The sequence below is a fragment of the Sphingobacterium sp. Ag1 genome, assembly GCF_000988325.1.
GTDB lineage: Bacteria > Bacteroidota > Bacteroidia > Sphingobacteriales > Sphingobacteriaceae > Sphingobacterium.
Map to the genome: position 1 here is coordinate 1 of NZ_LBGU01000015.1, position 57,671 is coordinate 57,671.

Consider the following 57,671-nt stretch of genomic DNA (forward strand, 5'->3'; position numbering starts at 1 on the left):
GGCATTGCGCCCCTCTTTATCTTTTTCGTTTTTCCCTTCGTTTCCGTTGGGACTGCAAAGGTAGAAATCTTTTCTGAACTTCCAAAAACTTTCTGAAGTTTTTTTTCTTTTCTCTTTTCCGATTTCCGCGTTTAAAATAAACCCAGCGGGATTTTAAATCCTGCCAAACTACCTTAAACCCTTCTTTTTTCATGGTTCCCTGCTTTCGCGGTAACCGTCCCTCCCTTGCGGAGTGGTGCAAAGATAGGGAGTTTACAGACAAACTTCCAAGCCTTTTGTTCTTATTTATTTCATTTTCCCCTTAACTGCCTGTAAGGGTGCGAGATTCTTTTTGTAAAACAGGTGGTCGGAAGGCTGGGATGGCTGATCCTAGTCCGGAATGGGCCTTCTGAGAACCCACGTTAATCATAAATATTATGCAGGCAGGCTTCGCACCGGATCTATTATCAATTCCGTTCAACTTTTGTTAGTAATTGATAGGGGTATTACAGGGGGATAACAGGGGGTTAACAGGGGTTTAGCAGGGGTTGTACCCCTATTAACCCCCTGTTAAAACGGTGCTATAATGGTGTTAATTATAAATCAGTATACAATTTGAACCTAAGCGACGTAACAACAGACTTCCGCTTTTGTCAAAACTGCCGCTGAAACAAGCAAAATATCAATATGAAAAGCCAAATAGTCTTTGACAAACAATATGTAATTGAAACCGTATATTCGTAAATAGCAAATTAAAATCTTCCTTATTTTGAACGGACTTTTCAAAATTTATAAAGTTGATGCCGACGAGGCATTGCGCATACAGCAATCCAAAAACGAAATACATCAACATGATTTCGAGGAATTGATTATTGGTGTGACAGGAAAGCTCGAGCATTTTATCGATTTTAAAACAACAACCTACACCGCTCCTTTTATAAGTTTTGTCACTCAGGGCAAAACCCACCGCGTTAAACCTCTTTTGCATAACGGTAGTATTGAATTTTGGGTCATTCGATTTAAAAGTGAATTTATCCCCGAAACGACATTCCAGCTCTACGCCCACTTTCATGAAAATGCAACCTTAACCTTTGCCAGCCCCAATTGCTTCGGCAGATTGACGATCTTATGTGAACTAATGCAGCAGGAATGCTTACAAACGAGCGTAGATTATGCCGTCATCAAACAGCTATTGAGCACTATCTTTACCATGATTGAATCTGAACGGAAAAGGCAATTTCCAGACAGCCAACAGCAATTAAAAAATCAGAGTACAACGTTCACAAGCTTTCTATCTATACTGGAAGAGAACTACCGTCGTCCCGAAGGCGTTAATTTTTACGCAGAGAAGCTTTTTATGTCCGCAAGAAACCTAAATTTAATTTGTCAGAGCATATTACAACAAAGCGTTTCTGAGATCATCGAAACACGGAAACTTATTGAAGCAAAAAACCTCTTGTTGACAACGACTAAAACGATCTCGGAAATCGGCTTTGAACTCGGCTACCAAGACAAAGCTTACTTTACCAATGTCTTCAAAAAGAAAGCCGGCATGACGCCTTCGGAATTTAGAAATGAAATTCAAAAACTTATTTCCGAATAGCGTACGACAGATTTCCGAATAGTACAACAGATTGACAAGATAGTTATACCGCCTAGCCAGCCCCATCCCCTACCTTTGTAGTAAAAATTGACGCAGTCACATCATATCAAATGCGTAGAAAGGATTTTATTAAAATTATGGCAACATTACCATTAGCTGGAGTAGCACATAAAGCAAACTCGCTCTATAAATTTTCCGAGGAACTAGAGGCAACGGATAAATTTCCGGTCTTATTTTTAGGACATGGAAGTCCCATGAACGCCATAGAGGACAACGAATTTGTGCAGGGCTTCAAAAAAATAGGTCAAACTTTCGAGAAACCGAAGGCGATTCTTGTTGTTTCCGCACACTGGGAAACACGTGGAACATTTGTCACAGCGATGGAGCACCCCGCCACAATTCATGATTTTGGCGGCTTTCCTCAGGCACTCTTTGATGTCCAATATCCAGCTCCAGGAAGCCCAGCACTCGCTTTGGAAACGCAACGTGTCGTCAGCAAAGCGGATGTTCACCTCGACGACAAATGGGGATTGGACCATGGTTCCTGGTCAGTCGTCAAACATCTATATCCTGATGCAGACGTTCCAATTATTCAAATGAGCATCGATTACACACAGCCTGCAGCATACCATTACGAGATTGCACAGCAATTAAACGCGCTAAGAAAAAAAGGGGTGCTCATTATAGGGAGTGGCAATATGGTACACAACTTACGGATGGTCGCCTGGGACAAACTCGATACGGCAGGCTATGCGTATGAGTGGGCCACGATAGCCAACGAAAAAATGAAGCAATTCATCCAGAACGGCAATCATCAGGCGCTCATCGATTTCAGAAAACAGGGCAAAGAGTTTGACTTGGCAATTCCGACGCCTGAACATTACCTCCCTTTAATCTATACCTTGGGTTTACAGGAGAAAAATGACGAGCTGTTTCTCTTCAACGACAATTCAGTGGCTGGATCGCTGACCATGACTTCTTTGAAAATCGGGTAAGCCTCCAGCACACCGATCGGGTATATCCAAAACGAGCCGCCCATTCCATTGACCGAGTAAAAGACCATTGGAATAGGCGGCCTTTATATGAAATGGACGGGTTTTACACTATACGCCAACGAGTTGGAAATGATCTCGAAATTTCCATGACAAAAAGCGCTTTGATTGCAGCGCTAGGATCGATAAATTTGTTTAAAACAAAACAACGCACTTTAACTTAACTCATGGCAACAAAACCTGTTATTGAAATTGAATATTGTCCAAAATGCAATTGGATGCTGCGTGCCGCCTATATGGCGCAGGAGGTGCTGAGTTCGTTCACGGATGAAATCCATGGCGTTATGCTGGTCCCCAGCGAAATTGCAGGCCGTTATACCGTACGGGTAGCGGATCAGGAGATTTTCGATCGAAAAAGAGCGGGTCGATTCCCCGAAATAAAAGAACTCAAACAACTGATCCGCGATCTAGTTGCACCAGATAAATCCTTGGGTCATTCGGACAAATATCCTTCATCCAACATTTAATTTAGCATAAATCGGATTTTAAAGACTTCTTCTTATTAGCAACTTTGTATAAATTAAATGAACAATCATGACTATTCAACAAGAAGTAGATTTTCAACGTATCGCCAAGGCCATACATTTCTTACAGGAAAACTTTAAGACACAGCCTACATTGGGTCAGATCGCTTCTCATGTTTACATGAGTGAAGCTCATTTTCAACGCATGTTTACCGCATGGGCAGGTACAAGTCCCAAGAAATTCTTACAGTATGTGAGTATAAATCATGCAAAATCATTGCTCAAGGAAAATAACATTGCTGAAACAACATTTCAGCTTGGCCTTTCCAGCAGCAGTAGACTTCATGAGCTATTCATCAATATTGAGGGGATGACTCCCGCTGAATATAAAAATGAAGGCTCCAATCTATTGATTTCCTACGCCTATTATCAGAGCTTATTCGGCACAATGCTCATTGCATCCACTTCTAAAGGTATTTGTCATATCGCCTACGCGGATGACAACTTAACAGCTTTTGACTCTCTTCAGCAACGGTTTCCGAACGCAACATACCTACAACAGGGAAATAGCATGCACGAGAATGCACTCAAAGCATTAAATCCACAAGACAAAGACATCCGTCAGGTAAAATTGCATTTAAAAGGCAGTGATTTTCAATTGAAGGTCTGGGAAGCTTTATTAAAAATCCCTATGGGTAACTTAAGTACTTACGGTGCCATCGCTTCTCAAATCGGAAACCCCAAGGCCTCCCGTGCTGTCGGTACAGCTATCGGAAGCAATCCGATCGCTTACCTTATCCCTTGTCATCGGGTGATACAAAACAGCGGAATATTTGGCGGCTACCGATGGGATCCGATGCGGAAAACAGCGATGATCGGATGGGAGACTTTACATACCGCTATTTAGTAAACACACACAATACGATAACATGGAACTTTTCGACAATCTCTTCGATGGCAATAGAAATCTACTCCCTTACGATGGGACTGTCAATTATTATGGCAAAATACTGTCTCCGCAGGAAGCAAACCACTATTTTGATAAACTCATGGACTCGATCGAATGGGTAAATGATCGCGCCATTATTTTTGGAAATGAAATCGTCACCAAGCGAAAGGTGGCTTGGTATGGCGATCAGGCTTTCGAATATAGTTATTCCAACACCACTAAAAGGGCGCTTCCCTGGACACAGGAACTTCTTGAACTGAAAAAAATTGCCGAAGAGCAAACACAGGAAACCTATAATTCCTGCCTGTTGAATCTGTATCACAATGGCGACGAGGGAATGGCCTGGCACAGTGACGGTGAAAAAGATCTCAAAAAAAATGGAGCAATTGCTTCTTTAAGCTTTGGTGCTGAACGGAAATTCGCTTTTAAACACAAAACGAGCAAAGAAAAAATAGACATCATCTTGGGGCATGGAAGCTTATTGGTGATGAAAGGTGTTACACAAACCTATTGGCTGCATCGGCTTCCACCGACAAAGAAGGCATTCAGCGCACGAATTAATCTGACATTTCGAAGCATCGATCAGCTGTAGCCGTTCGTAGCGGGGCAAGGCTGACACCAACGAACAGCTATTTTTCCGCAGACTACAACAGGATTCAGTAAACAATCGTGTCAACCTTTTCAGAACATAAAGGCTGACACGATCAATCGGGTTACTTTATAACGTTCCAGCTGTTGTCTTTAGCTGTGTAATCCATAAAAATACCACCGTCCAAGGTAATATTTTTCACCTTTTTGGTCGAACTCCAAGTCATGCTTGTCTGTTTTTCATTGTGTTGCCAAATTGCTGGAGTTTGATGTTTTGTCTCCACCGATCCATCCGCATAGGTAATCAACACATCAAACGGAATTGCAAATCCTCCTACATTGGTGATTGTAAGTGTATTTTTACCGCCGAGTTGCTTAAAGCTATCCACTTTAAGGTCGATGTAATTATTGGTAAAATACCAATTTTTCCAATACCAATTTAAATTTTGCCCAGCTCCGGCGTTGATACTGTAAAAGAAGTCCCAAGGCGTAGGATGCTTTCCATGCCATAACTCCATATAATGATGTAATGCTTTTTTAAACAGTTCATCGCCCAGATAATCCCGTAATGCAATATAAGACAACGCGGCCTTGATGTAAGCATTATTACCATACCCTAAACCACTTAACTGAGAGGTCATCGTAATCAGGGGTTGATCTTCTTCTGTAGAAGGGTCAAAAATATAGCGCTTTACGCGAGCATCCTTAAAAAGCTCTTTGTTTTTTTCGGCACCGATCTCTGCATTTCCGATCCAGAATTCCAATGCAGTAGCCCAGCCTTCATCCATATAACCGTATCGTGTCTCATTGATACCCATGTAAAAAGGAAAATAAGTATGTGCAATTTCATGGTCTGCTGTTTGCCGTGCATCCACAAGATTATCAGGAACACTCGAATCGTTGATCATCATCGGATATTCCATATCTGCAAATCCCTGAACGGCCGTCATTGTTGGGTATGGATAGGTGACACCAGGCCAATTTTTAGAAAACCAGTTAATACAGTATTGTTGCCAGCCAATATATTGTTCAAAATCTGGCGTTCCGGCGACATAGCTGGATTGCACACTCACGCGCTTGCTTCCCAAATCTACACTCCCGCCATCCCAGATATAATTGTCACTCACACTGAAACAAAAATCAGGTACATAGCTTGCTTTGAATTTCCACTTATTCCAGGCTTCTTGCGCTGTCACCTTCCCCGATTTCATTTCAGCATCAGTCGCGATATGTATTGGGGTATCGCTAACTTTTGATTTTTCGAAACGGTCCAGAATAGGTTTCTGCAGTACATCAGCGGCATTGGTCAATTCACCTGTCGCCCACACAACAAAGTTCTTCGGAACGGATATCTCAAATTGATAATCGTTGAAACCATTGTAGAATTCTTGTCGGCCATTATGTTCCAGCAGATCCCAGCCATTGTAATCGTCGTATACAGACACACGCGGATACGCGTAAGCACAATAAAAGGTAGACGCATTCAGCAGTCCTTCACGGTCGCTTTCGGCAGATAAAGGGTATTCCCAGCTAATGTCCAACGTTGCAGTACTTCCCGGAAGGATTTTCTGCCCAAAATCGCCTAACTTCACCGTTCCCCAGTCCTTGCTGTTTACGTCGTAAACTTGACCATTTAGTTTAAACGACTTTATCTTTAGACCCGAAGTTAGGTAATCGTCCGAAGCGTATGCCGCACGTACCGCATTGGGTTTGTGCACATTGTTGACAAATCGGATAGCCAAGCGATTCAATGTATCGGGACTATGGTTTGTGTACAGAATAGTCTCTGTTCCACTCACCGTCTTTGTAGCCGGATCCAATTGCACCCGCACATCATACTTCCCAAAATTCTGCCAATAGTTTTTTCCCGGTGTGCCCGTTGTGGTACGGGTCCCCTTTGCGATCGCTTGCTGAATATTCCTTGGGGTATACAGTTCTTGTGCATGAGCAGCCCCCGTCAATAAAAGCAACGTCAATCCGTAATTCAATATAGTGCGTCCTATCATATCCTAGTTTAAATAATCAAACTAAGATAAATTTGCTGTGATTTGCAAGTTTAATTCTACAGCTTCGCCAGAAAAATAAACTTCTCCAACACAATACCCTATTCGCATTTGTTCAACCATCAAAAAGACAGGCTCCAAGTGCCGGAGAAAACATTTTATTTTTTTTTACGTTTAGTTTTAAGATAAGCCCGAATGTATGCATCAACTTTTACGTTATAACGATTTCTTCCGATACGCTTTTTTAGGAATACTTTTAATTTCAATCCCTACACTCCTTGCAGCCCAAACTGATGTGAAAGCAGACTCTGTTGCACAGTACAAACAGCAGCGTGACTCGGCCTTGGCCAGTCAATACGATATATCGGATCTCATCGGAAGAATAATACATCCCAAACGAAAAAAGGAACATGCAAGTAAACGTTCTCCCATCACCTTAATGCCCAACATTGCTTACAACCCAACCATTGGTGGCCAGATTGGAATCAAGGCTGTCGCCGGGAAAGTACTGGGTGATCCCAAAACAACGACCATGTCGATCGCAGCGACATCCGCCTCGATCACCACGAAAAATATTATGGTCTTCTATATCAGCCACAATGTATTTACTCCGAACAACAAACTAAATTTTCAGGGTGCTTTTGCACTTGTCAAAATGGTGGCTTTAGACGCAGGGCTGGGCATGACTCCCCATGGGAAATGGAATAATGCCGATGAAGAGATTCTTGCCAACCCCGACCATAAGAAATACGGCGCAAAATATAATGCATTTACATTTAATGAAAAAGTCTATAAACGCATCGCCGACGGGCTATTTGTTGGAGCCGGACTGGCGTTTGACTTACGACGGAAAATAACCAGCAGCGGCCCCAATGGCAACGTTACGCCCAATACCATCTACACCGAAAAACATGGCTTCGAGCCCGACAGTTACAATTCCAACGGCCTACTGCTCAATATGCAATATATGACCAGAGACAATCCCAACAGGCCTTATAAGGGCATCTATTCGGATATCGGTGTGCGATGGAACACCACATTGCTGGGCAGCAGTAAGAGTGCGGTACAGCTTACCACCGACTTTCGCAAATACTTTAGTCTATCCCAGTCCGATCCGGCTCATGTACTCGCCTTCTGGTATTGGGGTTCCTATAAACTTGGTGGTACACTTCCCTATTTTGATCTTCCAGGAACAGGAAGGGACGTAGCCGTCAGAAGCGGCCGCGGTTATACCATCGGTTATTTTAAAGGAATTTCTTTCGGTTATGCTGAAACAGAATACCGCTTCCCAATTTTAAAGAATCGCTTTTTGAGCGGAGCTGCTTTTTTTAACCTACAGACTGCCAGCGACGAACTGGGCACCAAACTTTTTGAAAGGTGGCAACCTGGGGGTGGTGCCGGATTACGGGTTCTCTTTAACAAAGCAACACGCACAAATCTATGTTTGGACTATGCCTTTGGAAAATATGGTTCCCGTGGTTTCTTTTTGGGGCTGAATGAAGCGTTCTAATTCCAGGCTACGGCAGCTTTCTTTGCCATAAAATAACTAAATTAGCCGATGTTGTTGCTCTTTCTCTGCATGAAGAGTGACTGCATAGGCATTGACGATACTTCATCATGAATTTAAAAACCTTTTTTCTATACATTCCATTATGTTTAGGTCTTGTTTCCTGTCATCAAGCAAAGACGCCAACACCAACATCAACGAAAAGTGAAGACCAAAAGAAAGAACAAGTAGCCCTTCCTGCCTCCGCGTCGCTCCCATCGGATACGTCGAGCTACGATAGTCCACGTTTTGAAGGCAGGGTAAAAGAACAAGCGCAGCAGTTAATGAAAATGAATGATGCAAGTCTCTTCGATAAACTTCATCAGAAGTTAACGACGACACTACCTGCGGACCAGAAGGATTATTTTCTTGGGCATCCCAACTTAGCTGTTTTAGCGATAACTAAAGGGAATATCTTTGAAAATGGTGCCGATGACCTTGGGTATATTGTGTACAATAAAGATAATCATCGCATCGAAATCATCCTATCGGATCGTAAAAACAATACATTCAACACATTGTATAAAGAATTAAAAGTTGTCAATACCCTTCAGAATCTGGATTGTTCATCCGGCTTTGGAACCCTCGATTATCTCGTGGCTTCCGAACTGATTTATCAAGAGGATTATATTCGTTTAAACAATTCAAATTACCTGATTGACGACAATTCCTTTAATGTGACCGATATTTCTACGAACAGAAACTTTGATTTGCAGCAGGGATGTTTGAACAAAAACATCTCAAAAGATGCCATGGCCAACAGTCTTTGTGTACCGACGAGCTCCGTATATGCGAATTTTCAATGCTTAAAATACAATAAGAAAAAGCAGGTTTTTGAAATTTATTTCAGTCAAGAATTTGCAGACTAAGCCGAACTAACCCGAACGATGAAAAGATATTACCTACTTGCTACCCTTGGTTTATGTAGCAAATTATATGCGCAAGAAGTGGATACTACGACTAATCGGCTAGAACAAGTCGAAGTGAAGGCCTACTTCAATAAACAACCGCTCCTGCGATTGACATCTTCTGCGGCTGTGTTAAGCAGCCAAGCGATCCAATCCCAGCAGTCGCCCTCTCTGGTTTCGGCAATGAACAGGGTACCGGGTTTACGGATGGAAGAACGTTCTCCTGGAAGTTACCGGCTTGCACTCCGTGGGAGTATGATCCGCTCGCCTTTTGGTGTTCGCAATGTCAAAATCTATCTGGATGACTTTCCGCTTACTGACGCCGGCGGGAACACCTATCTTAACGTGCTCGATCCCTATGCAATCGAGCAAATCAATATATTGAAAGGTCCGGACGGATCGATCTACGGGGCCAATTCAGGCGGTGTACTCTCCTTATATAGTAAAGGATTTGATCGATCTACACAACCTCAAGTCAATCTCCAATTAACGGGAGGCTCCTACGGTCTTTTCCAGGAACAGCTGAATGCAATATTACCCGTCAGCAAGACGCAACAACTTGCCATCAATCAGAGTTGGACGAGAAGTGACGGTTATCGCCAAAATTCAGCCTTAAACAAAAAGAATATCCAGCTCAATTACAATTGGCAATACGCAAAGACATCCGAATTAAAATTCACGGGCCTCTATTCGGATCTCGGTTACCAAACTCCGGGAGGGCTCACCGCAGCGCAAATGGAAAGCGACCGCAGGCAAGCCCGGCCAAAGGGCGGACCAAACCCTGGTGCTGCTGAACAAAAAGCAGCAATCTACGATAAAACATTCTTTGGTGGACTGAGCAACCAGACGCATCTCAGTTCTAAGATGACCTTATTCGCGAGTGTATTTGGTTCATCCAATCAGATCAAAAATCCCTTCATCACCAATTACGAGAAAAGAGATGAAAAGAACTTAGGAACGCGCCTGTATTTATCTTATGCAGATCTGTTGAGCAGAGATTTAAAATATGAAGTCCAACTGGGATTGGAAGCGCAAAAGGGTTGGTATGCTATCGACAATTATGACAACGCCCAAGGTGTCGCTACCGATCCTCAGGCCAAGGACAAATTGGAAAACAGTCAGCAATCATTTTTTGCACGCACCCAGCTGGAGTGGCTGGAGCGTCTTCAGGTAGAGCTGTCACTCGGATTAAATGAGAATAAAATTAGCTACCAGCAACGTTACCCTGTTCCACAGGAGAACAAAGAAAACATTGACTTCGGAAGTACATGGATGCCACGAGCTGCTCTATCGTATTTGATCACACCAATGTTCGCACTAAGAGCCTCGATTTCTAAAGGTTTCTCTGCACCAACTGTTGCTGAGGTACGCTCGTCAGACAATACAATTAATACGATGCTGAAGCCAGAAACAGGTACAAACCACGAACTGGGACTGCGTTGGCATTTGTGGAATCGGCGGATTATTTTAGATGCAGCGGCCTACACCTATCAAATGAATAATGCCATTATCCGGCAGGTACGGGACAATGGTGCAGAATATTTTCAAAATGCGGGTAAAATAAACCAAAAGGGACTGGAAGCATCGCTATTCGTCTATTTGATCAGGCCTCAAGCGACCGGTATGGTCCGTAGCCTACAACTGACCAGTAATTTTTCCCTCAACGACTACAGTTTCAAAACCTATCAGATAGGCGACAAAAACTATAAGGACAATAAACTCCCTGCGGTCCCTAAAACGGTATGGGTAAATTCGTTGAATATACTCTTCCCGAATGAATTCCAATTGGATCTTCTTTCCAATTTAACAGCCGCAATACCACTGGACGATGCAAACACTGTTTATGCAAAACGGTATCATCTTTTGCAAGGCAAATTATCCTGGAGCAAAGCTGTCTGTTCACAGTATAAAATCAGATTTTTTGTAGGGGCCGACAATCTACTCAATCAAAAATATAGTCTTGGAAACGATATCAATGCTTTTGGAGGACGGTATTTTAATCCTGCCCCATTACGTAATTATTATGGCGGAATGAGTTTTAATTTTTAATCAAGGATCATGGAATTCCATCAGTACATATTGACCGATATCGATTTCACCAAGGTGAGCCGCTATTCTTATTTTCCTTGGATGGACCTGACACTGGCCCATTTCCAGGTCAATGCGATGGAGATGGAGGTCAATCAGGCAACTTTTCAGGTACTGGAGAATTACACCGATTTTGAAGTGATGATCATTTATACGGCACCCACAACAGCCGTCTTTTGCAATTGTCCACAAAGTGGATTCTGTCGTCATCAAAAGGCGGCTTTAAGTAAATTATTTACACAGGAGAATTGGCTGGCATTTTTTGACCACAACCGCTATCAGCATCTTCTCAAGAAAGTTGCGACACAGTATGGGCTGGAGAAGGAATCATCCCTAGAAAACTACTTTTCCGCACAGATCAAAGCGGGGAAGCTGGAATTTCTGTTAAAAGACAAACAGTTAACCTCTATCGATGACTTTGATCTCGTGGAGGAATCTCTTGCCCCAAAAGCCAAGACGACAGTCGAACAGCGACATCATTTTGTGGTGTTAACGCGCAACCGGTATTACAAAAATCTACAAATACTCCTGTGTCAATCCCCCATGACGAAATCCGGCGTACCAAAAAAACCGGTTTCTTCCAGTGAGAGCCAGTCTCATATCTGGCAAAGCAGCTCGATTGAGGAAATGCAATTTTACACAGCTGTTTATCAATTTTCTCAAGCTGTGCAACAGGATATTGATATTAGCTCCAGCCTGAAGGCGATTGCAAAAAACCCCTTACATCTCGATTTTTACCTGCATGACTATGAGAAATCCGAAAATATTACAGCCTCCACATTATCGCGGGTACAATTAAGCCTAAACAAAGGTGATATTAAGCTCTTTATTACAAAAAAAGGTGCATTTTATGCCATTCAGGGAGAAATTCATATCCATACCATTGCCTACAGTTTACAGGATTTAGTTGTTCTTTTGGACCATTTTATTCTCATCAAAAATCAACTTTTTCTGATTGAGAATAAACATCACCTTAAGTTGATCCGTTTATTTGGCAACAAGGGGGAACAATTGTTGATCCATCAACGTAAGTTCGAAGAGTTCAACAGGTTGTTTTTGGAACAGATCGCACATTCCGTGGAGTTGAATTTTAACGATATTCCAAAAGCAAGCAAGCCACAGTTGAAGGAAAACCTATATTATCAGGACATGCAGCCCCTTTTGTTTTTGGAGGAATCGGAAGATTTTGTCAACCTTATTCCTGTTATGCGTTATGGTGAGGTCGAAATTCCCATTTTAAGTAAGCGGAATATATTTGGCACGGACAGCAAGGGTATGCAATTTTTGGTCGATCGGAAACGTGAAGCTGAAACAAAAGTTATTTCACTGTTACTGAAACAGCATCCCTATTTTCAGGAGCAAATGGATGAGGGAAGCTTTCAGCATTTTTATCTGCACCGCAAATACTTTCTGGACAGCAACTGGTTTCTGGATGCTTTTGAGGAGTGGCAGCATCAAGGGATACAGATCATCGGATTTAACGCGCTACGTGGAAATAAATTAAGTCGTTTTAAAGGAAAAATACATGTGGAGGTCCTCAGTGGACAAAATTGGTTCAATGCCAATATAAAGGTGTCATTTGGCCCCAAAAGTGTCTCGCTAAAAAAACTTGAAAAGGCGGTACGGAACCGCTCGCAATTTATTACCTTGGATGATGGCACCCAGGGGATTTTACCGAAACAGTGGCTCGATAAATTTGAGGCCTATTTTAATGCTGCCGAATCGATAGCTGATGATTTCATTGAAATTCCAAAATACAAATTCAATGAGATCGATCAATTATTTGAACAAGCGGAGCTAGACCCCATCGTGTTGGCAGAGCTCAGCACCTTGAGAAAGCAGCTCGCTCATTTTCCCTCGCTATCCGAAGTCCAGGTACCGCCCACTTTTGTCGGAAACTTACGTCCTTATCAGCAGCAGGGCTTACAATGGCTACATTTCTTGGACGGGCTTAACTTTGGCGCCTGTCTTGCCGATGACATGGGACTTGGCAAAACAATCCAGATATTAGCCTTTCTGGCTACTCAAAAAGCAAAGGGACAATCTGCACCAACATTACTTGTACTTCCCACGACCTTAATTTTTAATTGGCGGCATGAAATCCAACAATTTCTTCCATCGTTCCAAACGCTCGTCCTAGATGGTCCAAATAGAATAGAGAAAGGGCTGCAGTTTGAACAATACGACCTGGTTTTAATTTCTTATCACAACCTGCTGACGGATATCAATATCCTAAAGCGAATAACCTTCAATTATGTCATCTTAGATGAATCGCAGCAAATCAAAAACCCGGATTCCCAGCGATACAAGACCGTAAATTTGTTAAAATCAAGAAATCGCATCATCTTAACGGGAACTCCTATCGAGAATAATACGATGGATCTTTATGCACAGCTTTCCTTTATTGTGCCAGGTCTACTAGGAAGCAAAAAATATTTCAAAGATGTCTATACGACTCCTATAGATGCTTTCCACGACCGCAAGCGAAAAAAAGTGCTGAAAGAGAAAATAAAGCCTTTTATTCTCCGGAGAACAAAGCAGGATGTATTGCGTGATCTTCCTGCGAAAAATGAACTGGTCCTCTACTGTGAGATGAAAACTGCCCAACGGCGAATTTATGATCTTTATGAAAAAGAGTTTCGGGATTTTATCTCTGCTAAAGATGGCGATGAAATCAAGAAAAGCCCCATGCATGTGCTAAAAGGCCTAACAAAATTGCGCCAGATATGTAATTCAAGCAAACTTCTCCAAAATGAAGATCTGACTACTGCTGCAGACTCTGCCAAAATCGAAATGCTTATCGAACAGATTCAGCATAAAAAAGACCAGCACAAAATGATCGTGTTTTCCCAGTTTGTCAGTATGCTCAACCTGATTAAAGAGGCTTTGGACAAACAAGGTATTCGTTCGCTGATGCTCACAGGCCAATCCAAAGATCGAGGTAAATTGGTTAGTGACTTTCAATCCGACAAGGATATTCCCGTTTTTTTGGTCAGTCTCAAAGCCGGTGGTACGGGACTTAATCTTACCGCAGCGGATGTTGTATACCTGGTAGACCCCTGGTGGAATCCTGCTGTTGAACAACAGGCAATCGACAGGATCTATCGTATGGGACAACAAAAGACGGTTACCGCTGTTCGATTAATCAGCCCTAACACAGTCGAAGATAAAATTCAAACCTTACAGCAACATAAAAAGGAGATTAGCAACAGTATTTTGGATGATGGTGGAAGTATAGATGCCTTTTATCTAGACAAAAACTATTTAATGAATTTGTTACGGTAAACTATTGAAAACAAAAAAGGGACATCAATCGATGTTCCCTTTTTTTACTATAATTCGTTTTCAGCTGCTCTTTATTTTTTGTCAGAAATGTATGTTTTGTTACCATTTCCGTTGATATAGTATCTTCCTCCTTTTGGACCGACATAGATGGTATGGCCGTTGTATTTTTCACTAGTCGCTTTATCAGCTGCAGCTACCGCATCTTTTTTAACAGCAGTAACTTTTTTTTCAGCTTTAGCACTTTCTTTTTTCACGGCTTTTTCCTTCGCTTCCATCGGTGCGGCTGGCAGTGTTTTTGTGTCAGCCATCTTTTTTGTCTGCGCTGGCTGCTCTTTGACTGCAGCTTCCTTCTTCTCTTTGACTGCAGCTTCCTTCTTCTCTTTGACTGCAGCTTCCTTCTTCGCTGTAGCTTTCACCGGTGCTGCCTTCGTTTTCGTTTCGGCCTCGTTGGCTTTAGTCTTTACTTCTTTTACTTTTTGTTCAGACTTTTTGGCTTCCTTTTCCATTTTTTTGGGAGCCGTTTGTGCATAGGATTGTCCCAATCCCACTGCAGCGATCAAAGCTAATGCAGCTGTGATTTTTTTGAAACGATTTATTGCTTTCATAACTCAATTGTTATTTAAATAATTGTAAATAAAAGTACAATACAAATGCCATATTTTGATTTAATTTCTTGAACAAAACATTTTTAACATACTTTTAACTTAGCCAAGGAATTATTCAACAAGTTGTTTTCTAAATTTCGAATCAATTATATATTTTACCCCCTTCGCATCTATAAATACAGGCTTTCCATTATAACGCTCGTTAATGCGTCGATCAATTGCAACACGATACCGCGTGGGTGAATTAGTGGACCTATAGGTTATATTCTCTAACGATTCTCCAGCGCTGGCAGTTACTTCCGAGCCTTCATATATCCGCTCACTCACCCTGCCCGTAAAACGCTGTTTTCCCGTTGACGTTTTTATTTTCTCCAGCTGTTCAGGCTCTTTATCACTTCGCGCAACATATAAGCTCATCGCATCTACCTGAGGGCTTAAAGGGAAGAATGGATCTAGCCACCGATATACAAAATGATAATCGGTTTCTAAGTTATTAAAAGCATGCATTTGCTGCGCCCTTACAGTACTAATCCCACCGCCTAAAATCAGCAGTGGCAGTAGGCAACGTTTAAAGAAGATTAATTCAACTCCTAACATATCTTTTTTCCTTTCGTTCAAGTACTCCCAAATAAAATGCCATCCCTCGCTAAAGCACTCATCTTTAACACATTTTTAACTAAAGCAAATTAGTTTGATATTTAACTGTTTTATATTTAACTTTGTATTATGAAAAACGAATCCATGAATCCAGTAAAACCCTTAGTGGACAGTATCATTGCTTTACGGACGAGCTTAAAACAATACTATATCCAGAAAATAAAGGAACAGCAATTGGATATCACCTACGAAATGTTGCAAGTATTGGCAGCACTGTGGAAAAAGGAGCAAATGAATCAGCAAGATATAGCTACAGCGATACAAAAAAACAAAGCTAGTGTTACTCCGCTGATTGATAACCTGTGTAAACGGGACCTGGTTAGGCGCGTCAGCGATCCCAATGACAGACGAAATAATTTAATCGAATTAACGGTAAAGGGAGACGAATATAGGACATTGTTAGACCCTGTCCAGCAAGAACTTTACCGTGTGATCCTACAGGAGATAGCAGAAAACAAAGTATTGGAAATTACAGAAACTCTCGAAAAATTGACCTCCATTATTGAGAAGCAATAGTATCGGGAGCCCTGATTTTCAAAAAAAGAAGAAAAGTAATTGAGTCATGAGTAATTCAACATTAAGTGAGAAAGAGATAAAGCGAAGGCGGAAAATATGGGTCATCAATATCCTATCTGCAGTCGTCATTGTGGTTACCATTATATGGGGTATCCTAGTCTTTTTCCACATCAACGAATCTGTTTATACAGATGATGCCCAAGTAGACGCCCATATTACTCCTATAAATTCGCGTATCAGCGGTTATATCAAAACAGTTCGATTTGATGAGCATCAAAAAGTCCACAAAGGCGATACACTCGTCATTATTGATGATGCGGAGTACAGAATTTTATTACAAAATGCGCTAGCCACGCTAGCCGATGCCAAAGCCAGTAAAACAATATCTCAATCTGGAATTGCCATTGCCAGCAATAGCACGACGATAGCAAATGCCAATATTGATGAGATGAAAGCCCGGCTAGATAATATGGAATTGAATTATAAGCGTTACGAGAGTCTGGTGAAAGATGAAGCAGTAACACAATATCAATTCGATCAGGTAAAAGCAGATTATGAGGCCATGTTGGCCAAATATAAAGCACTTTTGGCACAAGAGCGTGTGTCCAAACTCAATACACATGAGTCTGAACAGAAGCTTTCAGTCAATGATGCCGCATTGCTAAAGGCCGAATCTGCGATTGATCTTGCCAAATTAAACCTTTCGTATACGGTTATCACTGCGCCTTATGATGGTGTATTAGGACGGCGGACGATAGAAGAGGGCCAATTGGTGCAAAATGGTACACCATTGGTCAATATTGTCCGTGATGAGCAGAAATGGATAACCGCAAATTATACCGAAAGTCAATTAAAAAATATCGCCCTCGGGGCAAAAGTCAAGATTGAAATTGATGCATTGGCTGGGAAGACATTCGAAGGTGAAGTAGCCGCCATATCCGAAGCAACAGGATCTAAGTATTCTGCAGTTCCAGTAGACAACTCCACGGGAAACTTTGTCAAGGTGCAACAGCGCATTCCGGTTAGAATTAATTTTACGGCATCCAATACTCCAAAAGATCTCGCCCTGCTTCGCGTAGGTATGAATGCCATCATACGTGTTAGATAATCATGAAAGATCGTATATTCAGAGATTGGTTGGGTTCAGGATGGGAATTATTCTTCCTATTTGTGCTCAATATTATATTTTCCTTCAATAATGGCATCCCAACGTCCATTAACACGTATGTCATGAATGGATACGCCGGTATCACTGCAGATCTGAGTATGGCTACATATTGTTACTATGCTGGGATGGTATGTGCCATACCGCTGGTATTTAGGCTATTGAAATTATTTTCCAAAAAGACGATATTAATCGTTTCCATCTTCATTATCCTCGCTTCCAATGCGATTTTGGAACATGCCAATAATGGTGTCAACATCTGTATGGCTACATTTTTTATCGGAAGTGCCAAGATCATCGTTACGATGGCGATCATTGGGGAAATGATCCCTTTTCTTATGCCGCGTGGAGAACGCTATCAATTATATGCGGTCTACTATCCCATGACAATGATCATTCCAGCCTTGGCGAGCTATGTATCTGTTCTATTTGCAACACATTTCTATTGGGAAACTGTCTTTCTATTTCAAAATATATTACTGGCGGTAGCGTTGTTAATCTGCATTATCTGTATGAAATCGTCAGATTTTAAAAAGGTCCCACTGTATCAATATGACTGGTTTGGAAGTATTTTACTTTGTATTTCCTTATTGAATTTTGCTTATTTCAGCACATACGGCCTGACACAAAATTGGTTTCATTCCAAATTTATTTTGGTCACCGGAATTGCATCACTCTGTTTTTTCATACTCTTTATAAACAGAAGTGCATTAATCCGAAAATCACTCTTAAATTTTGAAGCCTTTTCAACACGGATTCTACCGATCTCCATTGGAACAATTTTTATTTTTGGCATTTTTTATAGCTCAACTTCGCTGTACTCCTCTCTTTTAGGAATTACGCTTGGTACAAATCCTTTGGAAGTCGCCGAAATAAATACCTATGTGATCCCTGGTTATATGATTGGCGCAGTAATCGCTTATGTATATTTCAAAATAACAAAGAAATGCAAGTTTATTTTGGCATTCTCGGCGGCCTGCTATGCCCTATCTTGTTTTTTCTTTGCAAGGATTATCGATCAACAGACAAACACGGCTTTATTCTATCTCCCGTTGACATTAAGAGGAATGGGGGTGATCACCTCTTACATTGGAATAGGCGTATATATGGCCGGCAATATCCCCAGCAAATATTACCTTTCTGGCTTAGTATTTTTAATTCTTACACGTTCATTTTTGGTCCCTGTAGTCTGGTCAAACGTCATTGCCAATTGGTATTACCACCTACAGGTTACTCACGCCAATAACCTTGCTGGTATAATCGATAAAACAAATAGCTTGGTATTCCAAAGAGTGAATATAATGAAATCGGTGCAGGTCCAAGCCTCGCTGCTATCCTTACGCGACACCTATACCGGGCTTTTTATTATTGGGGTAATCCTAACGTTGTTCATCTTAATCTTCCCGTTTCATTCTTCTCCTATACGAAGAGTTTTCGACTGGAAGAGAAAAAATGCGACGAAAGAAGCTTTGCAAATTCCGATTTCTTAGTTAACTAATATAAATTTCGGTAATATACTTGAATACGATACGCTCAGAGATTGCGTACTTCTCGAAAAGGGTATGGAGATCGTCATAGAGCGTTTTGTTTTCAGCTTGCTCTTTTGGAAAATAGGATGATGAACGTACTCTTCCCAAGAATGACCGAAGATCCAATATCTGTTGATTCGGCAAGGTTATTTTGGTCATTGGACGTAACCCAAAAAATTGTTTGAGATCATCATCACTGATGTTTTTGTGACTGACAGATTGATAACTTGGTATATGACTGAGCAGAAAATCTTCATATTCCTGTTGAAAAGCGTCGTCCGGATCACGCTGGTTCCAGACCAACACAATATGTCCATTTTCGGTGAGGATCCGAGCGAACTCCCTTTTACATGCATTCCGGTCAAACCAATGAAAGGATTGGCCGGCAAAAATAAGATCGACACAGCCAGACTCAATGGATGTATTTTCGGCGGTGGCATTCAGCGCGATTAAATTCCGATAGGTTTTAAAATGATGCAGCAAAGATTCACGCATTTCCCGGTTGGGTTCAACGGCAAAAACGTCATTTCCATTTTCGAGAAAAAGTTGCGTAGATAACCCTGTGCCACTACCGATATCGGCAACCAGCCACTTTTTATCCAGCCCTATCTGTTCTTTAAGCACCTGAATAATCTCTTTTGGATAACAAGGTCTAAATTTCTCATAATCGACAACCCTGTCTGTGAATCTATCAATACTGTTTTTGTTCATACTAAGAATTGCTGTAACTAGTCGATTATCCCTTCATCTTTAAAACTATAATAACCGTTATCGGTAAAGATTAAATGATCGGCAACTCTAATATCCATAATTTTAGAGGCTTCAACAATTTTTTGCGTCAGAATTTTGTCAGCATTGCTGGGATATAAGGTGCCCGAGGGATGGTTATGAACTAATATAATAGCATGTGCTTTAAGGCTTAGTGCGGATCGTAATATAATCCGAACATCGACCGGCGTAAAGTCATTACCCCCACGGCCGATGAGCTGTTTGTCCAATATTTTATACCCCGTGTTCAAATACAGGGTCCAAAACTCTTCATGGGGCAGATCCTGCAGGATGGGTTTCATCAAGTTGTAAACGAAACGGCTACTATTTACGAGCTTACGTTCTTCTGCGGGCTGGTCGTTTTTGCGGCGGGCAAGCTCCAATGCCGCAAGAATGGCAATGGCTTTTGCTTCGCCTATCCCTTTATATAGGCTGAGTTCCGAGACTTCCATCATCGAAAGGGTGTGCAGGTTATTTTTGACATCGGCCAATATGCGCCGGCATAGTTCGACAGCACTTTCATTTTTAGATCCCGAGCCGATCAGGATAGCCAATAGTTCTGCATCGGTAAGCGCTCTACGTCCCTGGCTTAATAGCTTCTCTCTCGGACGGTCGGCCTCTGCCCACTCCCGAATGACTAATTTGTACGGATTTGACATCTACAGTTAATTATAATTGGCTAGCGTACATAAATATACAAAAAAAACAGTTACTTAATATCCTGAGAAATACACAATCTATCAATTAAAAAAAATTGGCCATCGGGATTTACTTCACATTTCACTCTGAAACGTTATCTTTGTATTTCATAAAAATTTTTGAATATGAGTAAAGCAATTATTAAAACAGAAAAAGGCGACATGACTGTGGAGTTCTACACAGCCGATGCTCCAAATACAGTAGCCAATTTTATCAAACTTGCTAAATCAGGATATTATGATGGACTAGCGTTTCACCGTGTGATCCCTGATTTCGTTATTCAAGGTGGATGTCCAAATTCACGTGAAGGTGCTGCTGGAATCCCTGGAACAGGTGGCCCTGGTTATAAAATTGACTGTGAATTAACAGGTGAAAACCAATACCACGACAGAGGTGTATTGTCTATGGCTCATGCAGGCCGTAATACAGGTGGTTCTCAATTTTTCATCTGTCATAGCCGCAACAACACTGCGCATTTAGATCGTAACCATACTTGTTTTGGAAAAGTAATCGAAAACGTAGACATCGTTGACGATATCAGACAAGGTGACCGTATTTTATCAATTGAAGTTATCGAAGATTAATTCTTGGAGATTTAAATAGTATTAAAATGAATTTAAGAGCATTAGTATCCGTAACTGGTAAACCAGGATTGTTCAAATTGGTTGGACAAAATAAAGGTGGTTTTATTTTAGAAACCCTCGATCAGGCAAAAATTAAAACTGTAGTAAGTTTATCTTCTACGAAAATGGCGACTTTGGAAGATATCACCATCTATGGTGAAGAAGAAGAAATTCGTCTATTGAATATTTTTGAAACAATCAAGGAGAAAGGCATCGCTTTACCGGATACAAAATCTGATGGCGCTACATTAAGAGAATTCTTCCGTGAGGTAGCTCCTGGCCATGATGAATCACGTGTTTATTCTTCGGATATTAAAAAGGTTATCACATGGTACAACATTATCAAGGAATTTCCTTTATTTGAAGAAGAAGCACCAGCTCCTTTAATGTAAACTTTTACATATCGCCCAAATAAAAAAGGAGTTGATCAGATGATCAACTCCTTTTTTATGGTGTTTCCTTTTTTGGGGTTCTCTAATGAAACACCACATCAAATACACTCTTTTCGATGTTGTTTTGATCCTTGGCCCCATCAAGCTTAACATGTGCTTTTGTTACCTCAAATTCTTTGGGTTCAAATTGCTTTTCGACAACAGCAGTGGTCGTAAAGCGCAATAGGGAATTTTCATCCGCGTTGAGATAGGCATCAATTTCAAGAATTCCTTCGTTTTCGTCAAACACATAAGGATGTAGCAAATTGATTCCTTTCGGAATCCGTGGACTCTTCCAAACGACAAATTTAGGGAGCGCCTTATCCATTGTATCAATTTTATTGTAAATAGCCTGCTGACAGGTAATTCCGGCAATTACTTTTGTTTTCCCGGTCTTATCAATCATATACTCTTTAGGATTTATGCGTATCTGCACTTTCGCCAATCCATTAAGTTTCCCTTCCGGATAGTTCACTCCTACATGGATAGCCTCATTGCCACTATTTGCAATAAAAACCTCGCCTGAACCTTTGTTATAATTTACATAATTTTCCAATCGGTACGTCAGCCCCTCCGCATTAGATTTTGCCTGTTGTTGATCAAATTTAATTTCCATTTTGCGTAAAGGAACAAGCATCAGCTCCATACGCTGCAGGGGATGTTCAATATCAAAGTTATGTTTCTTCATATGTTCAGCTTGAGGTAGTGCGGATATGGCTTTCCACAATGCAGCAGGTGAACTGTCTTTGGTCAGATTCATCAACTTGATTAGTTCAGCAAAAGGCATATTGGGAAAAGTAACTTTTTGTACGATTACCGCAGCATTGATCCGTTTAGCAGAGCGGATGTCAGTTGTTGTATTTGATTCTTCATGTAGCTTAACCTCTTTAGGTGTAGAGGATTGACAATTGTGAAAAAGAAGCACTATGCCTAATAACGGGAAAACTAAGGCGTACTTTTTTAGATATTTTTCCATATCTATAGCTGTTTAAATGTAGTATAGACAAATTTACCTTATTTGACGCAGATATCACAGAAAAGCCCCGGAATTTATATCCGGGGCTTTTATTATCTTGTGCTAGCAGACAGGCTAGTTGTTATACTTAGTGTCCTTTTGGTTCGGCATCGATACGTTTAATATCTGCTCCTAATTTACGCAAGCGCTCTTCGATATCTTGATAGCCACGCTCTATCTGTTCGATATTGTGGATCACCGATTTTCCTTTGGCAGATAGCGCTGCAATTAATAAAGACACGCCGGCACGAATATCTGGCGAAGTCATTTCAATACCTCTTAGGTGGTGTGATTTATTCAGTCCAATAACGGTTGCACGGTGTGGATCGCACAAAATGATCTGGGCGCCCATATCAATCAATTTGTCGACGAAAAACAAACGGCTCTCGAACATTTTTTGGTGGATCAATACATTTCCTTTTGCCTGAGTCGCCACAACAAGTACGATACTTAATAAATCGGGTGTAAAACCTGGCCAAGGTGCATCCGAAATCGTCAGGATAGACCCATCGATAAATGTATCGATTTCATAAGATTCTTGCGCCGGGATAAAAATATCATCACCACGTAATTCAAACTTGATACCTAAGCGTGAAAATACAGATGGAATAACACCCAGTTCTTCGAAACAGACATCCTTAATGGTAATTTCTGAACCGGTCATTGCTGCAAGTCCGATGAAAGAACCTATTTCAATCATATCAGGCAACATCCGGTGTGAAGTTCCGCCAAGGCGCTCTACCCCTTCGATAGTCAACAAATTAGATCCAATACCGGATATTTTTGCTCCCATGCGATTCAACATCTTACATAGTTGTTGCAAATAGGGCTCACAGGCAGCATTGTATATCGTTGTTGTCCCTTTTGCCAATACAGCAGCCATCACGATATTCGCGGTACCCGTCACAGAAGCTTCGTCCAAAAGGATATAACTTCCCTTTAACTCTGTCGCGTCAACGTTAAAAAAATGGGTAGTCGCATCGTATACAAACTTAGCACCCAATTTTTCAAAGCCTAAAAAGTGTGTATCCAATCGTCTACGTCCGATTTTATCCCCCCCAGGTTTCGGAATAGCGGCCTTTCCAAATCGGGCCAACAAAGGGCCGACAATCATGATCGAGCCGCGCAATCCGCCGCCTTTTTCTTTAAATTCAGGTGACTGGAAATAGTCTATATTTATGTCTTTAGCCTCAAAAACGTATGTGTCCTTATCTATGCGATTAATTTTAACACCTAAAGCAGCCAATAGATCGATCAACTTATTGACATCCTTAATATCTGGGATATTACTGATGGTCATAGGTTCTTCTGTCAGTAAAACTGCAGAAAGGATCTGTAAGGCCTCATTTTTTGCTCCTTGAGGAATAATCTCTCCCTTTAACGGTTTTCCACCGATTATTTCAAATGCGTTCATTTATATATAAGTGATATCTTCTTAGTATCAGAGCCCTGTTCTTGTATTTGCCTCGGGATATTTAGCCTTCCGTCTACTATACAAAGATGGAAGTCTCAAAGAACCATGCTAGCGATTAAAGTAGTGCGGTTCTTAAAAAAGAGAAGGCAATTGTAAAGAAATCTGTTAATCACTTCGCAATTGCCTGCTTCTTTAAACAAATCTTTAAGAACTAGCCCCGTTTATTATTATAATTACCCTGAGGTTTTCTGTTTCTGTTATTGTTGTTATTACTTCCGTAATTATTATTGTTATTGTTGTCCCTTCCGTAGCTGTTGTTGTTGCTTCCGTAATTATTGCGCTTCGTATTATTGTTATTGTTACTTGCCATACGAGGCTTGCCTCCCCCCTTCGATTGGTGACCGGAATTATTGTTATTGCTATTGTTATTATTTCCGCCAGAATTACTGTTAGCCGGACCTTTAACGCGATTTCCCGGAGGCGGGGTTTTAAAGTCAAGCTTGGTCAATACCGTACCTTCTGGTAAGGTTAATTGATAACCTGATAACTCTTTTAGATCCTGAATGATCAACTCGTCTGAAACAGAATCCTTATTCCAGGTCAGGTAAGCCATTTTCATAAAATTGGCGATACCGATGACCATCTGCTCTCTTTTGGCTTCATCATTGGCCAATAACGCTTTTTCAATCATTTTCTCTACGGTAAAACCATAGTGCTTGAATCTAATGGAATGCTGCGGGTAGCCTAGGTGCTCAACTTCGTGTTTCACGCTTTTCGCTGTAGCAATTGGATAAGGCGAATCGATATCCAATTTAAAATCAGAAATAATCTGTAGGTGATCCCACAGTTTATGTTTAAAATCAGACACATCTCTCAAATGCGGGTTCAATACCCCCATCATATCGATTACAATCTGTGCATGTTTATTTCTTTCTTCCTTTGTGGGTAAAGTACAGATGTAATCTACCATATTTTGCACATTGCGACCATATTCTGCAAGGATCAATTTTGGTCTAGTGCTGTTGTAGTCAAAGTTCATATAGCTAATATAAGTACCTAATTAAACGAACAAGATATCGTTTTGGTATTTTATTATTGAATTATTCTAAGTTTTGCAAATTTAAGCAACAATTGTTTCTGTCCCAACTCCTTAAAGAAAATAGTTGCTTTTATATCTCCTTTGTTTCCTTCGAGATTAACAACTTTACCAAATCCAAAGCGTTCATGTTCAACTTCCATGCCGACCTGAAGATTTGATGTATCTGAAGGAGCAAAACCCGCAGTAGGTTTGTGGGCTTTCGGCAGTATCGATGTCGTTTTAACCATAGGCTTAGGCTTAGGTTTAGAAAACGTATCATCACTGTCCTTTTGCTGCCATGCAATTCGTTCGCCTTGAAAACTTCCGGCTGAGGCAGAAGTTTGTCGTGGTTTAAAATCCAATGCAAGACATGCCGGATTCAATTCATCCAAGAAGCGACTGGGTTCGCAATTATTCAGCGTTCCCCAACGATATCGCGAAGTAGCATACGAAAGTAGTAATTTTTTTTCAGCTCTCGTAACGGCAACATAAAAAAGTCTTCGTTCCTCTTCCAGTTCCGACCTGGAATTCAACGACAACTGGGAAGGAAATAGGTTTTCTTCTAAGCCTACAATAAAAACAATCGGAAATTCCAAGCCTTTGGAAGAGTGGATGGTCATCAATGATACAGTATCCGCATTTGGATCTTTATCATTATCGTCGTTTGTCAACAGGGCGATATCCTGCATATAGACATCAAGTCCACGTTCTTCGATATCTTCCCGTTCCGAAAATTCCTTGATACCATTGAGGAGTTCCTGGATATTTTCGTAACGTGCCAACCCCTCTACCGATTTGTCTTCGTACAATTCTTTCAGAATACCGCAGTGCTGCGCAATATGCATTGCGGTATCAAATGCGTTATTGTTTTTGGCCAGGGCCTGAAAACTCTGTATCATCTGTGCAAAACCACCGACAGACGTTGCGCTACGCCCGTCTAGAAACTGGGCTGCATTTGCAACAACATCCCATATACGGTACTGATTCTGATCTGCAGCGATCATGATCTTCTCGATTGTCGTATCCCCTATCCCTCTACGCGGGTAATTGATCACACGCTTGAGTGCTTCCTCATCATTCGGGTTGAAGGTTAGTCTGAAATACGCGATCAGATCTTTAATTTCTTTCCGTTGATAGAAAGAAGTACCACCATAAATTTTATAAGGGATATTGATTTTGCGTAAGGCCTCCTCCATAGCCCTGGACTGGGCATTGGTACGATACAGAATAGCAAAATCCTTATAATTAAGCCCTTTTAACGATTTCTCTTCAATGATTTGGTCGGCCACGATCTTACCTTCCTCATTGTCCGAGAAAGCACGTGAAACCCTGATTTTTTCGCCCTCTTCATTATCCGAGAAAACATTTTTCTCCAATTGATTCTGATTATTGGCAATCACCGAATTGGCCGCATTCACGATCATCTTCGTAGATCGATAATTCTGCTCCAGTTTAAAGATCTTCACATCCGGATAATCCTTTTGGAAATTGAGGATATTCTGAATATTTGCCCCACGAAATGCATAGATAGACTGTGCGTCATCCCCAACCACACAGATATTTTCATTGACGGCTGCCAGGCGTTTGACAATAAGGTATTGCGAGAAGTTGGTATCCTGGTACTCATCGACCATTAGGTACCGAAATTGATGCTGGTACTTATGCAGTACCTCTGGATGTTTATTTAACAAGACATTTGTTTTAAACAACAGATCGTCGAAATCCATTGCCCCTGCACGGTAACAGCGCTGTGCATAGGTCATATAAATCTGTCCCAGTTGACCACGTCCATTGGAAATATCTTCGGCCAAAATCGCTTCATTCTTATTATATTCCTGCGGTGAGATCAGGTTGTTTTTTGCCTGTGAAATACGTCCGTACACATGATTGACATTATACAGCTTATCATCGAGATTCATTTCCTTTAAAATGGCACGTAATAAACTTTTGGTATCGTCGGTATCGTAGATGGTAAAGTTCCTGGGATATCCGATCAGTTCAGCTTCTACACGGAGTATTTTTGCAAATACCGAGTGGAATGTTCCCATCCAAATATTTTTCGCTTCGCTCCCAACAACAGAAACGATACGCGCGCGCATCTCTTTAGCTGCCTTGTTGGTAAATGTCAATACCAAGATATTGAATGGATCAACACCTTTTTGAATCAAGTGTGCGACACGATAGGTAATGACCCGTGTTTTTCCTGAACCAGCTCCCGCAACAATCATCACAGGACCTTCTGTTTGCTCTACGGCTCCTCGTTGTGAAGGGTTTAAACCCGCTAAATAATCCAAATTAACTCCTTAAATTTTAAAACCTGAGAATAGGGTATAAAAGTACAAATTTCCTGTTGATCACTGAGGCTATTTTGCTAATATTTTTACACAAAAAAAACCGACAATCAAGATTATCGGTTTTTATATGCTCCAAGCAATATCTAGCCTCTGCTGTTATAATTTGGTGCTTCTTTCGTAATGGAAATATTATGTGGATGGGACTCTCTCAGCCCTGCTCCTGTAATACGGACAAATTGTGCTTCCTGTAACCTTTCGATTGTAGCAGCACCACAGTAGCCCATAGAAGCGCGTAATCCGCCAATGTATTGATAAACAACCTCAGCCAATGTACCTTTATATGGAACACGTCCCACAATACCTTCAGGAACCAATTTTTTGATATCATCTTCTACGTCTTGGAAATAACGATCTTTAGATCCTTTTTCCATGGCTTCGATCGAACCCATACCGCGGTAAGATTTAAACTTACGTCCTTCGTAGATAATTGTTTCGCCTGGAGCTTCTTCTACGCCAGCGAACAAAGAACCAGCCATAATTGTGCTTGCTCCAGCTGCGATTGCTTTTGCAATATCACCTGTCTGTTTGATACCTCCATCTGCGATCAAGGGCACACCAGTTCCTTTAAGGGCTTTGGCAACTTCATATACGGCATAAAGCTGAGGAACACCGACACCAGCAATAATACGGGTTGTACAGATAGAGCCCGGTCCGATACCTACTTTTACAGCATCAGCACCTGCCTCAGCCAAAGCTGTTGCTGCTGCACCTGTCGCAATATTTCCAACGATTACCTGCAGCTCAGGGAAATGAGATTTCACCAATTTCAACTTATCGATTACTCCTTTAGAATGCCCATGTGCCGTATCGATTGTAACCACATCCACACCTGCTTTCACCAAAGCCTCTACGCGGTCAAGGGTATCGGGTGTAACGCCTACTGCAGCACCCACCAATAAACGGCCATGGCTATCTTTGGCCGCATTGGGGTAATGCTTATATTTTTGTATATCTTTAAAGGTAATCAAGCCTTTCAAAATACCTTCTTCATTGACTACTGGAAGTTTTTCGATTTTTTCGTTTTGAAGAATTTCTTCCGCTTTCACCAAATCCGTTCCTTCAGGAGCAACCACAAGATTTTCCTTGGTCATCAATTCATTGATGGGACGGCTCATATCTTTTTGGAAACGAAGATCACGATTCGTTACAATACCGACCAATTGGCCCCTTTCGTTAACAACAGGAATTCCACCAATCTTGTGCTCCTTCATAATATTGAAGGCATCACCCACCGTTGCTGTTGCCAATAACGTAACTGGATCCTGAATCATACCGCTCTCAGAGCGTTTTACTTTACGTACTTCAGCAGCTTGTTCTGCAATAGTCATGTTCTTATGTAACATACCAATACCGCCAGCTTGTGCAATCGCAATCGCCAAATCAGCACCGGTTACCGTATCCATTGCTGCAGAAACCAATGGAATATTTAATTTGATTTTTTTTGTTAGCGAAGTGCTCGTATCAACGTCACGGGGTAAAATTTCAGAATAAGCTGGAATTAATAAGACGTCGTCGTAAGTGAGACCTTCTGCTACGAATTTTTGTGGATCTAATTGCATGGCAAATATGTATTGGGTTTTCTATTTGCCAGGCAAATTTAAGAAAAATAAGCAATAATAAAAAATAAAAGATACAAATTACAATCGGAAGACAAATTAGAACCGTTATGAATTAAGCGTTCATAACGGGTAGCGCATAGGCACCATCATTTTTTGGCAAGCTATTTGCTTTTGTGTAACATGAAAAGTTATTTTAATTAATGAAAATATAAAGATAAGATAATTATGAAAAAGACATTACTCTCATTAGCTGCTGTCGCAGCATTAGCATTTGGCGCACAGGAAGTAAAAGCTCAGTCTCCACAACGTGCTGCAATCGGTGTAGTTTTCGACGGATCAATTGGAGACCTTTGGGGGATTCAATACAAACAATCTATGGGCGGCGCAAACAATGGTCAGGCGCAGGTAATGTTTGATGACCACGTCGTCGCTGTAGGTGCTGACTGGCAACATGCTAGACCGTTCCGTGGAGCTCCTGGATTAGGCTGGTATGCTGGTGTTGGTGCACAATTGACATTTGTTGACGCTGGAGATAACATTACGTATGTAGGGTTGAGACCGCAGTTGGGTCTTGAGTTTAAAATTCCATCGGCTCCTATCGGTCTTCATGCTGATTGGAAACCAAACTGGACGTTAAATCATGGTTCTGATTTTGACGCATCTACATTCTCTTTCGGTATCAAATATACATTGAGATAATATAAGCAACTAAACAGCAACAAAAGGTCCTCTCATTACTCGAGCAGGGCCTTTTTTTATAAATAAAATCAATTAATATTTCTTTTTTTCTTCAATTCTCCTATTTTTATGCTGTTGACCTAATTGGCATAAATAAAACTTTTCATTCTACAAAAATTTTATACCTTTGCCATTCTTGGTAAAATGTGATTAAACGAGAACTAATTATCAATTACATAAACAGTATTTAACATTAAAATTAATACAATTATAACAGACGATGCAAGGTAAAGGGCTGATTAAACTTTTAGTGATAGTGGTGTCATTAGCGTGTCTATACTCCCTATCATTTACTTGGGTGACCCGCAAAGTGGAGCGAGATGCTGAGAATTTTGCCAAAGGAGACTTGGCAAAAGAGAAGAGCTATCTCGACTCAATGGCAGGTGAAGTAGTGTACAATTTAGGTTTTGCAAAATACACCTATCGGGAAGCCAAAGCAAATGAACTCGCTTTGGGTTTGGATTTGAAAGGTGGTATGAACGTAACCATGGAGATCTCATTAGACGAATTGATCCGCAATTTGGCTAATAACCCTAAAGATGAGAAATTCAACAAAGCGTTGGAACAAGCAGTGGCAAAAAGTAAAACGAGTGCAAAAACAGTCGTTGCTTTATTTATGGAAGAATACAAATCCATCGGTGCGACAACGCCACTTTCAACATTCTTTTCAACAAAAGACAATGCTTCTTTAATTAAACCCGGTGATTCAGACTCAAAAGTTGAATCGTTCCTTCAAAAAGAAGCAGACAATGCCATCCAAAATTCCTACAAAGTACTCCGTACGCGTATCGACAAATTTGGCGTTGCATCTCCAAACATTCAAATTCAACAAGGTACAAACCGTATTTTGATCGAATTACCTGGTGTGAAAGATGAAAGCCGTGTTCGTAACCTATTACAAGGTTCAGCTAAATTGGAATTTTATGAAACCTATACGAATCAGGAAGTTTATCCAATATTAGAAAATATCGACAAAACTTTAGCTTCAACGTTAAAAGCTGCGCCAGCAGCTACGGCAAATGCAGCTGCAGATACAAGCAAAAAATCAGATGATTTATTATCTAACCTAACCGGTGGTAAAAAAGATGCGAAAAAAGATAGTGCTGCTGTAAACCTAGGTCAGAAGAATCCATTATTTGAAGTATTACGTCCAGCAGTTTATATGGGCGAAAATCAACAAATGGCACTTATGCCAGGTTCCATGGTTGGTATTGCTTCATTAAAAGATACGGCAAAAGTAAATGCTTATCTACAACGTCCTGAAGTAAAATCAATTCTTCCAGGAAACTTAAAGCTTTTATGGGCTGTTAAACCGGAGCAAAAAACACCTGAGCAACTATCATTATATGCAATTAAAGGATCTGGACAAGACAATGGTGCTGTATTGACAGGAGATGTGATCACTGACGCAACAGCTAACTTTGATGAGAAAAATCAACCCGTAGTTGGTATGCAAATGAACAGCGAAGGTGCTCATCAATGGAAGAAAATTACCGCAAAAGCCGCTCAAAACAGAGATGCAATTGCTATCGTTCTTGATAATGTGGTTTATTCGGCTCCTTCTGTAAACGGTGAAATTCCAAATGGTAGCTCATCGATCTCTGGATCTTTTACAGTAGAAGACACCAAAGATTTATCAAACGTATTGAAAGCAGGTCGTCTTCCAACGACTGCTAAAATTGTTGAAGAAGCTGTTGTGGGTCCTACTTTAGGTCAAGCTGCCATCGATGCCGGTGTAAACTCTGCTGTTATCGGTATTATCGTCGTAATGATTTTTATGATCGCTTACTACAATACGGCAGGTATCGTAGCAAACATCGCCGTATTATTAAACGTATTTATCATCATGGGGGTATTGGCATCTTTAAATGCTGTACTCACCTTACCGGGTATCGCGGGTATCGTATTAACAATGGGTACAGCGGTCGATGCGAACGTCTTGATTTATGAACGTATCCGTGAAGAACTGGGCTTAGGAAAATCGATCCGTCAGGCTGTTGCAGATGGTTACAAGCATGCTTTACCTTCCATCCTCGATTCACAGATCACTACCTTTTTAATTGGTATTATCCTCTTCTTATTTGGTAGCGGCCCAATTTTAGGTTTCGCAACAACATTAATGGTGGGTATCATTACTTCATTGTTTACTGCAATCTTAGTTACACGCGTTATCTTTGAATGGATGTTGGCGAAAGATTTCAAAATCAAAGTTTCTTTCCCTTGGTCTGCAAAGACCCTGCATAACGCAAACTTCAAATTCGTTCAGAAACGGAAGATCTTTTATGCGGTTTCTATCGTTGCGGTGTTAATTTCTGCGGCATCAATTTTCACAAAAGGATTCAGTTTAGGTGTGGATTTCCAAGGTGGTCGTACGTATACTGTCCGTTATGATAAACCTGTGGACTTAGAAGCTGTACGTACAAACTTGGATGATATCTTCAAGAAAACGACAGAGGTAAAAGTTTTTGGTGCATCCAATCAATTGCGTATTACAACAACTTACCATATTGAAGAAACTTCGGACGCTGCTGATAAAGAAGTATTGGACAAGTTAAACCAAGGTCTATCGAAAGTAGATGCTTCCAATAAACATGAGATTCTTTCGTCTCAAAAAGTTGGACCAAGTATCGCGACCGACATCAAATCTAGAGCAACAAGTTCCGCAATTTTCTCTATCATCATTGTTGCAGCCTACATCTTAATCCGTTTCCACAAATGGGAATATTCGGTTGGAGCAGCTATTGCAACAATTCACGATGCAATTATTTTATTGGGATTATTCTCTATTTTGGATGGTATCGTACCATTCTCATTGGATATTGACCAACACTTTGTGGCGGCGATATTAACTGTAATTGCCTATTCGGTGAATGATACAGTGGTGGTATTTGACCGTTTACGTGAATTCGTATCGAAACCAAATGCACATAATGAAGATCTTGGCGATGTCGTAAACCATGCGATCAACTCTACTTTAAGTAGAACAATCATCACATCATTGACAATCGTGTTTGTTCTCGCTGTATTGTTTATCTTTGGTGGTGAAGTTATCCGTGGATTCTCATTCGCAATCTTAATCGGTGTTATCGTAGGTACATATTCATCGATTATCTTAGCGGCACCTTCCGTATATGACTTACGTAAAGGAAAACACTTAGCAGAAGGTAATACAGCTAAAAAAGCTGAAGTCGTAAGACCATAATAGCTCATATTAATAAAATAAAAAAAGGGCGTTCGAACGAACGCCCTTTTTTATTGCATTCAAATTACTTGTCACACTAAATATTTTAAATATATTTGTTGTACTAAATATTTGTATGCTAAACGAAAAATTTGACCGCTACTCTTTCATCTTGGACCAAACGGCCAAGAAAGTAAAACAGTTCGCCCAATCTTCTTTTGCGGAGAAAGGATTTGATATTACTGTAGACCAATGGACCATCTTAAAGGCTTTATACGAAACAGATCAACTTTCGCAAAAAGAACTGGCAAAGCGCTGCGGAAAAGACCAGCCCACACTGACACGTATCGTTGATATCCTTCTTAAAAAAAATCTGGCCGAGCGGATCACCGATGAAACGGATCGTCGAAGTCTCTACCTTCATTTGACAGAAGAAGGAAAATTAAAAGTAGCATCGCTCACGCCGCTTGTTACGGAGATTCGCATGAAGGCCTGGGAAAATCTAGCAGACGAAGATTTCGAAGCTTTTACAAGGATTTTGAATACAATATATAACAACTTAAATATAGAATAGCTATGATAAATACGGATATCTGTATCATCGGAGCAGGACCTGTTGGCCTATTCGCAGTTTTTGAAGCTGGACTTTTAAAAATGCGTTGCCATTTGATTGATGTACTCCCCCAAGTGGGCGGTCAGCTTTCGGAGATCTACCCCCATAAACCTATCTACGACATTCCCGGTTATCCAAGTATCACTGCGCAGGAATTGATCGATAAACAGCTTGAACAGATTAAACCCTTTGACCCCACATTCACCTTAGGTGAGCGAGTGGAACATATAACAAAACAGGAGGATGGTTCCTTTATCGTAGAAACCAATGATCATACGATGGTCCATACAGAGGTCATTGTCATTGCCGGGGGATTAGGTTGCTTTGAACCGCGCAAGCCAGAAATCCCTAATCTTCATCTTTTTGAAGGAAAAGGGGTCGATTATATGGTTAAAGATCCCGCCAAATATCGGGATAAAAAAATCGTCATTGCCGGTGGCGGTGACTCCGCGCTCGACTGGACTTTCCATCTTGCAGATATTGCACAACAGGTCACTTTAATCCACCGAAGTGACTCCTTCAGGGGTGCCCCAGACTCGGCGGAGAAAGTATTCAAATTGGCCCAGCAGGGTAAGATCAACCTATTATTGTCTCACAATCTGACCAATATCCATGGCAATGGCTATTTGTCCCATGTTGAAACAACAAATAAAGAAAAAGAAGTCATTGCTACAGATGCAGACTATTTTATTCCTTTATATGGACTTACACCGAAGCTTGGTCCGATCGCAGATTGGGGATTAAATATCGATAAAAATGCGATAGCGGTCAATACTTTTGATTACTCGACCAATATCGAGCGGATCTATGCTATTGGGGACATCAACACCTATCCAGGTAAACTGAAACTCATCCTTTGTGGATACCATGAGGCTGCACTAATGTGCCAAAGTGCGTTCAAATTTGTGTATCCAGATCAAAAATTGACATTCAAATACACCACCGTAAACGGTATAAATACTTTCTAGCCATGGACGATAATTTAATTCAAGTCACTGTTATAGATCGGGATGGGGCCGAAAATATCCTGGAAGTTCCGACCGATATCAATCTTTCACTCATGGAGATTTTAAAGGCATCCGACTATGAAATATTGGCCACTTGCGGTGGTATCGCGCTGTGCGCTACCTGCCATGTCGAAGTTGTCGAAGGCCTGCATACACTTCCCCAAGCGAGTGATCAAGAACTCGACATGCTGGACACGCTTCCGGACGCCGATGATCAAAGTCGACTTGCCTGTCAGCTGTATCTACAGAATAACAACAACGGCATGAAAATCAAGATCAAAGGCGCGCTACAATAGTATCATCATTGTGTATTTTATACACAATGATGATACTATACATCGTTTTTTTTCAAAGGGTACAATGTACACTATAAAGGGCTAAAAATCAAACAACTACAAAACATATTATTGAAAGAATTAGCCTCTTTACAATAAAATTCACAACATATCAGCATAATAAATAAATATTTTTTAGCTTTTTGAGCCAAAATTTAAGATATTTGCAGCTTAATTCGATTGTACCGAATTTTTACAACAAACTATTAAAAATATGCCAAGCAATAGTTCAAATAGAAAATTCCCAAGAGTAATCATTATTGGTGCTGGATTTGGAGGAATTGAAGTTGCTAAAAAGCTTAAAAATAAGGAAGTTGAAGTTCTGTTGCTGGACAGAAATAACTTTCATACTTTTCAACCATTGATGTACCAAGTTGCCACGGGTACTCTTTCAGCGGACTCCATCTCCTTCCCTGTTCGCAAAATGTTCAAAGGCCAAGACAACTTTCATTTTAGACTTGCCGACGTAAAAAGCGTAGACAATGAGGCTAAGATTGTGAGAACGGATGTTGGTGATTTTGACTATGATTATTTAATTGTTGCGACAGGTGCTACCACGAACTTCTTCGGAAATCAGCAAATCACAAAATATGCTTTGCCGATGAAAAACATACAAGAAGCATTAAATATTCGAAGCTATGTTTTACAGAACCTTGAAGAAGCGGTACGGATAGAAAACCCTGCTGATCGTAAAGCTAATTTGAATTTTGTCATTGTTGGGGGCGGTCCAACAGGTGTAGAACTTTCGGGAGCAATCGCAGAAATCAAAAACAATGTTCTTGAGAAAGATTATCCAGAATTGAAAAAATCTGAGATGTCGGTTTACCTGGTAGAAGGACTTCCAAAAGTATTGGCTAACTTATCTGAAAAATCTTCTAAAGATTCAGAAAAGTACCTCAAAGATTTGGGTGTAGAAGTATTATTGAATGTTCAGGTAACTGGATATGATGGCAATTCAATTACTTTCGCCGATGGCAGAAGCATTGAAACAAAAACTGTTATCTGGGGAGCAGGTGTAGCTGGGCAATATCCGAATGGTTTCAAAAAGGAGATTATCCAACGTGGTAACCGTATACAGACAGATGATCAATGCCGTGTTATTGATATGCCAGGGGTCTATGCTATTGGTGATGTTTCGGCATTTATCACAGATGATCTTCCTCGTGGCTTACCTGGTGTTGCACCGGTAGCGCAACAGCAAGGGGCATATGTTGCAAAACACATTCTCCAAACCATGTCCAATCAACCAACAGAGAAATTCAACTATTTTGATAAAGGATCCATGGCTACGGTAGGTCGTAACAAAGCTGTCGTCGACATGGGAAAAATCCATTTCAATGGATTCTTTGGCTGGATGACATGGATGTTTGTCCACTTGATGTCCATCTATGGATTCAGAAATAAATTGATCACATTCGTCAACTGGTCGATCAAATTTTTCACCAAAAACAGTGGTGTGCGTTTGATCTTCCACAAATATGATGAGCCAACTCCAGAGGAAAAACAAGCAGAAACTGCCCAATAATCTATCGGAGTTTAACAGCATAGTTCAATATTACAGCGGCATTATCCCAAACGATAATGCCGCTGTTTCTTTTATCTTTATTAACCTTCTGAAGCTGTTTCTCTTCGCCATATTAACCTACTGAATAGGCTTCTAAAACGTTGTGACGGCTTCGCTTATTAGCTCTTCATAGCATTTGAGTCTTTAGCTAGTTTTCAAAACCACCTTTTCACTTTTGGATTCTTGCTCCTTGTGCTCCATGATTTAAAAAACACCCACTTATTTCTTAATTTAACACGGCGTCCAATTAAAAATAACTTCAGCCGGGACGTAAGAATTACAGATTATATTCGTTAAATTTAAAGACAGTTTTTTCCAGATAGAATTTACTTTCAGAATATAGTTTTTTTTGATGTATAACCTCAAAAAGATTAATTTTTTTTGTGTAGGTTTGCATATTATTTTAAAATAGCTTAAGGATTAGCAGATGGGCTTATTTAATTGGTTTACGCAAGAAGTTGCGATTGACTTGGGTACTGCAAATACCCTAATAATTCATAATGACAAAGTAGTAGTGGATGAACCTTCTATTGTTGCATTTGACCGCACCACAAACAAAGTGATCGCCATTGGTCGCCAGGCCATGCAAATGGAAGGTAAAACACACGATAATATAAAGACAGTACGTCCTTTACGTGATGGAGTAATCGCTGATTTTACGGCAGCTGAACACTTGATCAGAGGTATGGTCAAATTGGTAAACAATGGTAAGAGCTGGTTTTTCCCTTCCCTACGTATGGTTGTTTGTATTCCTTCCGGTATTACGGAAGTAGAGAAAAGAGCTGTACGCGATTCAGCGGAAATTGCTGGTGCGAAAGAAGTCTACTTAATTCATGAACCCATGGCTGCTGCTGTCGGCATCGGAATTGATGTGGAAGAACCAATGGGTAATATGATTATCGATATCGGTGGTGGTACCACTGAAATTGCTGTCATCGCTTTATCGGGTATTGTGTGTGACCAATCTATTCGTGTTGCAGGTGATAACTTCGACTCAGACATCGTTCAATACATCAGAAGACAACATAATATCATGATCGGTGAACGTACGGCTGAAAAAATCAAAATTGAAGTTGGTGCGGCTCTTCCTGAGTTACAGGAACCACCAGCAGATTTCGCCGTTCAAGGTCGTGATTTGATGACGGGTGTTCCTAAGCAAATTACTGTTTCTTATACCGAAATAGCGCATTGTCTGGATAAGTCCATATCAAAAATTGAGGAAGCGATCTTAAAAGCACTTGAAATCACTCCACCAGAATTATCAGCGGATATTTATCAAACAGGTATCTATCTTACCGGTGGTGGTGCCTTATTGCGTGGTTTGGACCGTCGTATACAAGCGAAAACTAAACTTCCAGTGCATATTGCTGAAGATCCATTACGTGCTGTTGTAAGAGGAACTGGTATTGCACTTAAAAATATTGGACGATTTAAATTCTTGATGCAATCATAACGTTCGATAATTAATAACAATATTTTATTAAAGAGCGATATAATATGCAAAACTATTATATCGCTTGCTTATTAAATACCCACATTAAAAAATGAGAAACCTTTGGTTATTCCTGAGACGATATAATGCATTCTTCTGGTTTATCCTATTTTTTGGATTCTCGTTATTTTTGGTGATCACCAACAATTCTTTCCAACGTAATTCTGTTTTAAATTCTTCAAATAGTATCATCGGAGGCCTGTATGCAAAGGTCAATTCCTGGAAAAGCTACCTGCACCTCGGGGAGACCAACGATGCACTTGCAAAGGAAAATGCACAACTGAGAAAGGACTTACAAGCCTATCGATCAACAGACAGCATCAAGATCGGTCCTGTCCCGGCAATCGATAGCAGTGAGTTTGGGCGTTACGAATTTATTATTGCGAATGTCATCAACAATAGCATTCACCAAAAGGCAAATACGATCACACTCGATAAAGGCAGTAAAGATGGTATAGAGCGAGGTATGGGTGTTATCGCTCCCAACGGAGTAGTTGGTATCGTATTGAATGTCTCCCCCAACTTCTCGACAGTGCAATCCCTATTGCATCCCGATACGCGTATATCCGTAACATTAGGCCACACCGAGGTCTTCGGCTCGTTGGTATGGGGCAATAGCATAGATTACCGCGCGGCAATGGTCAAGGAAATTCCAAACCATATCAAAGTCAACAAAGGAGATAAAGTGTACACCTCAGGATATTCAGGACATTTTCCAAAAGGAATTTTTGTAGGAACGGTCATTCAGACGGGGATTTCTTCAGGAGATGCTTTTTTGGATCTTAGGCTATTATTGAGTACCAATTTCTCCAACTTGCAACATGTCTACGTTGTAAAAGACCTGTTAAACAAAGAATTAAAGACACTAGAAGAATCGACAAAGGACAATGGCTAGGATTTTAATATTTAATATTATTCGATTTATCGTTTTGATAGGAATGCAAGTTTTCCTATTTCAAAATATCGGTTATTACAATCTGGTCGCTGCATTTCCTTATATTTTATTTATTTTTTTACTTCCGACAGGAACACCCAATTTCCTGGTGTATTTGATTGCCTTTCTAACTGGACTTACTGTAGATTCGTTTTATGATACCCTTGGTGTCAATACCGCAGCCTGTGTTGCCTTAGCAGCCTTCCGTATTTTCTTCATGAAAATTACGCTCGAAGTTGAAGAACGCGAATCTTTCTTTACCCCGATGCTGGGATTCATGAATATTCGCTGGTTCTTTTCCTACATCTTTTTCGGAACATTGATTCATCATACATTTTTGTATCTACTGGAATCTTTTTCCTTCCAGCACATCCAATACACCTTATTGAGTATCGTTTTAAGTTGTATATTTACAGTAATTATCATGCTATTATTTAGCATATTATTCTACAAAAAGAAAGATCGGTTGTAGTAGATCGATGGATAGAAATTCATTTCTATGAACAGTTTTTTTGCGCGTAAGTACGTCGTTTCGGGAATCTTTATTGCCATCACCCTGACCTTGGTGGCACGCTTATTTTATTTACAGATCATAGACGATTCCTATATACATTCCGCAAACAGCAATGTGATGCGCAAGGTCATCGTTTATCCTGCAAGAGGGGTTATATTGGATCGAAAGGGAAAGGTCCTGGTTCAGAACGAACCGGTATATGACCTCATGGTTACTCCACGTGAGGTGAAAGAAATCGACACTGCTTTGTTTTGCAAATTGATAGACATTGACAAGGAGGGCTTTATCAAACGGATGGAAAAGGCAAGAGTACACTCGCCTTACCGTGCATCTATTTTTGAAAAACAGCTTTCTGTACGGACATGGGCTCAATATCAGGAATACCAATATCAATTTCGCGGCTTCTATGTCCAAAAAAGAACGATCAGAAGTTATCCCGACAGCATCGCAGCTCAATTTTTGGGTTATGTAAGTGAGGTAAATGATAAAGATATTGAACGCTCCAATGGGTTTTATCGCAGTGGTGACTACATTGGTCGCAGTGGAGTAGAACGTTCTTATGAAGATCTTATTCGCGGGAAGCGCGGTGTCAACAACTTAATGGTTGATGCCCTGAACCGTCCAAAAGGGGTGTTTATGGAGGGGAAATACGACACACTTGCTGTTGCAGGGGAAGGACTGGTTTCCTCTTTGGATAAAGACCTTCAGATTCTTGGGGAGAACCTCATGAAAAATAAATTGGGATCCATTGTCGCCATTGAGCCTGCAACGGGTGAAATCTTGGCCTATGTCAGTAGCCCGAGTTACAACCCCAACATGATGGTCGGCAGGCAGTCCGGCAATAATTATATGAAATTATTGAAAGACGAAACCAAACCACTTTTTAACCGCCCTATTCAAGCCTCTTACCCCCCAGGCTCTGTATTTAAGGTTGTTTCAGCATTGACGGCGCAACAGGCAGGTGTTATTGACCGCAATACGGTATTTTTCTGCCCACATGGATATAGCTATGGTGGTGGACGCGGCTGGATGGGCTGTACGCACTATCATGGATCAACCACATTACAGCGCTCTGTAGCCGTATCATGCAATACCTATTATGGATTTACCTATGCTAAGATGATCGATGGACGTGGGCTTTCGGGACCTAAGGCCTACGATCTATGGCGTAATGCCGTGACACAGTTTGGAATTGGTCATAAACTAGGCATTGATCTACCGGGTGAAAAACCGGGTTTACTACCGACATCGGATTTTTATACCAAACGATACGGTAACGATAAATGGCGTTCAAGTTTCAATATCTCCTTATCTATTGGGCAAGGGGAAATGGGAATAACACCGTTGCAAATGGCCAACATTATGGCTATCGTTGCCAACAAAGGCTTTTATTACAGACCTCATTTGATTAAAGGTATTGGTGCACAGAAAATTGCCAAGAAGGAATTTACCGAAAAAGTCAGTGCCGGAGTGGATGAACGGTATTATCCTGTTGTTATCCAAGGGATGAGTGATGCTGTTAATACACCCGAAGGTACCGCTTGGGCCAATCGTATCCCGGGCATTGAAATGTGCGGAAAAACAGGTACAGCGCAAAACCCTCATGGTGAAAACCATGCCGTTTTCTTTGCTTTTGCACCGCGAGAGAACCCCAAAATTGCCATTGCTGTCTTTGTTGAAAACGCGGGTTACGGTGGTACCTGGGCAGGACCTATCGCAAGTATGATGGTTGAGAAGTACCTCAAAGACACGATAACTGCACCAAAATATATTCAGGATCGCATTTATAAAGCGAATTTTCTTCCTGCACCCAAAAAAGTTGTGGATCCAAAGACTAAAGATGTAAAAAAGACAGACTCAGTCAAGTCGAAAACCGACACGTTAAAATCAAAACGCCAGCTGGCGGCTTTAACAAAACCAAAGGAAACAATTGTTCACCATAGCGAGATAAAGAGAAGATATGAATAATCAAAAAACGAGTTTCTTTGGAAAGATAGACTGGCTAACCATCACGCTTTGGCTTGCGCTATGCTTAATTGGCTTATTCAATATCCGTGCAGCGGTGTTTAATCCTGAAATGCCCAATTTCTTTACCTTAGGGACCAATTATGGAAAACAATCGTTGTATCTTGTTTCCGCAATTATTCTAGGGGTATCCATTCTGATCATAGACGCGAAATTTTTCAGTTCCGCCTCACCGATATTTTATGGTATAACGGCTGTATTGCTTGTCATCGTGCTCGTGGTAGGGCGAAATGTCGGCGGAAACCAAGCCTGGATTGACCTGGGTTTTTTCCGCTTACAGCCTTCAGAATTTGCTAAACTTTCAACCTGCCTGCTCTTGGCTAACTTTTTAAGTTCTCAGAGTAATAAAGCTCCGACCATGCAAACACTGGCCATGGGAGCCGGTATTGTCTTGTTTCCTGTATTTTTGGTTATGTTACAGCCTGATACGGGATCTGCCCTTGCATTCTTTTCGTTGATTTTCGTATTCTACCGCGAGGGTTATGTAAATAATGAACTGCTTATATTTGGCGGGCTCTGCATTTTGCTTTTTGTCCTTTCTTTATTGGTTAATCCTTGGATACTTATCTTGATTTTAGCATTGCTTATTGGCCTTGTCATGTGGAACTACCGCAAGAGAAGAAAATACATTATCAATCTAAGTATACTTTTTGCAGCCTGCGCTGTATTTATTCTCTGTGTGGACCTGGTATATGAGCATGTGCTACAGCCCCATCAACGTGACCGTATTGACATTATCCTGGGTAAAATGGAAGACCCCAAAGGAAAAGGATATAATTTGAATCAGTCGAAGATTGCAATTGGATCAGGGCAGCTCCTAGGCAAGGGTTACCTGCAGGGAACGCAAACAAAATACAACTTTGTACCTGAGCAGAGCACGGACTTTATTTTCTGCACCGTTGGAGAAGAATGGGGATTTGTTGGATCGGTTACCTTATTACTTATCTATCTCACCCTACTGCTTCGCATTATTCATATAGCCGAACGACAGCGTTCAGCCTTCGCCAGGATATATGCATACGGTGTAGCGTCCATTCTCTTTTTTCACTTATTTATCAATATCGGTATGACCATCGGTATTGTTCCGGTTATCGGGATTCCGCTGCCTTTTATTAGTTATGGTGGTTCATCCTTGTGGAGTTTCACCATTTTACTGTTCATCATGCTTAAATTTGATTCAAATAGAAAAGGAGTTGTCTAAAAACAACTCCTTTTCTATTTGAATCAATATTTAATTCTTTTCAACTCTTTTACCGCATCATTGAGAAAGACTATCATCGCCTCTGCATGACGCAGAAAAATTGTTAAATGCGTTCCAAAACGAGCTGTATGGCCTTATCAACAACTTCTTCAGGTGCGGAAGAAAACCGGCCATCTACCCGACTTGCCAAGATCGCATTGATGGATAAAGCTTGATGTCCAAACATGTTAGCCAACGCATAAATACCAGCTGTTTCCATTTCCAGGTTAGTGAAGCGCTGACCTTTATATTGAAAGGAGTTGATCAAATCTATAAAATTAGGAATCGTGTTCGTGGAGCGGACAGTCCTTCCCTGCGGAGCATAAAATCCGGGCGCAGTTAACGTAACTCCCTTCGGTAAATCAAAGGCAATTCGATCCAGAAGGCCTGTACCAGCTTTCGCAACGTAGGGGTTTAGGTTTAATGCGGAGAAATATTTGGCTAGTTCTACCTGAAGCGCCTGTTCCTCGCCGTCGTAAGATCCCTGATAGTAGTTCATCAATGCATCAAGACCTACTCCATAAGCAGAGGCTAAAATAGTTCCCATCTCGACATCTTGTTGTACTGCTCCAGAAGTTCCAATGCGTACAATATGCAATGAGCTGAGCGTCGACTTTACTGTTCTATTGGCAAAATCAATATTTGCCAGCGCATCCAATTCATTCAACACAATGTCAATATTATCAGTACCTATACCTGTTGAGATTACCGTCAACCGTTTATTTCCCAGATAGCCGGTATGCGTAATAAACTCACGCTTCCCTTTTTTGAGCTCGATACGGTCAAAGTACTTCGATACTTTGGCTACACGGTCTGGATCGCCAACTGTAATTACTGTACCTGCCAGATCTTCCGGCAATAAATTCAGATGGTATATACTTCCATCTGCATTTAAAATCAATTCCGATGCGTTGATCATATTGTATACAAATAGCTTAACTGACAACCTTCTATTTTGGAAAACCGATCCACAATGCGATTGACCTGCATTTTTCGGACTTCAAACTCCAAATAACACTGATTATCAAACTCTTGCTTTTCAATTTCCACGCCCTCTTCCTTTATGATCCGCATAATATCATTCATATGCAGGTAATCAAAGGTAATACTATAATGGTCATTCACTGTACGCTCGATAATTTCGGCTTGGGTCAAAGCATCTTGGGTTGCCGATTTGTAGGCATTAATCAAGCCTGGAACCCCCAACAAAGTACCACCGAAATAACGAACGACAATGACGATAACGTTGGTGACATCCAAAGATAGGAGAACGTTTAAAATAGGCCGTCCTGCAGTCCCCGAAGGTTCTCCATCATCATTCACACGAAAGACCGCACGATCAGGTGTGAGGCGATAGGCCCAACAATGATGCCTCGCTTTCGGGTGAATCGCCTTCACTTCCAAAATTAGATCTTTTAATTGATCTTCGGATTTAAAAGGAAAAGCATAAACAATAAACTTACTGCCCTTATCCCTAAAAATTCCCTCGTATTTTGCAGCAATAGTCCGGTAAGTATCTTCAAATAAACTCATTGATATGCTATGATTAAAACTGAAACAATAGAAAGCGCTATACCCAGATAATTCAACAACGATAGCCTTTCCTTAAAAAATAAGACGCCGATTAATGCACCCAATGAAATCACGCCAATGTTCATCCCCGTAAATACAACTGATGGATTTTCTGGTAGCGCACGATGCGCTTTCATATAGAATAGGACGTTACAGAAGTTAAATACACCCAAAACCAATCCATAGCCCATAGCTTGCCTTGAAAAACGTTGTTTTTCCACAAAAAGGAAATACAGCAATAGCACCATTGCAATACACATCGCCATCACAAAGATAATAAATAGGGAACTGATATAAGGTATATCGACATGCAAGGCGACTTGTTTGAAGAGGATATCAATTATGCCCATACCGATAAATACCAATAACGGGTAAAGCGTTTTATAACGACTATCTGCCGAACTAACATACAGATTCTTTTGCCAACCAATAGAACAGAGGATGGCCAATAAGCCAAGAGCTATTCCCAGCATCTTGTGTCCTTCCATTTTTTCATGAAAAAAGAAAAATGATGCAAGCAAAGGAATAAACAACGATAGGCGCTGTGCAATCTCTGTCTTGACCAGACCGCTATAGCGAATGGACAAAGCAATAAAAACAAACATTCCAGGAAGTAATATCGCCAGGCTCGTATACAACGTCACCGGCATAGCATCCCATACCAGCGATTTTAGATCTGGTTGTAATACAAAATAGGTCAGTGCAACTGCCATGGGGTAATTCCAAACGATAACCTGTTTGGTTTCGACTCCATTTTGTTTTGCCAATTTTAATAAAACAGCAACAGTGACGCTGCAGATGACACTTAATAAAACAAAAATCATGATTCAAATTTCATTTATCTCCAAAGGCCACGTTTCTCCTGACGAGCCTGACGCTCCAATTTTACAAATAATTCTGCATATTGTACATTTGGTGCCAGCGTATAGGATACTGCATACCCTTGTTCAACCAAATCCCGATTGATAAATCTCTTTCCAACATACACATAGGCAAGAAGTCTTCCATACCGATCCCGTTTTCCAACATCAAAGACCAACTTCACACTTTTCCCGTTTAACATCGCCGTTAAATACTGCTTTGCTTCTTGACCATAGTACCCGATTTCCTTCCGCGCAGTACGTCTCGTTTCCGGAGCATCTACCCCTATCAACCTAACTTTATCCCCTTTTGGGGTTCCATTTTCAATGACAAAGGTATCGCCATCAATAACACGCTTTACTTTGGCGTCCTTTTCCTCTCCTTTAAAAGTGAAACCTGTCAACAACAAACAGATCACACTTACACACACATAAAAATTAATTCGTTTTAGCATAAAATCCAGCGTTTGCCCAAAGGTAGTAAAATACTTTTTTAACAAAACAGCTAAAAAAACGATAATATTAACATTAAAAACACCTAAATTTAATATAAAAATATAGCTAAAAAACACGTAAAAATACAGCAATTTATTACACATAAAATAACACAAAAATAGAGCTTATTATAGAAAAATAATGACAATAAAAATAATTAAAATACTAAAAATCAATATTATAATAAAATAAAAATTGAAAAAAAATTAAAAATAAACAAGTAAAATACAGCTAAAAAAAACACACAAAAAAAACATAAAAAATTCATTAAATAAATCAGATATTTTCAATAAAAAATTATTTTTTTCTTTGATATTTCAAAAACATTCGTACATTTGAAATGTCAAACAACAACAGGATGAACAGAACATATACATATTTCTATTTTAACTTCTTTTATTTTAAAAATAAGAGCCGGGATTAGATTGTGTATAAATCATAAAAAATACAAACAAGAAGAGTCCCGGTTCAAATGATCGGGACTCTTTTTTTTGGAGACAACATAGCGAACAAAAAACAATGAGTTTAAAAATTGCAATACAGGGAGCAAAGGCTTCATTTCATGAAGAGGCCGCATTTAAATTTTTCGGAAGAGAAGTTGAAATTGTAGAATGTGATTCATTTAAAAAAACTTGTGAATTGCTGAAGCAAAGAAAAGTCGACTATATCGTTATGGCGATCGAAAATTCAATTGCGGGAAGCTTATTGCCGAATTATAATTTATTGAGAGATTACAAGTTCCATATTACTGGGGAAGTTTACCTAAACATCCAACAGAATCTCATGGTATTGCCGGGCGTTAAATTAAAGGATATCAAACACATCGAATCGCATCCGATTGCTATTCGCCAATGCGAAGAATTTCTTTCTGAACTTGAAGGCGTACGCATAACCGAGGGATCTGATACGGCTGCAACTGCAAAAATGATTGCCGAGCGAAAATTGACGGATACTGCGGCAATTGCGGGGACATTGGCCGCTGAAATATATGGTCTTGAAATATTAGAAAAGAGAATCGAAACCAATAAAAAGAACGCAACGCGTTTCCTCGTACTATCGAATGAGGTTGTCGAACATAAAAATGCCAATAAAGCGTCATTATCATTCCAAACAGGAAATACAGTGGGATCTCTGGCGACTATTTTACAATGTTTTGCTGAACAGAATATCAACTTGAGCAAGATTCAGTCAATGCCGGTAATCGGAAAACGCAATGAATATGATTTTTTCGTTGACGTAGAATGGAAAAAACAAACAGACTACGAAGCAGCTATACGTAAAGTACTCAAACATAGTGTCAATTTCAACATTATGGGCGAATATGTCAAAAACGAAAAACTATAATTAACAATTTACGCAGACAATATTAAAATAGATAATCAAACTTAACATGAAAAATACATTAGACATCACTCCTTTAAAATCTTGGTTGGACACAGGAGACAAACCTTTAATTATCGCGGGTCCTTGTAGCGCAGAAACAGAAGAGCAGCTGGTATCAACAGCGCATTTGTTGGCAAATACCGGAAAAGTAAATATTTTACGCGCTGGTATCTGGAAGCCACGTACCCGTCCGGGAGAATTTGAAGGTATCGGTTCAATTGGTTTGGAGTGGTTGAAAAGAGCGAAAGAAGAAACAGGTTTATTAACAGCTACTGAAGTTGCTACAGCAAAACACGTGGAAGAAGCTTTGGCTGCTGGTGTGGACGTACTATGGGTAGGTGCACGTTCAACGGCAAATCCATTTACCGTACAAGAAATTGCTGACGCTTTACAAGGAGTAGATATCCCAGTATTTGTTAAAAATCCTGTAAACCCCGATTTATCGTTATGGATCGGTGCATTGGAACGTATCAACCGTGCTGGTATCAAAAAATTAGGTGCTATCCATAGAGGTTTCTCTTCGTACGAGAAAACAGCATTCCGTAATGAACCAATGTGGGATTTAGCGATTCAGTTAAAAACTGCTTGTCCAAACCTACCGATCATCAACGATCCAAGTCACATCTGTGGAAACCGCGAATTGTTACCGTACATCGCACAAAAAGCAATGGATATGGATATGCAAGGATTGATTATCGAATCCCATATCGATCCATCTGTCGCTTGGACTGACGCAAAACAACAAGTAACGCCAGCTGCATTGGCCGAGTTGATCGACCATTTGACATTACGTAAAGCTGCTTCGGACAACCCTTCATTTGAAGACAAATTAGCAGAATTGCGTAGCAACATCGACAAATTAGATGATTTGATCATCCAAAAAATCGGTGAACGCATGAAAATTGCGGAGAAAATAGGCGAGTACAAACGCGATAACAACGTAACAATTTTGCAAGTCAACCGTTGGGATGAGATTGTTCAAAAACGCACAAAATTAGCGGAAGCGCTTTCTTTGGGTAGCGAATTTGCGACAAAATTCCTCGAATTAATTCACAACGAATCTATCCGCAAACAAAATGCGGTCATGAATACGCAAGAGCAACCAACAGCAGAAGCATAATGAATCAACAAGTCATCACGCTGACGCATCCTTCAAAAAAGATACAGGGCACGGTCCAACTCACAGGTTCAAAATCTGAGAGCAACCGTGCTCTTATTATCCAATCGCTAAGCAAAGGACAAGTTGAAATAGCCAATCTCTCTGAGGCTGCAGATACGGTTACTCTTAACCGCGTGTTGCAAATCGCATCAGAACCGCAACCCGGTTATAATACGATTGACATAGGCCCTGCGGGAACAGCTATGCGCTTCCTTACAGCCTACCTCAACCTTGTTAAAGGAAATTTTATCCTGACAGGGACCGAGCGCATGCAACAGCGTCCAATTGGGATATTGGTCGATGCCATGAAAGAAATTGGCGCCGAAATCCATTATGAAAAAAAGGCGGGTTACCCTCCTTTGAAGATTGAAGGCGGATTATTTCAAGGAAAAGACCGTGTTAAGATTAAAGGAAATATCAGCAGTCAATATATATCGGCCCTGCTATTAATTGCTCCGGCATTAAAAAAGGGACTTATCTTAGAGATTGAAGGCGAATTAACTTCCAGACCTTATGTATCCATGACTTTGGATATGCTTAAAAGTGTCGGGATCCAACATGAATGGACGGAGAATGCGATTAAAATTGCACCGCAAGCTTTTGAAAAGCAAACCATATATGTCGAACCAGATTGGAGCGCAGCATCCTATTGGTATGCTATTGTAGCACTAGCTGATGCAGATGCCTCGATCGTATTGCCCGGACTAAGACAACATAGTTTACAGGGCGATATTGCCATCACAGACATTATGGAGCATTTTGGGGTTTATTCGAACTTTGAATCGGATGGATTGCATTTAACTAAAAAAGAAATCAATTCAGACAAAACCTTGTTCGACTTTAAAGAATGCCCTGATCTTGCGCAAACAGTAGTCGTTGTCGCAGCTGCTTTAAAACGTGATGTTTCCTTTACAGGTCTAGAAACCTTAAAGATTAAAGAGACCGACCGTATTGCTGCATTGCAGACCGAAATCGCGAAGTTCGGTGCTGAATTGATCGAAGATGGTGACACATACCATCTGAAAACTGCAGGTGTATATCAACCAGAAGATGTGACCTTCGAGACTTACGAGGATCACCGCATGGCAATGGCATTCGCACCTTTGGCTTTAGTTTTTGACCAAATCAAGATTGCTGAACCTCAGGTTGTAGAAAAGTCATATCCTGATTTTTGGAAACATTTACAAGCGCAAGCTTTTATAATTGACTAACATATCAAAAACAGGGATTAACATCAATATTAATCTCTGTTTTATGATACAATCTCCCAGATAGCCTTTTAGCTTGGGACAAAAATTGTGATGTAATCTATTAGGCCATCTTCGAGTTACAGACTCATAATTTGTATTCAGTCTGGTGCTTTAGAATTGCATTTAAAGGCAAATTTATCTAAGTTTATTGAAATTTAATTTTTATGGCAGGAAATTCATTTGGCGATTTATTCAGAATTAGCACTTTCGGCGAATCACACGGCAAAGCTATAGGTGTAATTATTGATGGTTGCCCTTCAAATATAACAATAGACGAGGAATTTATCCAGTCTGAGCTCGACAAACGAAAACCCGGTCAATCTAAGATCACGACACAAAGAAAAGAAAGTGATACTGCACAGATCTTATCTGGCGTATTCGAGGGTAAATCAACGGGAACACCAATAGCAATTGTTATTCCAAATGAAGACCAGCGTTCGAAAGATTACACCCATATCAAAGATATCTTCAGACCTTCCCATGCTGATTTCACTTATCAGATGAAATATGGCATACGTGACTATCGTGGTGGTGGACGGTCCTCGGCGAGGGAAACCGCTGCCCGTGTTGCTGCTGGTGCTGTAGCAAAAAGCTTTCTGAATCAATTTGGCATCGAAATCTTTGCCCACGTTTCGGGAGTAGGTACTATTGAGGCGCCAAATGTAGATACCAAAGACCTCAAAGCTCTGCTTGAATTGCGAGAGGCTAACATTGCACGTTGTGCAGATCCAGCAACAGCCAATGAAATGGTTGAGTTTATCGACTCGGTCAGAAAAGCAGGTGACACCGTTGGCGGACGTATTTCGGCTGTCATCAGACATGTGCCTGTGGGATTAGGCGAACCGGTCTTTGATAAGCTCCATGCAGACCTTGCTAAAGCAATGATGAGCATCAATGCGGTACATGGTTTTGAATATGGTTCAGGTTTTGCAGGTTCGGAGTTGCGAGGTTCCGAACATAATGATATATTTGTAGCAGATGACCATGATTTAAATCGAGTGCATACACATACCAACTTCTCTGGAGGGATTCAGGGTGGGATTTCAAATGGTATGGATATTACTTTCAAAGTAGCATTTAAGCCTGTTGCCACTATCATGAGAGATCAAGAAACAGTGGATATCCATGGCAACCCTGCTATTGCAAGTGGCAAGGGGAGACATGACCCTTGTGTTGTTTCGAGAGCAGTAATTATTGTGGAAGCTATGGCAGCACTTGTAATCGCGGATCATCTACTTAAAAATCAAAGTTACAAACATGCTGCAAGATAATTATGTCGTAGGTGTTGATATTGGAGGCACACATATTTCTGCCTGTATCATTGACACAAAACAATGGAATATATACTTAGAAAACGTGGCCAGAAACCACGTTTTTTCTCAAGGAGATGCTAAAACGATTTTACAAACCTGGGCGTCAGCTATACGCGATATCATAGCCACCTCTCCGGCTCCTATTCAGTTCATCGGCATTGCCATGCCGGGACCCTTTGACTACGAAAATGGAATATCTAAGATACAGGGACAAAGCAAATATGACAATCTGTACAACATGGATGTCAAAGCGCTTTTAGCTGAAGAGCTGGGACTTCCGCCTACGTCTATCCACTTTATCAATGACGCAGCAGCCTTCCTACAAGGTGAAATATTCGTACAGAACTTGCAAACAAACAAACGGATATTAGGAATTACGTTGGGTACTGGACTCGGATCTGCGGTATGGAATCAAGGTGAAAAAGCCTATGATGCCGCCCTATGGAACAGCCCTTACGAAGATTGTATTTTCGAAGAATTTCTTGTGACACGGTGGTTCATCAAACGTTTCAAAGAAGTAGCAGGAAAAGATGTTACGGGACTTAAAGATATTTTAGATCATCATCGGGAAACTAAGGAATTTCAAATCATCAAAGATGAATATGCTAAACATCTCTTTGATTTTATGCAGTTCTTTGCAGAGAAACATGCTGCTGAAATATTTATAGTCGGTGGCAATATTGCTAAGGCGCTACCTATTTTCATTGGTGACCGAAAAGAATTTGAAAGATTTCAAATTTATACAGCAATACTTGGCGAAAAAGCCGCTATGATTGGCGCTGCGAGTATATTCAATTAAGATATCATCCCAACCGTTGGAATATTTAGCTTAGTAAAGCAAAAAGATATCCATCTATTAAAACATAGATGGATATTTTTCTGGATTAGCTTCATGCATAATTGCATACACTGTCTCGACAACATCATCAGAAGATGGCTTCGAGAAATAATCCCCATCGGAGCCATATGGCGGGCGATGTGCTTTTGCAGTCAGTGTTCTCGGCTGACTATCCAATAGATAGTAGCCATTTTGCTTCTCTAATATCTCTTGTAAGATGAAAGCTGAAGCCCCACCGGGCACATCCTCATCCACAATAAGTAGTTTATTTGTTTTCTTAAGCGATTCGGCACAAAGTTTTCCTTTGTCAAAAGGCTGCAATGTTTGTGCATCAATAATTTCGATGAATATCCCCAAACGTTCCAATTCCACGGCCGCTTCTTCAACGACACGTAAAGTTGACCCATAGGATACCACCGTGATATCCCGCCCCTCTTTCACACATTCGGCATAACCGATTGGCACCGTAAATTCACCAACGTTTTCTGGTAGACGCTCTTTTAGACGATACCCATTCAGACATTCGACAACGATAGCAGGTTCGTCAGAGCGGAACAAGGTATTGTACATACCTGCTGCCTGGGTCATATTACGCGGCACACATACATGCAGACCTCTCAAAGATCCTAAAATTACCGACATGGGCGATCCGGAATGCCATATACCTTCCAATCGATGGCCACGTGTACGAATAATTAATGGTGCTTTCTGACCAGCAAAGGTGCGATAACTTAAACTTGCCAAATCATCACTTGCTACTGTAATGCCATAAATTAAGTAATCCAGGTATTGAATCTCAGCAATTGGGCGAAGTCCACGGATTGCCAAACCTAGTCCTTTTCCTATAATTGAATTCTCCCGAATACCAGTATCAAATACACGATGCACACCCAGCTTTTCTTGTAAACCCGCAAAACCTTGGTTCACATCCCCAATCTTACCGACATCCTCCCCAAACGCCAATAATCGTTCGTCACGTCGGAAGTTCTGTTCAAAACATAGATTCAAGACCTCACGTCCGTCGACCACTTTAGCTTCTTCACTGTAGACGGCAGGTACGACCGTCACATGAGCAGGTGAATCTACACCATCTGTAAATAATTTTGAATTATAACGTTTCTCATTCAGTTCCTGCTTCTCTTTGTACCAATTTAATAATTGCTGGCGCCCATCGCTATGCTGACCTTTAAGCTCGTGCAACACCTTGCGAACCTGGCCATAAACTTCTTTCAAAGAAGGCTCAACCATCGATTGCAATTTCTTTGACGCAAAATCAGCCCGCTCATTTGGAATACCCTGAAGTAAATCAATAGCTTCCCGAGCTTCGATGCTCAATGTTTTAATATAATCGGCCCAAGCTCGTTTTTGTTCTTGACGAACATGGTCTTTAGCATGTTGATCCAATTGATCCAATTCTTCTGTGGTAGCAATACCAGAACTTACGATCCATTCTTTCATTTTCGCGATACAATCGAAATCAGTTTCCCATTGCAATCTTTCTTGCGATTTATACCGTTCGTGTGAACCTGAAGAAGAGTGTCCTTGAGGCTGCGTCAATTCGGTCACATGAATCAGACATGGAATATGTTTTTCGCGAGCAATTTGGGCGGCCTGCTCGTAGGTTTCACATAAACCCGCATAATCCCATCCCCTCACTTTGAATATCTCGATTCCGTTTGTCAGATCTTCCTTCTGAAAACCTTTGAGGACTTCGGAGATATCTCCTTTTGTTGTTTGAATTTCATTAGGCACAGATATCCCATACCCATCATCCCAAATAGAAATCACTGTTGGAATCTGGTGAACACCTACGGCGTTGATGACTTCAAAAAATACGCCTTCAGAAGTAGCAGCATTTCCGATAGTGCAGAATGCAACTTCATTTCCTTTATTTGAAAAATAAGATAGATAGTCTAAATTTCTATTCTGCTTATACAACTTAGAAGCCAGGCCCAAGCCCAGCAATCTTGCCATCTGACCGCCAGTGGTCGAAATATCTGAAAACGAGTTTTTCTGAACCATTTGATCCAACCAGTTACCTTGGTCGTCCACAACACGCGTGGCAAAATGGCAGTTCATTTGCCTTCCTGCAGAAGAAGGATCTGCCTCAACATCGGGATGGGCATATAATTGAGAGAAAAAATGATAGACATCACTGATGCCAGAAGCAAATATAAATGTTTGGTCACGGTAATATCCCGACCGCCAGTCCCCATTTCTGAAAACTTTAGCCATCGCGATTTGTGCCAATTCTTTTCCATCGCCAAAAATACCAAACTTAGCCTTACCTGTAAGCACTTCTTTACGTCCCAATAAACTCACGTAACGACTTTCTAAGGCAGTTCGATAATCATTCACAATAATCTTTTTGAACTCGTCAAAGCTCAAAGTGGAAATAGATTCATTGTTTTGGTCAAATGCAGTATCAAACATATTCTTTTTTGTTTCAACAAATTTAACAAAAATATTATTCTATATAATTGGTGTTTATCAAATAAATTGATAATCAATAATTCAGATTTGAAATAGAATATTCTAATTTCTCAAATTAGTACTTTTTGACAAAAAATCCTAATTTTTACAGATTTTTAATTCCAATCAGCAGGCAAAAACACCATTGTCCTTTTTAATTTTTATTTTTGGGTTTTACATTCATTATTTTGAATTTTTCAGCACTTAAACTCGATAAAATCCTTATCGCTAATCTTGAAAAACAAAAGCTTTCTTCGCTTACACCTATTCAAGAAATAGCTATCCCCGCCATTTTAGAAGGTAGAGACTGTTTGGCGATTGCCCCAACCGGCACGGGAAAAACGGAGGCTTTCGTCGTCCCTATTATTCAGCGCTTACGAACCAAGATTACCCCAGATCACTTATCGGTCCTTATACTCCTTCCTACACGGGAACTTTGTATACAGACCAAACAGCGCATATCGGGGCTTATCGATGGAATGGAGTTGACTATCGCCAGCTTCTATGGTGGCGGAACTTATGAAAGTCAACTCGACGTTTATCCGAAAGCCCAGATGGTCCTTGCGACTCCAGGACGTTTGCTGGATTTTATTGAACAAGGCATTATCGATCTAAAAACGATAGATATCCTGGTGATCGATGAATTCGATCAATTGTTAGATCTCGGTTTCACGAAAGAAATCAATAAAATCATCAGCACATTGCCTGCTGAGAGACAAACCATTTTCAGTTCAGCTACGAAAACCCCTGAAATCGAAAAAATTGTTCGAAAAAGATTAAGTACCCCTGTTGAGATCAACCTAGAAACAACGGCCAAAAAGGGTCAAATAGAAGAATCTGTCCTCTATGTTGATAAAAATGATAAAAAGACCCTTCTGCGTTATCTCCTTGAAAACCGTATTGCACAGCAAGTAATCGTTTTCACGCGAACAGTTCATGCTGTCGAACGCATCGCAACAGATTTAGATCGAAATGGCATTTCTTGCTCGGCATTATATGGCGATATAGCGCAGCAAAAACGAGAAGAGATTATTGCTAAATTCAGACAAAAAGAGGTACGTGTATTAATTGCGACGGACCTTTTGGCTCGAGGGGTAGATTTTCCGGACCTAGAAGCTATCATCAACTACGAAATTCCGGATTCCGCCGAGCTCTATACGCATCGAATCGGTCGAACAGGTCGTTCGGAAGCAGAGGGAAAAGCATTTACCTTTTGCGATGCGGAGGACAATGAAAAGTGGATAAAATTACAGTTATCCTTAAAACGGCAAATTAAAATTGACGATCAACATCCTTATTTATTGAGCTGGGAGAAAATGCGTTCTAGCAGCCAAAACAATCAACGAAAAGGCGGTTCGAAATCAAGAAAACGTCGTTAATTAATAAATATTCTTTTACTTTTACCAGCAAATCAAAAAATCACAATCCGAGATGAGTACAATACATTTATTTGACGATAGCAACAATGCGAATGATAATCGTTTGGGAGACCTGGAAAAAACGATTATAATAAATAGCCTGATGGAAGTTCCCTTTGAAGAGCGGGATGAAGAGTGGCGTGATATTTTTCTGGCTAATATTGCTGAATGCACCTTAAAATTAGCAGAAACAGAAGTGGTTGTTGGTCCTGATGGGTTCCCCTATTTTCAACTCGAAAGTGTTCCGAAAGATCAGAACTTTCAGGCCTTTGTCATTAAAAATCGGCTGAAGGATTACGTGTTGCCAAAAGGTTTTGGTATTGCTATCAATACACAAAATGAAAACCCCGACTGGGTATTCACCTACGGCGACTTGGTTAACTACTTTTTAAACGGAGAGTTTTATACAGATGATAGTGTTTTCTCAAAGAAAAATGAACAAACGATTATCGGTCAAGATGAAGAAATATTAGTGGGGCAACCTGCCGAGACCATTCTTCCACAGGCTGTCCGCAACCAATTACGTGAATTTTTAGATTATTATGGCGTAAAGAATGCAAAGGTGATGCTCATTGCGCGTAATTATAAAGATGAAGAAAATGCTTCACAAGATTTGGCATTCAATATCGCTGCGAACCAATTCAGGACTGAAAAAGAATTCACCAACATCATGGAAGCAATTGGCTGGTTTCTTCCGAGACATTATTCTTATATCGGATTGGATGAATTTGCAGTAGACAATGGTTTTATGCCACTGTAAAAGACAGAAACTAAAATATATACAAACATAATTAATCCATGTTTCCATTTAACGTAAGAGTGTACGGAATATTGATCAATGAAAATCAAGAGGTATTGATCAGCGACGAAAGAACGGAAAATGTTTCATTTACCAAATTCCCTGGTGGGGGCTTAGAATACGGGGAAGGCTTATTGGATGCTTTGATCCGGGAGTATCAGGAAGAATGTGCTTTTGACATTGCTGTGGTTAAACATATTTACACCACAGACTTTTATGAGAAATCAAGTTTTAACGATAGCCAAATCATATCGATTTACTATCAGGTCAAGAATACCTCAGCTATTCAGATCAGAACGACTACCAAAGCCTTTGACTTCGATCCTGATCAGAAACCTGAAGATAATAAGCTTCAGTCTTTTCGATGGGTACCGATTGAATCGGTGTTAACGGAAGATTTGACCTTCAAAACAGATCAGATCGCCTGGGAAGAATTCTTAAAAACGGTCAAATAATAATAATTTTTCAATTTTCATCATTTTTATTTGTATTTAAAAAATAAAGACATATCTTTACGTAAACCAATGGAAATACTTGATTTTTTTAAAGTATTGACCTTAATAATTACATTTTATTATTTATTTGACATCTCGCATGTGACGAGGAATAAAAGTAGAGGAGCGTGGGATGAGACATACATTGGTTTATTGAATTTGTAAATTCCTAGTCCTATAGGTTTTTTAATAGTTAGTGTGATTTTATGGCGATACTCCCCGTATCGCCTTATTTTTTTTACACTTTTTTCCAGCCCCTATTTGAATCCCATATAAGAAGCAAAACAAAGGTTTTTATGTAAAACATCAACATTTTTAAAGCCAACTTGTGTCAATAAGTTGAGTTGATAAATCAGCGATCTTGGTGTATCCTCGTGTTCAATATAGTCAAAAACATGATCACGGTACTGTTCATCCTTCAGGCTAGTTAAGTATTCACCATATTTTTCTCTATAAATTAATTTTTGAAGCTGTTCATTATTTTGCTCAATCAAATCAAAAATCCACACACTTCCCCCGGTTCTCAATAAGCGGAACAGCTTGCCAAACGCATTTTCCCAATCTTTATCATCTCGAAGATGATGTAAAACGGATGTTGCGATGATGACATCAAATTTGTCTTCTTCCAAAGCAGCAGTACGAAAGTCGCCTTTAATCAAATGAATTTCTCCGTTGGTCAATTTTCCAACGCGTTCCTTTGCCCTATTTAACATGGGCTGGCTCAGGTCCAACAGACTAACATTTGGATTAGACTCCAATTTTTGCAATAGTTTTACGTCGTAATTGCCAGCCCCACATCCAATGTCCAATATATTTTGGGCGTTTGGATAAAGACTGACAATGGCATCCGTAATAAGCTCCATATTCCATACCGCATCCAATGTGGTTGCTTGACCTGTTTCTAAATTTGAGAACCGTTCGACATCATTGTCAAACCGTGTTTCAATCTCCTGTAGTGTAGCTTTGTTCATCTCTAAATTGTTTATGCTCTAAAGTTCAGATAGATTCCCCCTACAGCTGTATCTTACAGTCCGTCGGGCATTTCATCCATTAATTTTTAATAATTTAAAGGTAGGACTAACTGGAATTCATTAAAA

At 40.4% G+C, this 57,671-nt stretch carries 49 protein-coding genes; 33 read left to right on the top strand and 16 right to left on the bottom strand.

Translation table 11 applies throughout. The features are described from left to right. Positions 1–748 precede the first annotated feature (748 nt). From AAW12_RS01105 to AAW12_RS01125, 5 genes are all read left to right on the top strand, one after another. Positions 749–1,582: a helix-turn-helix transcriptional regulator gene (locus tag AAW12_RS01105; protein WP_046671787.1), complete on the top strand. Its 834-nt coding sequence runs from the start codon at positions 749–751 to the stop codon at positions 1,580–1,582. A 137-nt stretch (positions 1,583–1,719) separates the two neighbouring features. Further along, a complete protein-coding gene (gene ygiD, locus AAW12_RS01110; RefSeq protein ID WP_197083953.1) occupies positions 1,720–2,577 on the top strand; it encodes a 4,5-DOPA dioxygenase extradiol in 858 nt (285 codons plus the stop codon). A gap of 224 nt (positions 2,578–2,801) precedes the next feature. Next, on the top strand, positions 2,802–3,101 hold the full coding sequence (locus AAW12_RS01115; RefSeq protein WP_046671789.1) for a SelT/SelW/SelH family protein: 300 nt from the start codon (positions 2,802–2,804) through the stop codon (positions 3,099–3,101). Positions 3,102–3,168: 67 nt separating this feature from the next. Continuing rightward, positions 3,169–4,005: a methylated-DNA--[protein]-cysteine S-methyltransferase gene (locus AAW12_RS01120; protein WP_197083954.1), complete on the top strand. Its 837-nt coding sequence runs from the start codon at positions 3,169–3,171 to the stop codon at positions 4,003–4,005. A gap of 22 nt (positions 4,006–4,027) precedes the next feature. Next, positions 4,028–4,639: an alpha-ketoglutarate-dependent dioxygenase AlkB family protein gene (locus AAW12_RS01125; RefSeq protein WP_046671790.1), complete on the top strand. Its 612-nt coding sequence runs from the start codon at positions 4,028–4,030 to the stop codon at positions 4,637–4,639. A gap of 121 nt (positions 4,640–4,760) precedes the next feature. On the opposite strand, the gene AAW12_RS01130 is transcribed toward AAW12_RS01125, so the two are convergent. Continuing rightward, complete coding sequence (locus tag AAW12_RS01130; RefSeq protein WP_046671791.1) at positions 4,761–6,641, bottom strand: M1 family metallopeptidase; 1,881 nt, start codon at positions 6,639–6,641, stop codon at positions 4,761–4,763. Between the two features lie 196 nt (positions 6,642–6,837). Between AAW12_RS01130 and AAW12_RS01135 the strand changes: the two genes are divergently transcribed. The 4 genes from AAW12_RS01135 (at position 6,838) to AAW12_RS01150 (ending at position 14,465) form a co-directional block, all read left to right on the top strand. Beyond that, the gene (locus AAW12_RS01135; RefSeq protein WP_053003481.1) at positions 6,838–8,148 is read left to right on the top strand and encodes a BamA/TamA family outer membrane protein; all 1,311 of its coding nucleotides are present in this window, start codon (positions 6,838–6,840) and stop codon (positions 8,146–8,148) included. A 107-nt stretch (positions 8,149–8,255) separates the two neighbouring features. Beyond that, positions 8,256–9,053, top strand: coding sequence for a hypothetical protein (locus AAW12_RS01140; RefSeq protein WP_046671792.1), 798 nt, complete (start codon positions 8,256–8,258; stop codon positions 9,051–9,053). An 18-nt stretch (positions 9,054–9,071) separates the two neighbouring features. After that, the gene (locus AAW12_RS01145; RefSeq protein ID WP_046671793.1) at positions 9,072–11,141 is read left to right on the top strand and encodes a TonB-dependent receptor; all 2,070 of its coding nucleotides are present in this window, start codon (positions 9,072–9,074) and stop codon (positions 11,139–11,141) included. Positions 11,142–11,150: 9 nt separating this feature from the next. Continuing rightward, a complete protein-coding gene (locus AAW12_RS01150) occupies positions 11,151–14,465 on the top strand; it encodes a DEAD/DEAH box helicase (RefSeq protein WP_046671794.1) in 3,315 nt (1,104 codons plus the stop codon). 71 nt (positions 14,466–14,536) lie between these two features. Here the strand turns inward: AAW12_RS01150 and AAW12_RS01155 are convergent, their stop codons facing one another. Both AAW12_RS01155 and AAW12_RS01160 read right to left on the bottom strand, forming a co-directional pair. Beyond that, complete coding sequence (locus AAW12_RS01155) at positions 14,537–15,070, bottom strand: hypothetical protein (RefSeq protein WP_046671795.1); 534 nt, start codon at positions 15,068–15,070, stop codon at positions 14,537–14,539. A 111-nt stretch (positions 15,071–15,181) separates the two neighbouring features. Further along, positions 15,182–15,667: a hypothetical protein gene (locus AAW12_RS01160; RefSeq protein WP_046671796.1), complete on the bottom strand. Its 486-nt coding sequence runs from the start codon at positions 15,665–15,667 to the stop codon at positions 15,182–15,184. A 129-nt stretch (positions 15,668–15,796) separates the two neighbouring features. Here AAW12_RS01160 and AAW12_RS01165 point away from each other — a divergent pair, with 129 nt between their 5' ends. Genes AAW12_RS01165 through AAW12_RS01175 form a run of 3 tightly spaced genes read left to right on the top strand, consistent with a single transcriptional unit; the run spans position 15,797 to position 18,898 of the window. Continuing rightward, complete coding sequence (locus AAW12_RS01165) at positions 15,797–16,243, top strand: MarR family winged helix-turn-helix transcriptional regulator (protein ID WP_046671797.1); 447 nt, start codon at positions 15,797–15,799, stop codon at positions 16,241–16,243. 46 nt (positions 16,244–16,289) lie between these two features. Next, positions 16,290–17,351, top strand: a complete 1,062-nt coding sequence (locus AAW12_RS01170; protein WP_046671798.1) for an HlyD family secretion protein — start codon at positions 16,290–16,292, stop codon at positions 17,349–17,351. 2 nt (positions 17,352–17,353) lie between these two features. Continuing rightward, positions 17,354–18,898, top strand: coding sequence for an MFS transporter (locus tag AAW12_RS01175; protein WP_046671799.1), 1,545 nt, complete (start codon positions 17,354–17,356; stop codon positions 18,896–18,898). Here AAW12_RS01175 and AAW12_RS01180 read toward each other — a convergent pair whose 3' ends face one another. Both AAW12_RS01180 and radC read right to left on the bottom strand, forming a co-directional pair. After that, a complete protein-coding gene (locus AAW12_RS01180) occupies positions 18,899–19,648 on the bottom strand; it encodes a class I SAM-dependent methyltransferase (RefSeq protein ID WP_046671800.1) in 750 nt (249 codons plus the stop codon). 17 nt (positions 19,649–19,665) lie between these two features. Next, positions 19,666–20,364 (bottom strand): RadC family protein, encoded by a 699-nt coding sequence (radC, locus tag AAW12_RS01185; RefSeq protein ID WP_046671801.1) that lies wholly within the window; start codon positions 20,362–20,364, stop codon positions 19,666–19,668. A gap of 165 nt (positions 20,365–20,529) precedes the next feature. On the opposite strand from radC, the gene AAW12_RS01190 reads away from it, so the two are divergent. Then, a complete protein-coding gene (locus AAW12_RS01190; RefSeq protein ID WP_046671802.1) occupies positions 20,530–20,988 on the top strand; it encodes a peptidylprolyl isomerase in 459 nt (152 codons plus the stop codon). Positions 20,989–21,014: 26 nt separating this feature from the next. After that, positions 21,015–21,419 carry a DUF5606 domain-containing protein gene (locus AAW12_RS01195; protein ID WP_046671803.1) on the top strand — a complete coding sequence of 135 codons (405 nt, stop codon included), beginning with the start codon at positions 21,015–21,017 and terminating at the stop codon, positions 21,417–21,419. A gap of 82 nt (positions 21,420–21,501) precedes the next feature. On the opposite strand, the gene AAW12_RS01200 is transcribed toward AAW12_RS01195, so the two are convergent. From AAW12_RS01200 to guaB, 5 genes are all read right to left on the bottom strand, one after another. Further along, positions 21,502–22,434: a hypothetical protein gene (locus AAW12_RS01200; protein WP_046671804.1), complete on the bottom strand. Its 933-nt coding sequence runs from the start codon at positions 22,432–22,434 to the stop codon at positions 21,502–21,504. Positions 22,435–22,561: 127 nt separating this feature from the next. Further along, entirely contained in the window at positions 22,562–23,887 is a 1,326-nt protein-coding gene (murA, locus tag AAW12_RS01205) for a UDP-N-acetylglucosamine 1-carboxyvinyltransferase (protein ID WP_046671805.1), read from the bottom strand. Positions 23,888–24,098: 211 nt separating this feature from the next. Beyond that, positions 24,099–24,926, bottom strand: a complete 828-nt coding sequence (locus AAW12_RS01210; protein WP_046671806.1) for a DUF4290 domain-containing protein — start codon at positions 24,924–24,926, stop codon at positions 24,099–24,101. A gap of 53 nt (positions 24,927–24,979) precedes the next feature. Next, the gene (locus tag AAW12_RS01215) at positions 24,980–27,259 is read right to left on the bottom strand and encodes an ATP-dependent helicase (RefSeq protein WP_046671807.1); all 2,280 of its coding nucleotides are present in this window, start codon (positions 27,257–27,259) and stop codon (positions 24,980–24,982) included. Between the two features lie 143 nt (positions 27,260–27,402). Continuing rightward, a complete protein-coding gene (guaB, locus tag AAW12_RS01220) occupies positions 27,403–28,878 on the bottom strand; it encodes an IMP dehydrogenase (RefSeq protein ID WP_046671808.1) in 1,476 nt (491 codons plus the stop codon). A gap of 225 nt (positions 28,879–29,103) precedes the next feature. On the opposite strand from guaB, the gene AAW12_RS01225 reads away from it, so the two are divergent. From AAW12_RS01225 to rodA, 11 genes are all read left to right on the top strand, one after another. Beyond that, on the top strand, positions 29,104–29,577 hold the full coding sequence (locus AAW12_RS01225) for a hypothetical protein (RefSeq protein WP_046671809.1): 474 nt from the start codon (positions 29,104–29,106) through the stop codon (positions 29,575–29,577). 259 nt (positions 29,578–29,836) lie between these two features. Further along, positions 29,837–32,818 carry a protein translocase subunit SecDF gene (gene secDF / locus AAW12_RS01230; protein ID WP_046671810.1) on the top strand — a complete coding sequence of 994 codons (2,982 nt, stop codon included), beginning with the start codon at positions 29,837–29,839 and terminating at the stop codon, positions 32,816–32,818. Between the two features lie 115 nt (positions 32,819–32,933). Beyond that, positions 32,934–33,371, top strand: coding sequence for a MarR family winged helix-turn-helix transcriptional regulator (locus AAW12_RS01235; RefSeq protein WP_046671811.1), 438 nt, complete (start codon positions 32,934–32,936; stop codon positions 33,369–33,371). Between the two features lie 2 nt (positions 33,372–33,373). Then, entirely contained in the window at positions 33,374–34,378 is a 1,005-nt protein-coding gene (locus AAW12_RS01240) for an NAD(P)/FAD-dependent oxidoreductase (protein WP_046671812.1), read from the top strand. A gap of 2 nt (positions 34,379–34,380) precedes the next feature. Further along, positions 34,381–34,713, top strand: coding sequence for a 2Fe-2S iron-sulfur cluster-binding protein (locus AAW12_RS01245; RefSeq protein WP_046671813.1), 333 nt, complete (start codon positions 34,381–34,383; stop codon positions 34,711–34,713). A gap of 253 nt (positions 34,714–34,966) precedes the next feature. After that, a complete protein-coding gene (locus AAW12_RS01250; protein WP_046671814.1) occupies positions 34,967–36,277 on the top strand; it encodes an NAD(P)/FAD-dependent oxidoreductase in 1,311 nt (436 codons plus the stop codon). Positions 36,278–36,743: 466 nt separating this feature from the next. Beyond that, positions 36,744–37,769 (top strand): rod shape-determining protein, encoded by a 1,026-nt coding sequence (locus tag AAW12_RS01255; RefSeq protein WP_046671815.1) that lies wholly within the window; start codon positions 36,744–36,746, stop codon positions 37,767–37,769. 91 nt (positions 37,770–37,860) lie between these two features. Then, a complete protein-coding gene (gene mreC, locus AAW12_RS01260; protein ID WP_046671816.1) occupies positions 37,861–38,703 on the top strand; it encodes a rod shape-determining protein MreC in 843 nt (280 codons plus the stop codon). Between the two features lie 43 nt (positions 38,704–38,746). Next, a complete protein-coding gene (locus AAW12_RS01265) occupies positions 38,747–39,214 on the top strand; it encodes a rod shape-determining protein MreD (RefSeq protein WP_231585175.1) in 468 nt (155 codons plus the stop codon). A gap of 27 nt (positions 39,215–39,241) precedes the next feature. After that, the gene (mrdA, locus tag AAW12_RS01270; RefSeq protein ID WP_046671818.1) at positions 39,242–41,224 is read left to right on the top strand and encodes a penicillin-binding protein 2; all 1,983 of its coding nucleotides are present in this window, start codon (positions 39,242–39,244) and stop codon (positions 41,222–41,224) included. Beyond that, positions 41,217–42,482, top strand: coding sequence for a rod shape-determining protein RodA (gene rodA / locus AAW12_RS01275; protein ID WP_046671819.1), 1,266 nt, complete (start codon positions 41,217–41,219; stop codon positions 42,480–42,482). The genes mrdA and rodA overlap by 8 nt, the downstream gene beginning before the upstream one ends. Before the next feature lie 103 nt (positions 42,483–42,585). Here the strand turns inward: rodA and AAW12_RS01280 are convergent, their stop codons facing one another. Genes AAW12_RS01280 through AAW12_RS01295 form a run of 4 tightly spaced genes read right to left on the bottom strand, consistent with a single transcriptional unit; the run spans position 42,586 to position 45,408 of the window. Continuing rightward, a complete protein-coding gene (locus AAW12_RS01280) occupies positions 42,586–43,440 on the bottom strand; it encodes a nucleoside phosphorylase (protein ID WP_046671820.1) in 855 nt (284 codons plus the stop codon). After that, positions 43,437–44,054, bottom strand: a complete 618-nt coding sequence (locus tag AAW12_RS01285; protein ID WP_046671821.1) for an IMPACT family protein — start codon at positions 44,052–44,054, stop codon at positions 43,437–43,439. Before AAW12_RS01285 ends, AAW12_RS01280 begins: the two co-directional genes overlap by 4 nt. Next, positions 44,051–44,917, bottom strand: coding sequence for an EamA family transporter (locus AAW12_RS01290; RefSeq protein WP_046671822.1), 867 nt, complete (start codon positions 44,915–44,917; stop codon positions 44,051–44,053). The genes AAW12_RS01285 and AAW12_RS01290 overlap by 4 nt, the downstream gene beginning before the upstream one ends. Positions 44,918–44,931: 14 nt before the next feature. Next, positions 44,932–45,408: a thermonuclease family protein gene (locus tag AAW12_RS01295; RefSeq protein WP_084823036.1), complete on the bottom strand. Its 477-nt coding sequence runs from the start codon at positions 45,406–45,408 to the stop codon at positions 44,932–44,934. A 559-nt stretch (positions 45,409–45,967) separates the two neighbouring features. Here AAW12_RS01295 and AAW12_RS01300 point away from each other — a divergent pair. The 5 genes from AAW12_RS01300 to AAW12_RS01320 all read left to right on the top strand — a co-directional run bounded on the left by AAW12_RS01300 (position 45,968) and on the right by AAW12_RS01320 (position 51,352). After that, positions 45,968–46,792 (top strand): prephenate dehydratase, encoded by an 825-nt coding sequence (locus tag AAW12_RS01300; protein WP_046671823.1) that lies wholly within the window; start codon positions 45,968–45,970, stop codon positions 46,790–46,792. A gap of 46 nt (positions 46,793–46,838) precedes the next feature. After that, positions 46,839–47,951, top strand: coding sequence for a chorismate mutase (locus tag AAW12_RS01305; RefSeq protein ID WP_046671824.1), 1,113 nt, complete (start codon positions 46,839–46,841; stop codon positions 47,949–47,951). Next, positions 47,951–49,201, top strand: coding sequence for a 3-phosphoshikimate 1-carboxyvinyltransferase (gene aroA / locus AAW12_RS01310; RefSeq protein WP_046671825.1), 1,251 nt, complete (start codon positions 47,951–47,953; stop codon positions 49,199–49,201). The genes AAW12_RS01305 and aroA overlap by 1 nt, the downstream gene beginning before the upstream one ends. Before the next feature lie 203 nt (positions 49,202–49,404). Then, on the top strand, positions 49,405–50,511 hold the full coding sequence (gene aroC / locus AAW12_RS01315; protein WP_046671826.1) for a chorismate synthase: 1,107 nt from the start codon (positions 49,405–49,407) through the stop codon (positions 50,509–50,511). After that, a complete protein-coding gene (locus AAW12_RS01320; RefSeq protein ID WP_046671827.1) occupies positions 50,498–51,352 on the top strand; it encodes an ROK family protein in 855 nt (284 codons plus the stop codon). The genes aroC and AAW12_RS01320 overlap by 14 nt, the downstream gene beginning before the upstream one ends. A gap of 57 nt (positions 51,353–51,409) precedes the next feature. On the opposite strand, the gene AAW12_RS01325 is transcribed toward AAW12_RS01320, so the two are convergent. Continuing rightward, entirely contained in the window at positions 51,410–53,824 is a 2,415-nt protein-coding gene (locus AAW12_RS01325; protein ID WP_046671828.1) for a thiamine pyrophosphate-dependent enzyme, read from the bottom strand. Positions 53,825–54,051: 227 nt separating this feature from the next. On the opposite strand from AAW12_RS01325, the gene AAW12_RS01330 reads away from it, so the two are divergent. The 3 genes from AAW12_RS01330 to AAW12_RS01340 are packed head-to-tail and all read left to right on the top strand — an operon-like array spanning position 54,052 to position 56,535. Continuing rightward, positions 54,052–55,242, top strand: coding sequence for a DEAD/DEAH box helicase (locus AAW12_RS01330; RefSeq protein WP_046671837.1), 1,191 nt, complete (start codon positions 54,052–54,054; stop codon positions 55,240–55,242). 52 nt (positions 55,243–55,294) lie between these two features. Then, positions 55,295–56,041, top strand: coding sequence for a hypothetical protein (locus AAW12_RS01335; protein ID WP_046671829.1), 747 nt, complete (start codon positions 55,295–55,297; stop codon positions 56,039–56,041). 38 nt (positions 56,042–56,079) lie between these two features. Further along, positions 56,080–56,535: an NUDIX domain-containing protein gene (locus AAW12_RS01340; protein WP_046671830.1), complete on the top strand. Its 456-nt coding sequence runs from the start codon at positions 56,080–56,082 to the stop codon at positions 56,533–56,535. Positions 56,536–56,831: 296 nt separating this feature from the next. Here AAW12_RS01340 and AAW12_RS01345 read toward each other — a convergent pair whose 3' ends face one another. Next, positions 56,832–57,545, bottom strand: coding sequence for a class I SAM-dependent methyltransferase (locus AAW12_RS01345; RefSeq protein ID WP_046671831.1), 714 nt, complete (start codon positions 57,543–57,545; stop codon positions 56,832–56,834). Positions 57,546–57,671 lie beyond the last annotated feature (126 nt).

What these genes read in the sequence shown, in the direction of transcription:
- AAW12_RS01295 (WP_084823036.1), bottom strand. Translation starts at nt 45,408, where the DNA reads ATGCTAAAACGAATTAATTTTTATGTGTGTGTAAGTGTGATCTGTTTG.
- AAW12_RS01175 (WP_046671799.1), top strand. Translation starts at nt 17,354, where the DNA reads ATGAAAGATCGTATATTCAGAGATTGGTTGGGTTCAGGATGGGAATTA.
- AAW12_RS01240 (WP_046671812.1), top strand. Translation starts at nt 33,374, where the DNA reads ATGATAAATACGGATATCTGTATCATCGGAGCAGGACCTGTTGGCCTA.
- AAW12_RS01140 (WP_046671792.1), top strand. Translation starts at nt 8,256, where the DNA reads ATGAATTTAAAAACCTTTTTTCTATACATTCCATTATGTTTAGGTCTT.
- mrdA (WP_046671818.1), top strand. Translation starts at nt 39,242, where the DNA reads ATGAACAGTTTTTTTGCGCGTAAGTACGTCGTTTCGGGAATCTTTATT.
- AAW12_RS01225 (WP_046671809.1), top strand. Translation starts at nt 29,104, where the DNA reads ATGAAAAAGACATTACTCTCATTAGCTGCTGTCGCAGCATTAGCATTT.
- mreC (WP_046671816.1), top strand. Translation starts at nt 37,861, where the DNA reads ATGAGAAACCTTTGGTTATTCCTGAGACGATATAATGCATTCTTCTGG.
- AAW12_RS01190 (WP_046671802.1), top strand. Translation starts at nt 20,530, where the DNA reads ATGAGTAAAGCAATTATTAAAACAGAAAAAGGCGACATGACTGTGGAG.
- AAW12_RS01120 (WP_197083954.1), top strand. Translation starts at nt 3,169, where the DNA reads ATGACTATTCAACAAGAAGTAGATTTTCAACGTATCGCCAAGGCCATA.
- AAW12_RS01135 (WP_053003481.1), top strand. Translation starts at nt 6,838, where the DNA reads ATGCATCAACTTTTACGTTATAACGATTTCTTCCGATACGCTTTTTTA.
- AAW12_RS01255 (WP_046671815.1), top strand. Translation starts at nt 36,744, where the DNA reads ATGGGCTTATTTAATTGGTTTACGCAAGAAGTTGCGATTGACTTGGGT.
- AAW12_RS01180 (WP_046671800.1), bottom strand. Translation starts at nt 19,648, where the DNA reads ATGAACAAAAACAGTATTGATAGATTCACAGACAGGGTTGTCGATTAT.
- radC (WP_046671801.1), bottom strand. Translation starts at nt 20,364, where the DNA reads ATGTCAAATCCGTACAAATTAGTCATTCGGGAGTGGGCAGAGGCCGAC.
- secDF (WP_046671810.1), top strand. Translation starts at nt 29,837, where the DNA reads ATGCAAGGTAAAGGGCTGATTAAACTTTTAGTGATAGTGGTGTCATTA.
- AAW12_RS01320 (WP_046671827.1), top strand. Translation starts at nt 50,498, where the DNA reads ATGCTGCAAGATAATTATGTCGTAGGTGTTGATATTGGAGGCACACAT.
- AAW12_RS01325 (WP_046671828.1), bottom strand. Translation starts at nt 53,824, where the DNA reads ATGTTTGATACTGCATTTGACCAAAACAATGAATCTATTTCCACTTTG.
- AAW12_RS01145 (WP_046671793.1), top strand. Translation starts at nt 9,072, where the DNA reads ATGAAAAGATATTACCTACTTGCTACCCTTGGTTTATGTAGCAAATTA.
- AAW12_RS01235 (WP_046671811.1), top strand. Translation starts at nt 32,934, where the DNA reads ATGCTAAACGAAAAATTTGACCGCTACTCTTTCATCTTGGACCAAACG.
- guaB (WP_046671808.1), bottom strand. Translation starts at nt 28,878, where the DNA reads ATGCAATTAGATCCACAAAAATTCGTAGCAGAAGGTCTCACTTACGAC.
- ygiD (WP_197083953.1), top strand. Translation starts at nt 1,720, where the DNA reads ATGGCAACATTACCATTAGCTGGAGTAGCACATAAAGCAAACTCGCTC.
- AAW12_RS01200 (WP_046671804.1), bottom strand. Translation starts at nt 22,434, where the DNA reads ATGGAAAAATATCTAAAAAAGTACGCCTTAGTTTTCCCGTTATTAGGC.
- AAW12_RS01210 (WP_046671806.1), bottom strand. Translation starts at nt 24,926, where the DNA reads ATGAACTTTGACTACAACAGCACTAGACCAAAATTGATCCTTGCAGAA.
- AAW12_RS01335 (WP_046671829.1), top strand. Translation starts at nt 55,295, where the DNA reads ATGAGTACAATACATTTATTTGACGATAGCAACAATGCGAATGATAAT.
- AAW12_RS01160 (WP_046671796.1), bottom strand. Translation starts at nt 15,667, where the DNA reads ATGTTAGGAGTTGAATTAATCTTCTTTAAACGTTGCCTACTGCCACTG.
- aroA (WP_046671825.1), top strand. Translation starts at nt 47,951, where the DNA reads ATGAATCAACAAGTCATCACGCTGACGCATCCTTCAAAAAAGATACAG.
- AAW12_RS01305 (WP_046671824.1), top strand. Translation starts at nt 46,839, where the DNA reads ATGAAAAATACATTAGACATCACTCCTTTAAAATCTTGGTTGGACACA.
- AAW12_RS01165 (WP_046671797.1), top strand. Translation starts at nt 15,797, where the DNA reads ATGAAAAACGAATCCATGAATCCAGTAAAACCCTTAGTGGACAGTATC.
- AAW12_RS01125 (WP_046671790.1), top strand. Translation starts at nt 4,028, where the DNA reads ATGGAACTTTTCGACAATCTCTTCGATGGCAATAGAAATCTACTCCCT.
- murA (WP_046671805.1), bottom strand. Translation starts at nt 23,887, where the DNA reads ATGAACGCATTTGAAATAATCGGTGGAAAACCGTTAAAGGGAGAGATT.
- AAW12_RS01170 (WP_046671798.1), top strand. Translation starts at nt 16,290, where the DNA reads ATGAGTAATTCAACATTAAGTGAGAAAGAGATAAAGCGAAGGCGGAAA.
- rodA (WP_046671819.1), top strand. Translation starts at nt 41,217, where the DNA reads ATGAATAATCAAAAAACGAGTTTCTTTGGAAAGATAGACTGGCTAACC.
- AAW12_RS01130 (WP_046671791.1), bottom strand. Translation starts at nt 6,641, where the DNA reads ATGATAGGACGCACTATATTGAATTACGGATTGACGTTGCTTTTATTG.
- AAW12_RS01340 (WP_046671830.1), top strand. Translation starts at nt 56,080, where the DNA reads ATGTTTCCATTTAACGTAAGAGTGTACGGAATATTGATCAATGAAAAT.
- AAW12_RS01250 (WP_046671814.1), top strand. Translation starts at nt 34,967, where the DNA reads ATGCCAAGCAATAGTTCAAATAGAAAATTCCCAAGAGTAATCATTATT.
- AAW12_RS01265 (WP_231585175.1), top strand. Translation starts at nt 38,747, where the DNA reads ATGCAAGTTTTCCTATTTCAAAATATCGGTTATTACAATCTGGTCGCT.
- AAW12_RS01345 (WP_046671831.1), bottom strand. Translation starts at nt 57,545, where the DNA reads ATGAACAAAGCTACACTACAGGAGATTGAAACACGGTTTGACAATGAT.
- AAW12_RS01195 (WP_046671803.1), top strand. Translation starts at nt 21,015, where the DNA reads ATGAATTTAAGAGCATTAGTATCCGTAACTGGTAAACCAGGATTGTTC.
- AAW12_RS01300 (WP_046671823.1), top strand. Translation starts at nt 45,968, where the DNA reads ATGAGTTTAAAAATTGCAATACAGGGAGCAAAGGCTTCATTTCATGAA.
- aroC (WP_046671826.1), top strand. Translation starts at nt 49,405, where the DNA reads ATGGCAGGAAATTCATTTGGCGATTTATTCAGAATTAGCACTTTCGGC.
- AAW12_RS01155 (WP_046671795.1), bottom strand. Translation starts at nt 15,070, where the DNA reads ATGAAAGCAATAAATCGTTTCAAAAAAATCACAGCTGCATTAGCTTTG.
- AAW12_RS01150 (WP_046671794.1), top strand. Translation starts at nt 11,151, where the DNA reads ATGGAATTCCATCAGTACATATTGACCGATATCGATTTCACCAAGGTG.
- AAW12_RS01280 (WP_046671820.1), bottom strand. Translation starts at nt 43,440, where the DNA reads ATGATCAACGCATCGGAATTGATTTTAAATGCAGATGGAAGTATATAC.
- AAW12_RS01245 (WP_046671813.1), top strand. Translation starts at nt 34,381, where the DNA reads ATGGACGATAATTTAATTCAAGTCACTGTTATAGATCGGGATGGGGCC.
- AAW12_RS01290 (WP_046671822.1), bottom strand. Translation starts at nt 44,917, where the DNA reads ATGATTTTTGTTTTATTAAGTGTCATCTGCAGCGTCACTGTTGCTGTT.
- AAW12_RS01285 (WP_046671821.1), bottom strand. Translation starts at nt 44,054, where the DNA reads ATGAGTTTATTTGAAGATACTTACCGGACTATTGCTGCAAAATACGAG.
- AAW12_RS01115 (WP_046671789.1), top strand. Translation starts at nt 2,802, where the DNA reads ATGGCAACAAAACCTGTTATTGAAATTGAATATTGTCCAAAATGCAAT.